At 60.2% G+C, this 57,671-nt stretch carries 33 protein-coding genes, 1 tRNA gene and 2 pseudogenes (1 of these 36 running past the window's edge); 22 read left to right on the top strand and 14 right to left on the bottom strand.

All coding sequences use genetic code 11. The features are described 5' to 3' along the window. The 3 genes in view from BV034_RS23145 to BV034_RS23135 are tightly spaced (at most 60 nt apart) and all read right to left on the bottom strand, a layout consistent with a single transcriptional unit that may run on beyond the window. Positions 1–1,087 carry the start of an SbcC/MukB-like Walker B domain-containing protein gene (locus BV034_RS23145; RefSeq protein ID WP_050029342.1) on the bottom strand. Its footprint begins 2,372 nt before the window's first position, so the window shows 1,087 of its 3,459 coding nt (coding positions 1–1,087); its start codon is at positions 1,085–1,087; its stop codon lies beyond the left edge, outside the window. A gap of 35 nt (positions 1,088–1,122) precedes the next feature. Beyond that, complete coding sequence (locus BV034_RS23140; RefSeq protein ID WP_050029341.1) at positions 1,123–1,818, bottom strand: DUF4194 domain-containing protein; 696 nt, start codon at positions 1,816–1,818, stop codon at positions 1,123–1,125. Between the two features lie 60 nt (positions 1,819–1,878). Continuing rightward, positions 1,879–3,360, bottom strand: a complete 1,482-nt coding sequence (locus BV034_RS23135) for a Wadjet anti-phage system protein JetA family protein (RefSeq protein WP_050029340.1) — start codon at positions 3,358–3,360, stop codon at positions 1,879–1,881. 562 nt (positions 3,361–3,922) lie between these two features. Here BV034_RS23135 and BV034_RS36355 point away from each other — a divergent pair. Beyond that, entirely contained in the window at positions 3,923–4,099 is a 177-nt protein-coding gene (locus BV034_RS36355) for a hypothetical protein (protein WP_265593369.1), read from the top strand. 62 nt (positions 4,100–4,161) lie between these two features. Here the strand turns inward: BV034_RS36355 and BV034_RS36870 are convergent. The 3 genes and pseudogenes from BV034_RS36870 to rapA form a co-directional block, all read right to left on the bottom strand. Further along, a pseudogene (locus BV034_RS36870) lies at positions 4,162–5,143 on the bottom strand (Fic family protein). 94 nt (positions 5,144–5,237) lie between these two features. Next, positions 5,238–6,278, bottom strand: a complete 1,041-nt coding sequence (locus tag BV034_RS23125; RefSeq protein ID WP_265593366.1) for an alpha/beta fold hydrolase — start codon at positions 6,276–6,278, stop codon at positions 5,238–5,240. Positions 6,279–6,361: 83 nt separating this feature from the next. Next, a complete protein-coding gene (rapA, locus tag BV034_RS23120) occupies positions 6,362–9,151 on the bottom strand; it encodes an RNA polymerase-associated protein RapA (RefSeq protein WP_050029339.1) in 2,790 nt (929 codons plus the stop codon). A gap of 204 nt (positions 9,152–9,355) precedes the next feature. On the opposite strand from rapA, the gene BV034_RS23115 reads away from it, so the two are divergent. From BV034_RS23115 to BV034_RS23075, 9 genes are all read left to right on the top strand, one after another. Further along, entirely contained in the window at positions 9,356–10,369 is a 1,014-nt protein-coding gene (locus BV034_RS23115) for an NAD(P)-dependent alcohol dehydrogenase (RefSeq protein WP_050029338.1), read from the top strand. Positions 10,370–10,570: 201 nt separating this feature from the next. Continuing rightward, positions 10,571–11,128, top strand: coding sequence for a Verru_Chthon cassette protein B (gene vccB / locus BV034_RS23110; protein WP_050029337.1), 558 nt, complete (start codon positions 10,571–10,573; stop codon positions 11,126–11,128). 207 nt (positions 11,129–11,335) lie between these two features. Beyond that, positions 11,336–12,847 carry a pectate lyase gene (gene pelA / locus BV034_RS23105; protein ID WP_050029336.1) on the top strand — a complete coding sequence of 504 codons (1,512 nt, stop codon included), beginning with the start codon at positions 11,336–11,338 and terminating at the stop codon, positions 12,845–12,847. Between the two features lie 346 nt (positions 12,848–13,193). Further along, positions 13,194–18,308, top strand: a complete 5,115-nt coding sequence (vccA, locus tag BV034_RS23100) for a Verru_Chthon cassette protein A (protein ID WP_050029335.1) — start codon at positions 13,194–13,196, stop codon at positions 18,306–18,308. 385 nt (positions 18,309–18,693) lie between these two features. Next, complete coding sequence (vccC, locus tag BV034_RS23095; RefSeq protein ID WP_050029334.1) at positions 18,694–19,797, top strand: Verru_Chthon cassette protein C; 1,104 nt, start codon at positions 18,694–18,696, stop codon at positions 19,795–19,797. A 49-nt stretch (positions 19,798–19,846) separates the two neighbouring features. After that, positions 19,847–20,578 carry a Verru_Chthon cassette protein D gene (vccD, locus tag BV034_RS23090; RefSeq protein ID WP_050029333.1) on the top strand — a complete coding sequence of 244 codons (732 nt, stop codon included), beginning with the start codon at positions 19,847–19,849 and terminating at the stop codon, positions 20,576–20,578. Between the two features lie 148 nt (positions 20,579–20,726). Then, complete coding sequence (locus BV034_RS23085; protein WP_265593365.1) at positions 20,727–21,380, top strand: hypothetical protein; 654 nt, start codon at positions 20,727–20,729, stop codon at positions 21,378–21,380. A gap of 125 nt (positions 21,381–21,505) precedes the next feature. After that, on the top strand, positions 21,506–28,108 hold the full coding sequence (locus tag BV034_RS23080) for an autotransporter-associated beta strand repeat-containing protein (RefSeq protein ID WP_265593364.1): 6,603 nt from the start codon (positions 21,506–21,508) through the stop codon (positions 28,106–28,108). A 113-nt stretch (positions 28,109–28,221) separates the two neighbouring features. Then, positions 28,222–32,253, top strand: coding sequence for an autotransporter-associated beta strand repeat-containing protein (locus BV034_RS23075; protein WP_081888048.1), 4,032 nt, complete (start codon positions 28,222–28,224; stop codon positions 32,251–32,253). Positions 32,254–32,275: 22 nt separating this feature from the next. On the opposite strand, the gene BV034_RS23070 is transcribed toward BV034_RS23075, so the two are convergent. Then, positions 32,276–34,834 (bottom strand): PSD1 and planctomycete cytochrome C domain-containing protein, encoded by a 2,559-nt coding sequence (locus BV034_RS23070; RefSeq protein WP_265593363.1) that lies wholly within the window; start codon positions 34,832–34,834, stop codon positions 32,276–32,278. Positions 34,835–34,949: 115 nt separating this feature from the next. Between BV034_RS23070 and BV034_RS23065 the strand changes: the two genes are divergently transcribed. The 5 genes from BV034_RS23065 to BV034_RS23045 all read left to right on the top strand — a co-directional run bounded on the left by BV034_RS23065 (position 34,950) and on the right by BV034_RS23045 (position 39,942). Continuing rightward, the gene (locus tag BV034_RS23065; protein ID WP_050029329.1) at positions 34,950–35,849 is read left to right on the top strand and encodes a hypothetical protein; all 900 of its coding nucleotides are present in this window, start codon (positions 34,950–34,952) and stop codon (positions 35,847–35,849) included. Positions 35,850–36,578: 729 nt separating this feature from the next. After that, the gene (gene purB / locus BV034_RS23060) at positions 36,579–38,006 is read left to right on the top strand and encodes an adenylosuccinate lyase (RefSeq protein ID WP_081888047.1); all 1,428 of its coding nucleotides are present in this window, start codon (positions 36,579–36,581) and stop codon (positions 38,004–38,006) included. Between the two features lie 131 nt (positions 38,007–38,137). Then, a complete protein-coding gene (locus BV034_RS23055; protein WP_050029328.1) occupies positions 38,138–38,824 on the top strand; it encodes a hypothetical protein in 687 nt (228 codons plus the stop codon). A gap of 53 nt (positions 38,825–38,877) precedes the next feature. Further along, a complete protein-coding gene (locus tag BV034_RS23050; RefSeq protein ID WP_050029327.1) occupies positions 38,878–39,615 on the top strand; it encodes a TlyA family RNA methyltransferase in 738 nt (245 codons plus the stop codon). Between the two features lie 60 nt (positions 39,616–39,675). Then, the gene (locus tag BV034_RS23045) at positions 39,676–39,942 is read left to right on the top strand and encodes a hypothetical protein (RefSeq protein ID WP_050029326.1); all 267 of its coding nucleotides are present in this window, start codon (positions 39,676–39,678) and stop codon (positions 39,940–39,942) included. Positions 39,943–40,390: 448 nt separating this feature from the next. Here the strand turns inward: BV034_RS23045 and BV034_RS23040 are convergent, their stop codons facing one another. Together BV034_RS23040 and BV034_RS23035 are read right to left on the bottom strand one after the other, a co-directional pair. Beyond that, a complete protein-coding gene (locus tag BV034_RS23040) occupies positions 40,391–41,305 on the bottom strand; it encodes a metallophosphoesterase (protein ID WP_081888046.1) in 915 nt (304 codons plus the stop codon). Continuing rightward, complete coding sequence (locus BV034_RS23035; protein WP_081888045.1) at positions 41,274–42,266, bottom strand: diacylglycerol kinase family protein; 993 nt, start codon at positions 42,264–42,266, stop codon at positions 41,274–41,276. The genes BV034_RS23040 and BV034_RS23035 overlap by 32 nt, the downstream gene beginning before the upstream one ends. A gap of 171 nt (positions 42,267–42,437) precedes the next feature. Between BV034_RS23035 and BV034_RS23030 the strand changes: the two genes are divergently transcribed. Beyond that, a complete protein-coding gene (locus BV034_RS23030) occupies positions 42,438–44,036 on the top strand; it encodes an aldehyde dehydrogenase (NADP(+)) (protein WP_050029323.1) in 1,599 nt (532 codons plus the stop codon). 78 nt (positions 44,037–44,114) lie between these two features. On the opposite strand, the gene BV034_RS23025 is transcribed toward BV034_RS23030, so the two are convergent. Beyond that, positions 44,115–44,489, bottom strand: coding sequence for a nuclear transport factor 2 family protein (locus BV034_RS23025; RefSeq protein ID WP_050029322.1), 375 nt, complete (start codon positions 44,487–44,489; stop codon positions 44,115–44,117). A gap of 149 nt (positions 44,490–44,638) precedes the next feature. Between BV034_RS23025 and BV034_RS23020 the strand changes: the two genes are divergently transcribed. Together BV034_RS23020 and BV034_RS23015 are read left to right on the top strand one after the other, a co-directional pair. Next, on the top strand, positions 44,639–46,021 hold the full coding sequence (locus BV034_RS23020) for an SBBP repeat-containing protein (RefSeq protein ID WP_050029321.1): 1,383 nt from the start codon (positions 44,639–44,641) through the stop codon (positions 46,019–46,021). 82 nt (positions 46,022–46,103) lie between these two features. Beyond that, a complete protein-coding gene (locus BV034_RS23015; protein ID WP_050029320.1) occupies positions 46,104–47,606 on the top strand; it encodes a hypothetical protein in 1,503 nt (500 codons plus the stop codon). 581 nt (positions 47,607–48,187) lie between these two features. Here BV034_RS23015 and BV034_RS23010 read toward each other — a convergent pair. The 3 genes from BV034_RS23010 to BV034_RS23000 form a co-directional block, all read right to left on the bottom strand. Next, the gene (locus tag BV034_RS23010) at positions 48,188–48,688 is read right to left on the bottom strand and encodes a hypothetical protein (RefSeq protein ID WP_050029319.1); all 501 of its coding nucleotides are present in this window, start codon (positions 48,686–48,688) and stop codon (positions 48,188–48,190) included. 8 nt (positions 48,689–48,696) lie between these two features. Next, entirely contained in the window at positions 48,697–49,740 is a 1,044-nt protein-coding gene (locus tag BV034_RS23005) for a hypothetical protein (RefSeq protein ID WP_050029318.1), read from the bottom strand. Between the two features lie 136 nt (positions 49,741–49,876). Next, positions 49,877–50,650: a hypothetical protein gene (locus BV034_RS23000; protein WP_050029317.1), complete on the bottom strand. Its 774-nt coding sequence runs from the start codon at positions 50,648–50,650 to the stop codon at positions 49,877–49,879. Between the two features lie 193 nt (positions 50,651–50,843). On the opposite strand from BV034_RS23000, the gene BV034_RS22995 reads away from it, so the two are divergent. Next, positions 50,844–54,761: a PVC-type heme-binding CxxCH protein gene (locus BV034_RS22995; RefSeq protein WP_265593362.1), complete on the top strand. Its 3,918-nt coding sequence runs from the start codon at positions 50,844–50,846 to the stop codon at positions 54,759–54,761. Positions 54,762–55,321: 560 nt separating this feature from the next. On the opposite strand, the gene BV034_RS22990 is transcribed toward BV034_RS22995, so the two are convergent. After that, entirely contained in the window at positions 55,322–56,008 is a 687-nt protein-coding gene (locus BV034_RS22990; protein ID WP_050029316.1) for a class I SAM-dependent methyltransferase, read from the bottom strand. A 249-nt stretch (positions 56,009–56,257) separates the two neighbouring features. Here BV034_RS22990 and BV034_RS22985 point away from each other — a divergent pair, with 249 nt between their 5' ends. The 3 genes and pseudogenes from BV034_RS22985 to BV034_RS22975 all read left to right on the top strand — a co-directional run. After that, on the top strand, positions 56,258–56,902 hold the full coding sequence (locus BV034_RS22985; RefSeq protein ID WP_050029315.1) for a hypothetical protein: 645 nt from the start codon (positions 56,258–56,260) through the stop codon (positions 56,900–56,902). A gap of 195 nt (positions 56,903–57,097) precedes the next feature. Further along, positions 57,098–57,174: transfer RNA gene (locus BV034_RS22980), tRNA-Asp, on the top strand. Positions 57,175–57,336: 162 nt separating this feature from the next. Then, positions 57,337–57,671 (top strand): annotated as a pseudogene (locus BV034_RS22975) (hypothetical protein); the annotation flags it as partial.

The raw sequence follows: 57,671 nt of genomic DNA, 5'->3' as shown, positions 1-57,671 counted from the left end.
TCTCGTTCAGCACGGCCAGCAGGCGCTCACGCTCGGCGGTGGCTTGCTGAATCTGGCGGTCCAGCTCATCCAGCTGCGCTTGCTCAGCGGCGTGGGCCACTTTTAACTCCGCCAGCCGTTTCTCACCGCTCTCCACCAGTTGTTTGGCGTGTTCATGAGAGAGCTCGCCGTGGAGATAGCGGGCCACATCGCGATCGCGGATGGAGGACTCCAGCTTCTGGGAAAGATCGCGAATGCGCTGCAAGCGTTCGAGCTGTGCACGGAGGGACTTCAGTTCCTGCTCATAGGACTGGAAGTCGCGATAGCTGGCGGTGACGTCCTCCACAGGCACCGACTCCCCAGGGAGCACGAAGCGACGACAGAAGTCGTCGAAGCTCTTGAGGTTGGTAAAGGACATGGCGCTGGGCAGCAGGCGGTCCAGCACCTCGCGGTTGAAATTCAGGTGCTCCGGGTTGCTCATGTCCCGCAGGTACTCGCGGGAGGAGGCAAAAGTGCGGCCGGCGCGGGCGTCAATGAGGGCACGAAAGGCGGGCAGCTCGCTGGGGCGTTTCTTGCCATCCAGCCAGGCAGTGAGGAAGTCGGCCCGCTCCAGACTGCCCTTGCAGAAGAAGGGGGTGATCTGGCCGTCGTTCTCACTGGCGTTGCGGAACTCGATGCGCAGTCCCCAGGTCTCAATGCGTTGGCCGCCCGGCCAGGTGAACTCCAGTGCCACGTAGGTGGTGGCCCCTTTGTCGCGATAGTAGGTGGGCTGACCATTCTCCTCCCGCTTCGTATCGAGCAGGCAGTAGCCCTTGAGCGTGCGATCACTCTGGGTGCCGGTGGCGCTGCGGTTGAAGTGGTGGCGCGCTTTCTCCGGGCCCACGAGCACGAGCATGACCAGGTCCATGAGGATGGACTTGCCGGATCCGGTGAGGCCGGCGAGCACGAGGTTTCCTTTAACCGCAAGGCTGTCCTGGTAGCCGTACCAGTTCAGCGCATGAATGCGCGTGAGCCGGATGGCGCGGCTGTTGCGGGAGGAGGTGCCGGGCAGGGCGGCTCCGGAAAAGTCCGGGTCATCCAAGGCGGGGGCTCCAGTGGCGGCGGGCATGGTCGGTAAGGGGAAGAAAAGGGTGGGGGGAGGAGCTAGGCCGCGAAGTCATCTTCCGCTGCCTCAAGCGAGCCGGGGGAGGTGTCTGCCACGGAGCCTTCCAGATCGGTAGTTTCCTCGCGCTTGAAGACGGCCGCACTGCGGGTCCAGTCTGCCAGGTCCTGAAACGGGACCACGCGGCGGATGGCGGGCAGCACCTCTATGCCGGAATCTTCAAATGGCTCGGCCAGCGTGAAACGGATGAGATTGAACCGCGCCGACTGTCGCAGGATCTCCCGCATGCGGGTGCGGGTGGGCAGGCTGGCGAGATCGGGCAGAAGCTGGTCCTTGAGGAGGGAATTGAGCTCGCCCACGCTCAGCAGTGCCTGAGTCTGGCCTTCATCACGCCAGCGCACGTCCCCGGCGTACCAGAGGGCCAGCCAGATGAGGGTGGCATCCTGACGAAGCCGGAGCTGCAGGCTGGCGATGCGCGGCAGGGCCTGGACCATGCGCTCCTCATGCAGCAGGGCCACATCCAGCCCCAGCAGGGTCGCGGTCTCCCGCAGCCATTCGAAGTTCTGCCGGCACCAGTGATAGAGGGCCGATTGACCTGCCTCCAGCCCGAGGATTGAGCCGTGGGTGAGCAGCTCCTGAAGCGCATCTCCGAGCTGGGCACGATCCGCCTCCGGCAGACGCAGGAGAGTCTCCGGCGGCTGGTCCACGTGGAGGAAGTCGGGATCGTGGGTAGGCATGGATGAGAGAGGGAAAAGGGAAGAGGGGTAAGGGAGAAGGGGCCGCTTTGGCGCTACGCGCTACTTTTTGATGAGCCGGAATCGCTCCACTCGGCCACCGGGGAAGGGATCGAGGGTGGGGGATTCTGTTTCCTCGATCTGGCGGTCGGTTTCGAGGCGGTAGCGGGCGTCGGGAGACTCCGCGTGGAGGATGAGCGCGAGAAGATCGGCGGTGCTGCGCGACTCCTCCCACGGCAGATCGGCGCTGGAAATGGCTGCACCTTTGCTGCCGGGCATGTCCGCGACGAAGGCGTTGGCCCGGCGGACGCTGAGGGACTCTTTCAGAGCGCGCTCCATGTCCCTCAGTCCAGCATCGCGATCCTCATCGGAGAGTTCCTCATCCGCCATGGCCTCCTGCTCCTGGGCGGTGCGACGCTGAGGCGGCTCGTAGAGTGAGTCACGGCCCGCCGGGATCTGGGCCTCCGGCATGCGGCAGGGGGGCAACTCGGGTTCGAGCTCCCAATTGCCGGTGAACCGGCGGCCTTTCAGCATGCGGTTCACCTGCTCGAAGAATTCGCGCATTTCGCCCCGACGTTCGCCGGTGACTTCCTGGAGATAGCGGAACCGGGCCAGCGAGCGGCGGGTGAAGTCGGCGGTGCGGCGGTCGATTTCATCCGCCATGGGCAGCACCATTTCCAGCAGGCGGGAAAGCTCGTCCAAGGTGTTGCGTACCTTCGCCCGGGCGGTTTCGGCGCTCATGCCGTCGTGGCGGCGCAGGTACTCCGTCTGCATGGCAGACATGGTATCGAAAGAGTCCATCAAGCGCTCGCCGATACGGCGAACGGCATCTGGCAGACGGGTGGGCAGGCGGGCGCGGACCAGTTCGGCGTAGCAGGTGTGGGCCACCTCCTCGGCATACCGGTCGAAGACCATCTCCAGGTTGCCCTTCAGGGTGTCTTCCTCCAACTGCCTGCGAGTGAGGCGCTGCACGGACTTCTGCATGGTGCGCAGCTCATTGAGACCCTGGCGGGCGTAGCTGAGGCAGTTCTCCACCGTCTGCCAGGGGCGCTCGATGATCTCCACCTCGTTGAAGAGGAGGGCGCACACGGCCAGGAGCTTGTCTGTGAAGACGGCGGCGTCTGGGAAGGCGATCTTCCGCAGCGCCATCATCATGGTGGAACTGTGGGCGTCGAAGTACACCCGACGTTGCCAGTCTCGACGGGGTGGTTCCTCCAGCCAGCGGCAGCGGACGAGGTGGTCCAGGACCTGGCGGGCCTTTTCCCGGGCGGTCAAGCTTAGGGCTTCGAGGTCTGAAAACGACGCTGCCGGGGCGGGCTCTCCTTCAGGCGTGAGTGTATCTGGCTGAAATTCAGGATGATCCGTCAGGATTTCGGCGATCATGGCGATCGCCTCCTCCCTGGCGAGCCCGTCAGGCCGCTCCTCCGATTCCCTGTCCAGCGCCTCCAAGACGTCCACATACACCATCGCATTCTTCCCGCTTAAGACGCGGAAGAACGCCAGATCGCGGATTTCGCGAAGCAGGCTTTCGGAGAAGGTTTGCATGGTGGGAGGTGAGAGGGGCGGGACAGGAAGGGAACACTTGGGCGGGGAGAGGGTCAAGTGCGGGTGAGGGGGAAGTCAGTTGGCAGTTGGCAGTTGGCAGTTGGCAGTTGGCGGGGTGTAGGGGGCGAAGTTGTACGGAGTACAGGCTTCAGCCTGCGGAAGCTGGATGGTGGGAGGCTTGGTGTACGATTTCTCCGTAGTCCGTGCTGCCTTCTGCATCTTGCGGATGACTTCAGGATTGCTGTATCACAGGAGGTGCTCCTGGCCTGCTGCCATCCGTGCGAGCGCAAATTGCGCTATCAGAGGTGCGGATCCAGCATTTGACCTGACTGGTTCCTTCAGCACTGTCTAAGGATTCATGAATGGTGTTCAAGCAATCGGAGTGGCGCTCGCTGCAATGTGGCTGTTGGTGGGGTGCTGGACACCAGCGACATCCCGGCCAGCAAACGAGACCTTTGCAACAGGGACGTGGTACCCATACGCAAAACAGGGTCCGCTGAAGCCAGATGAGCAAAGGGCGTTGGATGCGGTAAAGCGCTTTGAAGCGAAAATCCTCCGCAGAATGACGGTGGACTATCACTATCAAATAAAGCGGCGTGCCTCCGAATACACCGTGGTCATTTGGTACGGCACGGACTTTGTGAATGGAATGCCCAAACTCACCCCGGACTTCCTGGCCACCTACTGGGTAAATGATCGATTCGAGGTCCGCGATCGGAGTGGTGGGCTGGCGAGATAGCGTTGCCTCCGGAGGGCTGCGGCAAGTTTTTTTTGGCTGATCCTCTCACCCCTTCAGACAAATCAGGACCGCTGCCGCGTCTGACGGTAGCGTTGCAGAGGGCTGTTTGGTCTGTCTGGCAGCGTCCGCTCGATCAATCCTGCGTCCAAGGCCGGTTGAAGGTAGTTCTGACGGAAGGTTGGCCGATGGGAGAGACCAAGCTTGGCCATGCATTCCAAGGTCGTAAGAGCCGCGGATCCTAAACACTTGAGCAGGGCTTTGACTTGGTCGGTAGCTTGGTCGGTCGAGGCCGCTTCATGCTGGGCTGCGAGCACCGCCGAGAGTAGGAACTCTATGAATCGGGTGGACTGGCCCTGCTTGTCCGCTAGAGCTAGAGCCCGGTAGTAGTCAGATTGTCGGTCCCGGATCACGCTCTCCACCGGCAGGAAGCGAACAGAGGTTTCCAACGGCTCAGCACCAACGTTTGCCAGAGGCGCCCCATCCTGCCGTTGCCGTCGGAGAATGGAGAATGAACTCGAACTCGTAGTGGAAAACCGAGCTGGCAATGAGGGGGTGCAATTTGGTCTTCTTGAGCCAGTGGAGCAGATCTTTCATCAGGCCCGGGACGCGGGCCGCTGGCGGAGCATAGTGCACAATCACATCCCCTTGCGCGATGCCAATGCCACCTGACCGGTAGCGCCCTGAATCTTTGATCAGCCCGCCCATGAGCACTCGATGGGCAGCCAGCAAGTGCTTTTCGTTTGCAGGGTTCGAAGAGCCCATGGCTTCATAGGCCGCGAAAGCATTCTGGACTTCATGGATCTCTTGCGGTGGGCCCAGAACGCGTTTCCCTGACACTACTGCCGTCACTTGCTCGAGCGTGAGACTGTTGTTCTCGATGGCCAGCGATGCCTGGATGCTCTTAATCCGGTTGCTTCTATGAAGTGCTGGCGTGACCGAGGACTCCTGGTGAAAGCCCTGCCGTCCAATCTCCTCGCTGACCTGTGCCACGAGATCAAGGATCTCTGGCGTCAGCGTGAAAGGAGGTTCGTAGTCAGCGGACACTCTGGAGGGGCAGGTGAGCGGTGGAGAGCAATAGGGGAGGGATGGGGCTAGTCACACCATGATCAGTTGCAGAAAAGGCCCGCGAGGAAAAGACTCATTTCTGCCGCTCAAAAAAAGGAGGCGGGGGAATAAACATGTTGGTAGCTCCGGCAATTGTTTTGCATGGGCCGAGGGCCCGATCTAAAAAACCTGCGACCCGACCCTCCAGCCATGAGGTCGTGCTGTAGTTGCTTTCCACGAACCCCACGTGCCCACCAGAGGCCGGGACATCCAGCTCAATCAGGGCGTTGGCCTCCGCCTCGGCGAAAGGGAAACACTCTGCGGGCAGGAACGGATCATTGCGCGCACTGATGATGAGTGCAGGCACGGAAATGCGAGGGAGGAGAGGTTTGGAACTGCAGCGGGCCCAGTAGTCTGCGGCATCGGCGAATCCATGCAGAGGGGCGGTGTAGCGGTCGTCGAACTCCCGGAAGGTGCGGATGCGGTGCAGACCCCGCACATCCAGTTTGCCGGGGAATCGCTGGTGTTTTTCCTCGATCTTGGCAATCAGACTGACGAGAAAGCGATGCAGGTAGAGCTTGTTGGACCAAAGCTGGTCCAGCGTGCGGGCGCTCGCAGCGAGGTCAACTGGGCTGGAGATGGCCGCGCCGGCCGCCACCTTGGGGTGGGGTGGTTGCTCGCCCAGATACTTGAGGGTAATGTTGCCGCCCAAGCTGAAGCCGACCAAGGCCACCTGATCGTAGTCGCCCGCCTTGGCCTCAATCAAAGTGCGCAGATCCTGAGACTCCCCGCTGTGGTAAGAGCGAAGCAGACGATTGGGCTCGCTGCTGCAACCGCGAAAATTCCAAGCCAACACCTCCCAGCCCTTCTTGTGAAGGGCCGCCGCCATCGTGCGAATGTAGAGCCCGTCCGCTGACCCCTCAAGCCCATGGGACAGCACGACCAAGCGCCCTGATCCATGGCCCGCAGGATGTCTGAGCCAGTTGAGGTCCAGAAAATCTCCGTCGCCCAGTTCCAACCGCTCCTGCACCCAAGGGATGCAAATCCCATGTGGAAGGAGCACCGGCCAGATGGTCTGGACATGCCCGTTCGCCAGCAGAGGATGCGGTCGGAAGGTGGATTCAGTGAGGGGCATGGATGTCCATTACCTTCCACCCGACAGGGTGTTTTCGTCAAATCAGGTCTGATGTCTGGCATCCGGCAGCCTGGGGCCTCCCATCAACCCATCTTCCAAACGAGGCGTAGCCCGTCCAGGCGCAGCGTCGCTCCTGCAATGGCCTTGGTCAGTTCGTCCTTCTCCTTGCGCAACGCTTCGACTTCCTCGGGACGCACGTGGTCGTTGATCTTTTGCAGATCTTCGAGGCGGTCGATTTCGCTCTGCAACTGGGCTTCCATGGCCTCCACGGCACTGGCAGTGAGCTTCTCCATCTGGGTGGCGGCCAGTTTCTTTGACGTGGAGAGCATGCTTGGCAGCACTTTTTTCTTCACCACGCCGCGATCGAGCAGCTTGGCGATGTCGCCACGGTCCAGACGGGCGGGGCGGATGCCGTGGTCGCCCGTGCGGTCAGCCTGGGCGTGGTCCACCGTCACCAGCACGGGAGTCGCGGGCAGGAAGCGGTCGGCGTGCAGGGAAGCAGGGGCGGTGCACTCCAGGATGTAGCAGGTTTCCAAGAGGAGGCCTTCATTGCCGGAGCCCTTCCAGATCCCAAAGGCAGAATTGCCGGTCTCTTTGCCCAGCAACTGGTCCAGGGCTCCGCGCACGAGCGGATGGTCCTGGCTCATGAAGGCGGTGTTCTCGTGCGTGAGGGCCCTTGAGCGGTCAAAGGTGATGGAGAGCCCCTCTTCCGGCAGGCCAGGCAGGGCCACATCCACATTCTGCCCCGGGGAGATAAGGTAGGTGCGATGGGTGAGCTCCTCAACTTGAAGGCCGAAGTGGTCCATCATCCGGATGAAGAACTCCTCGAACTCGCGATCAGTGTCGAGCTCCTGGATCTGCTCAATGATAGCGGTGGCCTGTGGGATGCGGCAGGAGCTGAGTTCGAGGAGCCGGTCGTGCCCCTTCTCCAGCTTCTTGGTGATGAGGGTGCGCTGCTTCTTCGACTTCGTGATCAGCGAAGTCAGCTTTTTGGCGTTGAAGCTCTCCAGCAGGGGATTGAGATCAGCTGCTACGGCGGCGCGGACTTCATTGGCCCCGTGCAGGATGTTCTGGAATGCATCCAGCCCATCCTGATACCAGCGGGCCAACACCTCGGCCTGGGTGCCTGCTATATAGGGCACGTGAATGTGAATCGTGTCCGTTTGGCCGATGCGGTCCAGACGTCCGATGCGCTGTTCCAGCAGCTCCGGATTTTCCGGCAGGTCAAAGAGCACCAGATGGTGGGCAAACTGGAAGTTCCGTCCTTCACTGCCGATCTCAGAGCAGATGAGCACGCGGGCACCGTCCTCCTCGGCAAAATAGGCCGCGTTGCGGTCACGCTGCAGCATGGAGAGCCCTTCATGAAAGAGGGCCACGTTGACGTTCAGTTCATGAATCAACAACGTGTGGATCTCCTCCACCAGGTCCTTGGTCTTGCAAATGAGCAACACCTTGGCCGGGTCCAGCTCCTTGAGCTTGGCGGCGAGCCACTTTACTTTGGCGATCAGGCCGAGATCGGATGCGTCTTCAGTGGTGCTGTCGTCCTCGCTATCGTCTTGGGCGGTTGAGGCCTTGACCGTCAGCTTGTAGAGAGCGGCCTCGCGCAGGGGGAAACCCTTGAGCGCAGCTCGCGTGTTGCGGAACATAACGCGACCGGTGCCAAACTCGTCCAGCAACTCGGTGATGAGCAGGGGGCGGGCTTCCTCATCACCGCCTGCCAGCGCTTCGCAATGTTTCTTCACCCGCTCGGACTGTCCGCCAAAGAGCTTGACGTCTGTCTTGCTGAGCGGCTGGCCGGATTGCAGCCGGTCCACCGCTTGCGCGACCACTTCATAGTGCTCCGCCTCTTGCAGGAACTTCTCAAGAGATTGATACCGGTTGGGATCGAGGAGTCTGAGCCGGGCAAAGTGGCCCTCAGGCCCAAGCTGCTGAGGGGTGGCGGTGAGCAGGAGCAGGCCGGGGCACTTGGCGCCGAGCGATTCCACCAGTGTGTACTGGGGGCTGGCGGCCTGCGGGGTCCACTCCAGGTGGTGGGCCTCATCCACGACCACGAGGTCCCAGCCAGCCTCCAGCGCCTGTTGGGAGCGATTTTCGTCGCTTGAGAGGAAGCCCAGGCTGCAAATGACAAGCTGGCTTTCCAGGAAGGGGTTCGCGGACTCATCATGCGACTCAAGAGACTCGCAGCGCGCCTCATCAAAAATGTGGAAGAGAAGGTGGAAGCGTCGCAGCAATTCCACGAACCACTGGTGCACGAGCGCCTCTGGCACCAGGATGAGAATGCGTCCCGCGCGCCCGGTCAGGTGCAGGCGGTGCAGAATGAGGAGCGCCTCGATGGTCTTGCCCAGGCCTACTTCATCCGCCAGCAGCACGCGGGGGACCAAGCGGCCGCCCACCTCGCCAGCGATGAACATCTGGTGCGGAATGAGATCCACCCGGCCGCCCACATAGCCTCGCACCGGGCTCTGGCGCATGCGGCTGCGGTGCTGGAGTCCCTTGATCCGCAAATCATAGCTGCCCAGCTCATCCACCTGCCCGGCAGTCAGCCTGTCTTCCGGCTTGCTGAAGCTGATGGAGTCAGACAGCTCCGCCTCAGGCAAGTCCCGCTTGTCTGTCTTGTACACGAGCAGGCCGTTGGCTTCCTCCACACTGACAACCGTGAAGTCCTCACCCGCGTGAGATTGCACAACATCACCTTCCGCAAAGCGGACACGGCGGAGGGGAGCGGACTTCAGCGCATATTGACGGGTCTCTGCCGCAGCGGGGAAGAGCACTTCGAGCCGTCCGAATGACGCCTTTAATATGATGCCGAGTCCAAGTTCAGGTTCAGTATCGCTAACCCAACGTTGACCGGAGACTGGCAGATCCATAGACATGACTGAAGAGAATGAGGGGCGGCACCTTAGCGGGCTGAGTGCAATGCTCAACCTTTCAGCATCTCAATTCCCAAAGATTCATCTGGCATCTCAGGAAGATCCCTTCGAATACGTAGGCCTGACCCCTATCGAGGGCTCGCAATGTCAGTAAAATCTGGTGCCTGAGAGTTCGCTCCCACCGTCGGCATCGTACCTTCCATCAGCATGAAAGCATGGCAAATCGCACAACCAACTGGACCTCAAGGACTGAAGCTCACGGAAGTACCCACCCCAACCCCCGGACCGGGAGAGGTGCTGGTGCGAGTCCGTGCCGTTTCCCTGAACTATCGTGATCTGGGCACCACCCGGCGCGAACGCCCGGGGAATCTTCCGCTGCCGTTTACGATCGGATCAGACTGCGCGGGTGAAGTCGCTGCCCTTGGGGCAGGTGTCGCCCAGTGGAAGGAAGGGGATCGCGTGATCCCGGCCTTCTTTCAAAGCTGGCCTGCGGGTGGGATGACGCACGCCATCATGAAGAGTGCTCTGGGCGGCGCGCTACAGGGAGTGCTGGCGGAGTACATGATTGCGAAGGCGGATGCACTGGTGCATCTGCCGACCACATTGGATTTTGCTGCTGGGGCCACGCTGCCGTGTGCAGGCGTCACAGCTTGGAACGCCCTCGTGGGTCAGGGTCAGATGCTGGCCGGTCAGACAGTTCTCACCTTGGGGACGGGCGGAGTGTCCATCTTTGCCCTCCAGTTTGCCAAAGCGCACGGGGCACGTGTCATCATCACCTCCAGCAGCGATGACAAACTTGCGCGGGCCAGGGAACTGGGCGCGGATGAAGGCATCAACTACAAGACGACTCCAGACTGGGAGCGTCGGGTTTTTGAACTAACTCAGAAATCAGGGGCAGACCAGGTCATAGAACTGGGTGGTGCTGGCACGTTGCAGAAGTCACTGGATGCCGTGCGCTACGGCGGGCGCATCAGCCTCATCGGCGTGCTTACGGGCTTTGAGGGGCTTGTCAATCCCTGGCCGGTGATCGCACGCAGCGTCACCCTCCAGGGCATCTACGTGGGCAGCCGTGCGCATTTCGAGCAGATGAACCGCGCCATTGTGCAGAATGGCATCCAACCTGTGCTGGACCGCACCTTTGCGTTTGAAGACGCACCAGCGGCCTTCGAGCACATGGCGGCAGGAGCACATTTTGGCAAGATTGTGGTCAGTGGAAGCTGACTTCGCAGGGGCCGGCGGTGAGAGTGAGGCCCAGCGGTGTCCGCAAGTCACGCTTAATGATACGAATGTGACTGCGCGAAGATGTTGGCACGCCGGTGGCACGGCGGGTGCTTGAGGAGAATGTGCCGCATCGAGCCCTGTCTTGGCCGGTGCTGCACCTTTCAATTCAGACCCGTTCAACCCCTGTATCACTCACAAGACATGAACACGACCCTGCTCACCCGTGCCATTCGTCACCGTGCCTCCGCTGTTGCAGAGGGCTTCTCTCTTCCCGAGGTCGCCATCGCGGTAGCCATCGCCTCCATGGGCATGCTTACGCTGTTGGGCCTGATTCCTGCCGGCCTGGAAAACCTGCGCCAGGCAGGCGACTCCATCTCCTCCTCCCGCATCTGCCAGCAGATGATCGGTGAACTGCAATCCGCTGATTGGGGCGACAAGACTGGCAGCGGCGTAGGCTGGAGCAAGCTTGCTGATTTTCACGGAGCTGTGCGCTACTTTGACGGCGAGGGCACCCGCCTCACCGCTGGCAATGAAGGTGGACTCTCCGGTGCCCAAGGCCAGGCTCTCTCCTACGTGGCCAAGTTTGAGGTCGTGGATGCAGGCAACGCTCCCACACTGCCAGGCGGCGGGGTTTCCGTGCGCTCCGACAGCCGAAAGGTGATCCTCCATGTGGCCGTGAGCCCAAAGGCCAACTTCGATTTCGACAAGGCAGACAGCAAACATGAGAAGGTTGCCTACACGGTCACGCGCCAGTTTTGAGGCGCGACTGGGGATCTTTGTGCTGGTTAAATGGTGTAACTTGGATGTGTGTGATAGGCCAGCGAACCGATGGTGACGGTTCGCGTGAGCGCCCCTGTGCGGTAAGCATGGGGGCGCTTTTTTGTAACAGGGGTGCGGCGGCTGGCCGCAGCAGACATGAATGCCTTGCAACGCCGTTGGGAGGGGCTTTTGTAAGGATTGCTCCTCATGAAATTTCGCGCCCTGCTCTCTTTCCTTCTTGCTGCATTCAGTTCCGCGAAGGCCGACCCAGACTGGACCAGTGACCTGCGTGAAGACATGCTGGAGCTGCACTACACCGGGACTGCCAGTGGAATCTCTGCCGTATGGGAGTGGCGACTCAACCTGCCGGGAGCCGGAGAGCAGGCATCGTGGCAGGCTCTGCCTGAGGCAGACGGCGAGGGGAAGTTCAAACTGGTAACCCCTATCCCAGACGTGGGGTGGGAGAGTCTGGAAATACGGGCGAAAGAGGGAGAGACGGTGCGTTTGAGCCGAACCTGGGTTTGCGAACCCCATGGTCCTTTGCAATTGCTCACCCCGGCGCGGATTGACGCTCTCCCAGATTCGGATCGCAAGGTCTGGCAGGAGTATCTCGCCCGCTCGAGGAGCTTGGCTCTTCAAGAACGCAGGTTTCTGGCCATGGAGTGCCGACGCCTTGGGCAAAGAGCCTCGACTCCGGCACCGGAGGACTCCAAGGAGTTTGAGTTTGATGACGAAAAGATGGATGTGGCCTGGTACGCCACCGCAGAGGCAGCGAAGCTCGCCGACGTCGTGTTGACCTACCAAACTCCTTCTGGTGGCTGGAGCAAAGCAGTGGACTATGCCAAAGGGCCCCGGCAGGCGGGCACGCACTGGACCAGTCAAGACGGGAAGGGCTGGCACTATTGTGGCACCCTCGACAACCGTGCGACCACGGAGCAGATCAAGTTCCTGGCCCAGGTGGCGCAGGCACATGGGCGGGAGGATTGCCGGGCCGCCACGCTCCGTGGCATCGACTGGCTGCTCGCGGCGCAGTTTCCCAACGGGGGATGGCCCCAGGTTTATCCCCTCGAACCCGGCTACCATGAGGGCATCACCTTCAATGACGGGGCCGTGACCCATGCGCTGGAGGTACTGCACGCCGTGAGCCACGGCGATGCGCCGTTTGCCTGGGTACCGGCGGAGTTCAAGCAAAGGGCGACAGCGGCATTTGATCGCGGGTTGAACTGCCTTCTGGCCTGCCAGGTGCGGCTGAATGACGTGCGTACGGTGTGGTGCGCCCAGCATGATCCGCTGACACTCGTGCCCGCGGCGGCCCGGTTGAAAGAGCCCCCATCCCTCAGTGGTGGGGAAAGTGCCGTGATGCTTCGTTTCCTGATGCGCAAAGGTCCGCTCAATGAAGAAATGCGCGGGGTGGTGAATGATGGCATTGCCTGGTTGGAGTCCAAAAAGATCATTGGTCTCCGCAGGATCAAGAATGAGAAGGGGCGTACGGACTATGTGCAGGATCCCTCCAGCACCGAAGTGCTCTGGGCCCGGTTCTACGACCTGGAGAGCGGATTGCCGATCTTTCCTGGCGCCGGGGACGGGGTGGTGTATGCCACGTATCACGAAATGGCACAGCACAACAAGGTGGCCTACGACTACTTCACGAACAAACCGCGCGATCTGAAGGAGAAGGAGTGGGCCAAGTGGGAAAAGCGCTGGAAACAGGGCAAATAGGAAGATCGCTGACCTTGTGACAAAGGGGTGACGATGTAATTTCATCGAATTCCCCTTCATGATGCCGTGGGTCGGCTCCTTGTGTTTACAAAGGATGGTCGAACCGGCGGTTGGGTATGAAACTGCCGCAAGACACAAAGTGATTCGGGTGGCGTAGATTCATCGTGTTGCGAGATTTCTGGAGCGATTCAGAGGGCGTTTCGTGGTGGGATTTGCCCGCTGTATCGTGCAGTAATCATAGTAACTGATACATTAGTGACTGTGTGCTGGCCAGAGAAAAGGGGTGGCATGGTGGGTGCTTTGGCAGGGGTGACATACGAGACCAGGCAACCCCTGTTTATTCGCAATGAAAGAAATCATCCCTGCCAATCAACGAGTCTTCGGAGCAAAAAGACGGCGCGGCATCGCCCTCATCACAGTGGTCTCCGTGCTGGCGCTCATGACGCTGCTGACGGTGGCCATGTTTTCCGTATCGCAAACGGAACTAGCCTCTTCGAATCAACAGACGTATCAAGAGCGTTCCCGTGAACTCGCAGACTCAGCGGTGAACGTGGTCATGGATCAGGTATGGCAGGCCACCAAACGCAAGGATGAAGGGGCGGCGAATGGCAGACGCTATCTGTGGTCCTCCCAACCGGGGGCCGTGCGGCGGTACACTACCGAGGGCGCGTTTGACTCTGGCTACAAGCTCTACTCCAGCTCTCAGATGGTCGTACGGGGTGCTGAGCGCGCCATGGTGGATGACAAGCCGCCCGTAAGCTGGAACATGAGCCCGAACCGGTATGTGGATCTCAATGAACCCATCATCCGGCCCGCCTCAGATGGGGCGGGTACGCCGCATCTCTACTTCCCCATTCTGGATCCGCGCGCCTATGTGCGGTCCCAAGAAGCAGTGGAGAACAATAACAACGTGGAGGGCTTCTACTATTCCGCAGGGGTGAATGGCGTGGTGGATTATGACCCGAACGCCGCGGACACCAGCCTGGATGCCCGCCTGCCCATGCCGGTGGAGTGGATGTATGTGCTGAAGGATGGCACCTTTGGGGTGCTGGACAGTGCCAACCGGTTCATCAAGCCCGATGGCAGCCAGCTCAGTGACGCCGAGGGGCGCGTGAACCCGATCTCCGGGCGAGTGGCCTTCTGGACGGATGATGAATCCTGCAAGCTCAACATCAACACGGCCAGTGAACCCACCTACTGGACGGTGCCTTCGTTGTTTCATGATCGAGACCTGTGGTGGGCGTACTACCAGCCCACGTCACACGAGTTTCAGAGGTATCCCGGGCATCCCGCCACTGTGGCACTCAGCACGGTGTTCTTCCCCAACCTGCCGATGGACCTCTACGGAATGAGTGGCACTGATGCCAACTACCGGGCGATTCTGCAACGCAAGGAAACGATCTACAAGCTCACCCCCAAGATCAACTTTGGTGGGTCCAAGGCGGGCACGGTGCCCTACTGGAAGTTTGTGGACAACTACACGGGAACGGGGGGCACCTACAAAGATTCGTCCCTCTACAACAAGTACCTCTCGCTGGTGGATTCCATCCAGGAGCGTCTCTATGCGTCGGTGGACGAGCTGTACTTTGCCGATGGGTTTGAGAACGGCCGCCGGAAGCTGAGCTCGTACGTGAATGGCTCAAATGGCGCAGCGACGGCCGATCCCTTCTTTGTCCAGCCGGGGCAATCCGCTGATGGCAAGGTGGACCTGGAGCGCTTGCGTTTCTTCCTCACCGCCCAGAGCCGGATGCCGGAGACGAACCTCTTTGGTCTGCCACGCATTGCGGCGTGGCCGGTGGCAGATGAGGGTGGGTTGGAATATGAAGCAGGCAAGCCCGTGGTCGGCGTGACCAATCCCAAGGATTTTCGTACGGGCTTTGACCAGTTGATCGCCTTTTGCTCATCCATGGGCAGGACGGGAAACAGCGGAGAAGACAGCTACTTTTTCCGTAGAAAGTGCGCCTACAGCCCGACGCGGGACATTGAGCTGGCTCGCAACAAGGCTCTGATTGGTTATCTCTTCAGTCTCATGGAGCAGAAGTATCCGGGAGGAGCTTCGTTCAAGGACAAGTACCCCCAGGACTACAAGCAGATCCTGGTGGAGATCTTCGACTACGTGCGTTCCACGAACCTGTACGACGGCTTCTTGGCACCTTCTAAGGAAGAGTTGCAGAAGGTCGGTGGTCTCTATGACCGGGACAAGTACGTTACCGCCGCGGGCATGGGGCCAATGGGGCTGGCTGAGTCCACCTATGATGGATTCGTCTATGCGGAGCGCCCCAAAACGTTCAAGACCTTTACCTATGACCGGTCTAGCTACGGAGTCGCTCGTGGTGCAACGGGACAGTCGTACACTGAGCGTCTCGTGGAAACCTCATTCCCAGGCCATGGCATGGTGGCCCCTTCACTCTACAAGGACGGGACAGAAACTTACGTTGGATTTGGGCGCTTTGTGGCATTGTCTGAAGTCGGCTTCCAGTTCATCTGCACGGCAGACGGTGCGACGGACAAGGGTAGCTATGTGAATCCTGTCGCAGACGGTGCGAACTGGAAAGAGCCTGCCGCAGGGGCTCCTGACCGCAAGGTGAGCGGGGGGCGAACGGCCCTGAAGATTGAACGATACAATCCGAAGGATGCCACCAAGGAAGAGGCGGGAACGGCGGTGCCCAAGGAGGAAATGGATCCTTGGTACAAGACCATGAAGAAGCAGTTCTGGTACTCGAACTATCCACCGCGGCCGACCGTCGACACGATGCAAAACTACTACGGTGTTGATACCAATTTGGACGACCAGAAGCCGAATAGTGTCTACAACCACCCGGGCTGCAAACCAGAGAACTGGAATGTCACGTTGGAATCTGGTGCTCCTCCTCTGGGGCCCACGGAGAGGCGAGTGCAGGGCATGCTGGTGATGAAGTTCTCCATGCCAGCTCCCGGCTTCAGCCTGATGAACCCTGAGTTTACCGTGAAGGTGGAGGGATTGAAAAACATGCAGCTCGCCGGCATGGACCTTTATGACAGGGTGGGTGCAGCGGAGTTCGAGTGGAAGTCCAACCACGAATTCTTCAGTGCACAAGACAGCCGTCCATTCGGCGGAGCGGCCAGCAGCTATGCCATGACGTTCAACCGGCGGGTTGGATCCAAGACCCTGGGGGTGACTGCCGATACCAAATACGCGTCCGCGGGTGGGTCGCGCTCTACAGGAGTGGCGCCAGCACCGCACTTTGGCACCCGGAATCTGGACATTACGACCAAGTTTCTCACGGTGCCCGTCGTGGACGGCTCGGGAAATGAGGGGATGATGGACTTCTCCGGTGGGCGTCTCACCATCAAGATCTATTCCAGCCATAATGCGAAGGCTGAGGATCTGGTCCAGACGGTGAACGTGGAGATTCCGCGAACCAGTGTGCCGGTGCCGCAACTCGTGACTGTGAGCACTGACTACAAACAATTTCTCAGTGGAGGCACGCTCTATAAACAAGAAGCGATCCATGCTCCCAGGTGGTGGGCGTTCAATTACTGCGGTGCCTTGCGGAGGTTGACGGGCTTCTGGGACAATAGCAAGAAGCGTTGGACGGTGACCTCACGGGTGGATGATAAACTCACGTCCTATACGACCGACTTCATCACCAACGGACGGCTTTTTGTCCCAACAGTGTCGTCAACCCCTGCGACCTATGCGCCGGTGGGGCTGGACGGGGTGCCTCGTTGGGCCAGCACTCTCTGGGCGTTTGATCCGAGCAGCGGCTTTTTCAGCAATGCGCTGCTCAATCCGAGCAGTCCGGCGGCAGATTCGCCTACAGATTGCATGTCCGATACTAGGCACTCTGACACGCAACCGGACGGGGGCGTGCGTGACTCCCGCGGGCAGGACACAGTGTTTACCATGGTGGCATCCCACGGGGACTCGCGCCTTCTTGCTGCCAAAACAGAAGTCACCGCCAGTGACTGGGCTCCTCACCCCCGTACTGCCAACTTGGGGAAGATTGGCACGGGTCCAGGGAATGTGGGAACTTACAAGCAGTATGTCGCCCACAGTCTGAGTCGCTACTATTCTGATCGCGAACCTGGCTATGATCGTGGAACCACGAGCACCCGTCTGGTGCCCGGAGCCAACTACGGGGCCGCCCGCATACCTGATCTTCCCACCAACGCCTCTGCCACAGATTTGGCTGGCAGGTATGGAGACTTCGATAATGGTATCAGCGATCTGCGCGACGGGCCCTACATCAACAAGCCTGATGAGGGGAATACTCACATCTCATTCCGCATCACGAATGACTCGGCCTCCACCATCCGCATGCCGCTGGCCTACATGGGCACGTGGACGTACGGTGAGCTTTCGTCCGCATCTGGAGAGAGCTTCATGTCGCCCAACCGCATGATGCCCTCGTCGGGTATGTTTGGGTCCCTGCCTACAGGGGTGCGTGCCGGAGATCCTTGGCGGACCCTGCTCTTCCGTCCCAATGTGGTGACGGCCAATGGTGCCCCGGGCGATCCGATGAAGCACCCAGGTGCGGCGGCATGGCAGGGAGGAGTAAGCCCGGCAGATCACTACATCATGGATCTATTTTGGATGCCGGTGGTGGAACCCTACGCCATTAGCGAGCCATTTTCGACGGCGGGCAAGGTGAACATCAACTATCAAATCGTTCCGTTTCATTACATCAGGCGGGCGACGGGACTCCACGCTCTGCTGAAGGGCGAGATGCTCAAGGCCGTGCCCACGGCAGATGCTCCGAATTACTTGTCGGTGCCTGCAGCTTCCAAATTCGTCGACACTTCAGATGGCTACACCTACAAGCAGCCTTGGACGGATCAGGAGGGAAGGCTGTCTGAAACCGGGCAGGCCGCCAAGAAGTACTGGCACCGTGAAATTGAGGCGGAAAAACGTGGGGCCAGTGGTGAGATTGTGGGCGGCGTGCTCAAGCAGTTCGAAGATCGGTTTGCCATGTTGCCAACCACGCCGGCTGCGACGCGGGGGCTCTTCCGAACCGCCAGCCAGATCTGCGAAATCCACCTCATCCCCAAAAAGATTGCTGGCTCTTCAGGAGATGTGGAGCTTACCGGGGGAGACGGAACTGCAGATGCTCAAACGCCTGCCTACACTGTCTCAGATATGGAGGAGTTTTGGAAGAAGCGCCGCCTCACTGGCGACAACACGCGAGAGAGACCCTATGCCAATATCTACGGAAAGATCACCACGCAGAGCAACACCTTCCGCGTGCACTATCGGGCTCAAGTCATTCGCAAGGCCCGGTCATCCACTTCCACAGAGTTTGATGCCAGTCGCGACAATGTCCTCACCGATTTTCGCGGTTCCACCGTGATCGAGCGGCGCATCGATCCTGCCGATACCCGCATTCCTGACTATGGTGCCAGTGCCAATCCGCTGGATCTGCCTTCGTTGGAGGAATTCTACCGGTTCCGCGTGCTGGAAGTAAAGCGGTTCATGCCCTAGCAAGCCTGCCGGAAACTTGCGATTCCAACCTGGCCCCGCCTCTGCCGCTGTGCAGACGGCGGGGTTATTTTTTTTGAAGTGGGCCTCTTTATGTGCTGACTGTTTGGATGGTGGAATCGGAGTGGGTTTGTGTGGGTATCTCCTGATGGGGCATGAGGGTGTGCAGAACTTTACGTCATTTTTGAGAGAAAAGCGGCGAAGAGAGGCCATGAGGTCATCTTGAATAGGGGAGTGTCTCATGGTGCGCTCTCCTGTTGGCGCGGTGGATTTGAGGCGGCAAAATGATCACTAGTCACAGCAAATGGTACGAATATGACAGTAAGGGTGAGGTGGGGAAACGGTGGCACGCGGGCTGCTTTGCAGAGTGGCGGTTCTAACTCCCACCATGCCGATCCCCATCTCCTTCAAGTCGCACGGTCCTGGTCCATCCCGAGGGTTCACCCTGGTGGAGCTGCTCGTGTCATTCACAGTGCTGGCCATCCTGCTAATTGTGATTTCATCGATGCTCGAGCATGTGCAGCGTGCCTGGCGGCAGAGCACGGCCAAGGTTTCCTCCTTCCGCGAGGCCCGTCGTGCCTTTGACCGCATCACGCATGCCCTCAGCCAGGCGGAGCTAAATCCCTATCTTTGCTATCGCTTTGACGGGAGCAGCAATCCGCTGCTGCCGCCGGGGAAGGGGGCCAACGAAGCGCCCTCGGGCTACGTACGCTACTCCGAGCTTCAGTTCGTCACGGGGCTTTCCTCATCCGGGGCGTCGCCCAAGCTCACTGCACTGGCGGAGTCGCTGTCACCGGGGCACGCGGTATTCTTCCAGGCTCCGCTGGGAGATTCCAAGGACTACCGGCTGCCGACCTCCCTCAATGGCTGCGGGTTCTACATCAAGTTTGGGGATGACTCCGCGCTCCGACCGGACTTCCTGGCCGCACTGGGCAAGCCTCCGTCCTACCGGTACCGGATGTATGAGTACCGGTCGCCCACAGAGAGGAACCGGGTGTACGATCCCACTCTCAAAACGGGATCCGGGACCTGGTATGGGGATTTTGATCAGAACGCACCGCTGCGTAGCCGGGCGATCGCCAACAACATCCTCATGTTGGTGGTCTCTCCCCAGCTCTCACCCAGTGATGCGGAGGCCGCCAAAGTGGCTCCTACGAGCATCGCACCGGCATACACCTATGACAGCCAGTACGGCAGCACTCTTCCCAGCCGGCCCCAGCTTTCCACTGACTACCAGCTTCCACCGCTGGTGATGATCACGCTGGTGGCCATGGACGAAGGATCCGCGATCAACCTGCAACTGGATGCGGGATCCAATCCGCCGCTCCAGCAGGAACTGTCCCAGTCATCGCTGTTCCGAAATGCAGCCCGCTATGCGGCAGACATGGAGACGCTCACGGGTCTGCTGGTGGATCGGAAGGTCAACTTCCGCGTCTTCACGGCCACGGTCCCCATCCGCTCGTCCAAATGGGGCGCGGGTACCGGGACTTGAGAGGTTCCGTCAAATGATCCGGACACTTCAAGGCAAAACTCACATGGTTATGATGAAATCACATTATTCTTCCAGATCCTTCAGCCAGTGGAAACCCGCCAAAGGATTTACGTTGATCGAGCTGATGGCTGTCGTGGCGGTTGTGGCACTGTTGCTGGCTTTGGTCATGCCTGGGTTGATGGGGACGCTTGGGGCGTCCAAGCTCACTCAGGCGGGGGACAAGATGGCAGGGTTCCTCTCCGAGGCGCAGAGCCGGGCCTATGGTCAGGGGCGACCTGTGGAGGTTCGTTTTTATCGAGTGCCTTCTGTTGACGATGTGATGAACGGAGCTCCGAATGGTGGCTTCTTTCGAGGTGGCTTGATGCTGGAGTACTTTCAGCCAGGTGAGACGGATCCGCGCACCGGTACGGCAGCTTTGGGCAAACCGCTCGCGGTGGTGAGACAGGCGATGGTGGTGCTGCCGGAAGGGACGGCGGTGTCAGAAAATCCGCAAATGTCCACGTTACTGGGTGATGCGACCAAGCCCAGCGACAAGAAAGGGGCTGGCTTGGTGGAGACAGTGATGAAAACGACCGCCGGATATTCAAACTTTGATCCGTCGTCCGAGGAATACCGGGCATTTGTGCTCTATCCCGAGACCACCAGTCTCGACTCTGAGTCCAAGTGGCACCTCGCAGTGGTGCCCCTGGCAGATGCGGCCCGCCCGCCCGCACAAGTGACCAACTACTACACGCTGCTCATCGATCCAGTGACCACCCGTCTTTCCATCTACCGGCCGTGATGTGCTCCGAGGTTTCGTTTTAGTCGATCCTTTTAGAAAATCCCAAAGACAAAAAGAGTTCATGATCCGCACCTTCTTCTGTTCAGCACGTGAGGCTTCCCGCCCATCCCTAACCCTGTGGAAGGGGTTCGTCGCGAGCTTGATCTTGATGGCTTCTGGCGCCGCCATCCAGGCACAGTCCGTGTGGGTGGGAACACCCGGTTCCAGCTTCAACGCCATCCCGAACTGGAGCGGTGGGGTGCCCTCTGCGACGGTGGCGGGGATGATCGATGTGGCGCACACCGGGGCGTACCAGATCAACGTGGCCAATCCGGTTATCCTGGGTGATTTGACGATCGGGGATTTGACGGCGGTGGATGCGGGTGGGTTCGAGCTGACTGGGGCGGCGATCACCTTCAGCAAGGTTGGAGGCAATGCCCTGACGAAACAGGGCATGGCGCTGGACGTCATTCGCAACACGCTCACGCTCTCTACCGCTCTGAACGTAAACGTTGTGGATGGAGCTGGGGCTTTGCAGCTCGATGGCGTGATTGGGGCGGGCACTCTGACCAAGACTGGCGCTGGCAAGTTGCTGATCACGGGTACTGCAAACAATGCGCTCAATCTGCTGAATGCACAGCAGGGGACGGTGGTGCTTGCGAAGAGCAGTTCGGCAGCGGTTCGGGCTGTCACCGGGGCATTGAATGTGGGGGGGCGACTGCGGCTGACACGGCGACGGTCCAGATTGGTGGATCCTATGCAGGACTGGGGAGTACTCATCTCCCGAACTACCGTGATCAAATCACGGCTGCGACAGTTGTGACGTTGAACGCTTTCGGAACCCTGGACTTGAATGGCAACAGTGAAAGCATTGGGCAATTGCTCGGAACGGGGAAGGTGAGGAACTCGATTGCGGCCTCTACATCTGTCCTTGCAGTCGGTGAGTCAGTGGCTGCGAACACAACATTTGGCGGGGTCATTGAGGATGGGAACGGGATTCTCTCTGTTCGTAAAGTCGGAGGGGTTATTTTGACGCTCACGGGCGAGAACACCTTCACGGGGGACTTGGCAGTGTTGGGTGGGACACTGGCTCTGGGAGGTGCCACGGGATCTGTGGATACTCAATTGATCAAAATGGTGCGTGGGTCGCTCCTGCTGGACAACACTGCCAACAACAACAATGACAGGATCAGCGACACGGCTACGGTTTCACTTGCTCAGGGGTTTGGCAGCAACGGTCTCGTGATGCGCCGCAACAGTGTCGCTGGCGTGAATTCTCACGAGGAAATAGGCACCCTTTCCGTGCAGAACGGGCACAATGTGGTGCGGTTTGACCATTCTGCAGGAGGGAGCGCGGCCTCCATCCTGGCCAATGTGCTGACATTGGAAATGAACAACTACACCCGTGGCGTGGGAGGTACGGTGGCCTTCACGGAGTTTGCCACTGCGGCTGCGCCAGGGGGATACAGCTACTTCAGCAGCGCAGCCCCAGCCGCAGCTGAGACACTGACCAAGATCATCCTTAACACGCTGCCGAGTCAATGGCTGGTGGGCGGTGATGGGGCGAGTGGATACAATCGCAAGGTGCTCATCGGTGCGTTCGGTAACTTGTCGGAAAACTCGGTCCTGAACCGGTTCGGCAATCGCTTGATGACGGTGGAAACGATCAACAATGTGAACTATATCCGCCCATTGGACAGCTCGGAGTTTAGAGAGCTTGGCGGAGGTGCGACGACGAAGGTGATCTCCTCAGGCAACCTTGCAGGGGGCACGCTTACGATCCAGCCGGATGACAATGTCAAGGTGACGGGTGTCAGCGGGACGGCTGTGAGCCCGTTGACGATCCGGGTTGGTCCTGTTGATAATGCGCTGGCTGGGCACCTCGCCTTCAATTCGCTGTGGGTAGAGGCCCCGTCTAGCGCCACGGTGGCTGCAAGTGTCACCATCAGGCTGGCCGACTTTAACGTGGTGCATCTGGGCGACTACGCCGGGGATGAGTTGCACGCAGCGGTGACGGGCGGATCTGGAACTATTTTTCTGGATGGCGGGCGGCTCAACGCCAGTAGCGTCGGGCTTTATGGCAGCCTTACCCTCAGGGGTGGGACATTGGACTTCGGCAGCAGGGAGGCGCTCCTCTACTTAGATGTGACAAATTCAGCCAGTATTTACTCCACGATGACTGGTACAGGAGGGGTCACAAAAACAGGGGGCGGGCAAGCTCACTTCTTTGGATGGAACAATTACAGCGGCATCACCACCCAAGCCTTAAACGAACTGTGGGTCTATACGGACACCGCTCTAGGGAAGGGGGGCGTGGGCAATGAAGTAGTCAACTACGCAACGTTCTTGATTAACAGTGGCATCAACATCGGGTCCGTGACCGATTCGACGTTGCGCAAGGACTTGCTGTTTCGTGCTGGGACTTTTTTCAGTGCGGGGGCCAAGGCCAATTCATGGAATGGTGATATCATTCTGGACAGCACCCTGGAATCCGGTGAGTACGGGGCGCTGACCTTCACGGTCCGTGCAAACGCGAGCATGATCATCAATGGGGACGTCACGGGTACCGGGTCAACCAACCCGGCCCTCAACACGGGGGTGGATAGTGGACGGACGATTACAATTCAGAATGACAATACCACGACGACCAGTGTCCGTTCGACCAACGGCACATTCGTGATCAACGGGGAACTGGCGGACATCGACGGAAGAGCTGCCCTGAACTCCAGTGAAAAACTGGTGCTGAGCATCTCGGGTTACATCTCAACGAACTGGGTCCACAACAAATTCAACCTGCTCATTGACGACGCCAGGAACAGCAATGCTTCAGTGGGCATCACATCGGGATACCTGCACCTGGAGAAAGGTTTGGGTGTGGACGGGACGACCTTTAACCGCACCGTGATCCGCCAGAATGACGGTAGTACGACGTTTGATCGTGCCGGTGCCATCAGTGCCATCTTGCTGGGCTCTGACGGGGCCGCCTACCGGACCGGAGCATTCCTCTATGGCAATACGAATGCTGCATATTCATCCAATTCCACGCTCTTGATCGGTGGGGAGAACACTTCAGGCACCGTTTATTTTGGCAACAGCAACGGTTCCACCACCTTCACGTTCGGCATGCACAACACCCCGGTCAACAAGGCGAAGGCGACAAACTGGACCAACGTCGTGGCGACGAAGCAGCCAACGGCAAGCAGTGCGCAAAATACCAGGGTAATTGCAATCGACACGAGCAATATAGTCGTCGGGATGATTGTCACGGGCACAGGTGTGCCTGCCGGGACTCAGGTGCTGTCTGTGCAGGCTGGTTCCATAACATTGAATCAACCGTTGACCGGAACAGGAGTGACAACCTCCACCTCGCTCACTTTTGCCAGCCCGGTCAACACGATCCAGCTTGCCGATGTGACGAATCTACAGGTTGGCATGGGCATCAGCGGTACAGGTATCCGTGCAGGTACGGTGATCACTGCCATAGATGCGGTCACAGGCACCGTGACACTGAGTGCTCCGGTGAATGCGGCCATTAGCTCTGCTGCGTTGAATTTTACCACGGCAACACCGGTGACCATCGCAGGGACGACCAGAACGCAAAATTTTGGAGAAGCCCGCTTGTACCAGATGGCTGGTGGGACCGCAGAGTTCAATACAACCTTCACGGATGGCGCCGGTTACAGGGCCGACCTGGCCACGGGTGCCCTCTCCAAAGTGGGTCGGGGTACGGTGGTGCTCAATGGTGGCACCAGCAGCTCTGACATCAATGGTGGCATCAATGTCTTCGGCGGCACTCTCGTGCTGAACTACAGCGGAAAGGCGGACGGATACTCCCACATCAGCGGTCTCACTACCAACCAGAACAATCCCTATCAGCTCACCATGGCGGGGGGGGAATTGCGCCTCACGAATGAAGGCTCGCTTGGAGACACGAACACGGAGTACATGCGGGGCGTCCTGACCCTCCGCGCCGGAAACTCATCCGTTACATTGAATCCCGGCGACGAGAAAACGTTGAATTTGCACCTGGGCCTGGTCAACACCGGTGTTCAGATCATAGACAACAGGCCGAATCCCGGCTGGTACTGGCGGGCTCCGGACCGCTTTGCCGGAGCCACCGTCAACTTCTTCTCTAACACTCGGGTCAAGGGGGCTGCCAACTTCTACTATTCCCAATACGCTCCGGAAGGCGCAGGCCTCGGTGGAGTTGGACTCGGAACGGGGACGATCATACCCTATAGTACTTACAAGTATCTGGACGAAAACGGCACCGCTTACGTGGACTTTGCTGCATTTCTCTTTGAGATGAACGGGAATACGCGCATCGTCGATGCGGCGGGCTATGTCGCCAATTCCGCCAGCGTCTATTCCGTGAACTCTGGCGCTGGCGCGCCGGACGTAGGTGTTTGGACCGCGCTGGTGAACGACGAGAATGTCAACGGCTATTTCACCGACGATGACTTTAGTGGGGTCAATGGTTACTCCGGCAACGTTACAGGAAACAGGTACAGTACTGGCGATGCGTCGTATAATGACATCGTGGGCGTGCGCGCCATTCGATTCGCCGCCAGCGCTGCAGGCGGCAGCACGATCACCATCGGGTCAGGTGCCGGGAGCGCGGATCGCCTGGTGTTAGGAACACAAGGGCCGAATGGCTGGGATGGAGCTGGGTGGACGTCCGAGGATGGTGGGGCCATACTGGTTTCGAACTCCGTCGGTGCGGCTTCGGCGGGGATCAGTGGGGGCTATCTGACATCCGCGCTCCCCAGCACCTACTTCACCGCCGCCGTCGCCCCTGGCAGCATGTCGGCATTGCCGGGGCCGACTGCTCGTGACTTGATCATCCATAACTACAACATGGGAAGCGTGTTCACGATTGACTCGACCATCGTGGACTACACTGAGAACCATGACTACAATACAAACCAAACTCCCACTGCGTTAGCGGCCGTGACCAAGCTGAATCTCGTCGTGGCGGGGCCGGGTACCACCCTGTTGAAAAAGGCGACCAACTACTACACCGGCACCACCTATGTCAGCGGTGGGGCCATGGCCGATAACAATCAGTGGGAGGTGGGAACGCTTTGGGTGGGATCGGTGGAGTCTCTCGGGAGCGGGGGGCTGCACCTTAATGGAGGCCGTTTGCGGTTTGCGCATACGTCGACGCCGCAAGCTCAGAGTTTGGGGAGTCTTGGTTTTAGCAGATCTGTAACGTTGGGCGGGAACGGTGGTTACTTTGATGTGACGCATTCGGGCACTACCTTGACCATCAGCGGGTATCTTCGCTCTGAAGACAACGTCCTTTCAGGAAATATTGCCTCCACTCAGATGGCGGCCAATCCCGGAGTGGGCGATCTTATTAAAGAGGGGGCAGGAAGGCTCATTCTCACGAAGAATGAAGCGATTCCTGCGACCTTTGCCACCACGCCCAATTCACAGCAATTCTGGAACGCCTACTACGGGCTTACCATCGTGAAGGCGGGAACTCTACAGGTGAACATCGGGAACATCGGAGACTCTGGCATTTTGGGGAGCAATGACTCCACGATTGATGGAACCATCGTTGAAGAGGGGGCCAGGCTGGATGTTCAGATCACGAACTCGGGCGCTGGTACGAAAGAGTGGATCACTCTCGATGGCGGCACGCTTGGCACCACGGCCGCTCACTCAGACGGCTATATCGACGGCGTGATGACGATCACCTCCAAGGGGGCTACGTTTGACATCGCAGGCACGGGCAATTTGCGAGTGAATGGAGGTGCCCTGGCCGATGGCTTTTTGACCGGTACGGGAAATGTGCTGAAGACGGGAACGGGGACACTCTTTCTGTACCAAAACAACATGACCTTCACGGGTAACTGGGATATCCAGCAAGGAAGGGTCAACGGCTATGGTCAGGGCATGACGCTTGGTGCAGGTGGTACCATTACACTTGGCAGCCCCACCGCCACGAGCGGTGAAGCCTCGTTGTTGCTTTCTGCCAATCAGTTGTTCACCTCACAATACCGGGTCACTCAGGACATCGTTGTGAGGGCTAACGTGACTGGTCAGGTGCGTAACATTGGCGCAGGGCTCTCGCCTGTCACGGCGAGCGGTCGCAACCAGGATTCATTTTTCTTTGAAGGCGATATCACCTTGAATGGGGATGCCCATCTGGTATTCATTGAGAGCAGTGCCGCTACGTCGCTTGCCCCCGTTGCTGGCGAACTGCAGTACTCTCACGTCACGGGTGCCTACCGGAATTTGCTCTTCAACGGCCATTTCAGCGGATCGGGAAATTTGTACACGGATGTCACTCTTACTGGTGTCGCCACCAACGGCGCCAAGGTGACCTTCCTCATTAATGGGGACAACTCCAGTGCCAATGGGCAGACTGCATGGACCGGAACTCTGACAACCGGCAATGCCACCCTGAACAACCTGCAGGAGCACTTCATCCGCATGGGCAACAACCTGGCGATGACCGCGGCGAACAAGGTGGAATTGGGCTACAACAGTGCCTTCCAACTGGGCGGGAAGACGGTGTCCATTGGGGATCTCAAGGCTAGAGTGACGGGCAATGCCAGTACCAACAAGATCTATGTGGAGAACGCCGCGAATGACGAAGGCACGCTGAGGGTCGTGCAGACCGCCAACACTGACTGGGACATCCTCTTCCAGGACGGCGTGACGCCGGAGTGGTACAGCTCTGCTTCAGCGGCTGTTTACTCGAACCGGCTCAATCTTGTGAAGGCTGGGGCCGGGACTGCGGTGCTGACGCAGTTGAACACCTATACCGGCACGACGGTGGTGGAGACGGGCAATTTGCAGGTGGGGCGGGGCGGCGTGGGAACCCGGGCCTCGGCTGATGCAGTGGGCCGCACTGGCACGGGTGCTTTGTCCGTCAACAATGGCGGGGTGCTTTCCGGCACCGGGGTGGTGCAGGCTCGTTCGGGAGTGGTTCACAGTGTCAACAGCGGCGGCAAGATTGCTCCGGGGGATGCTGGCGGATCTTCATTGGGGACTCTCTTCATGGATGGCGGTCTGGTACTGAATGCGGGCGGCACGCTGGAATTCCAGATCTCCAAGGCCACTCACTGGGTGAGCGGCTTGTCAGACGTGACCAATACGAGTGCCTACAGTGCCGCGTTGTTGGCCCTCCCGAGCGCGAGCGAGCTGTCCGGCACGATCGGTCTGGACATGCACGATCATCTGGAGATCAACGGTCAGATGGACCTCTCCGGTGGCGGCCTGGGGGCGGGCACCATTTCTCTGGTGGATCTCAACTATCTGAGCACAGCCAAGGCGGGAGATGTCTTCAATCTCATTGACTGGGCCAGCGTGAACGGAACGGGCTTCAATGCCGGCGGGACCTATCGCGTGGGGGGCGAGTCGGGGAGCAATCTGCTCCTGCCCACCTTGGGTAACGGACTGGCCTGGGACACCTCGCTCTTCACCAACCACGGCATCCTTATCGTCACCACGGCGCCGGAACCCGGCCGGGTGATGCTGGTCATGGTGGCCTGGGCGGCCTGGGCGCTGCGCCGTCGGAGGGCACGGGCAGGTGTGTGAATGCAGGATGGTGTTTGCAATTTCATCGAACGGATGGTCGTCCTGATGGCGGGGTCACAATACTACAGCATGTGGTGACCGTTGTGGCCTGCCGTCAGGGGCGTGTGGCATGAATGTTGTTCCAAGAACCTGCTGTGAAGCAGCGTCTTGACCTCTCGTTCCAGCCGGGCATCCGTGCGTTGTCGTTGTGGGTAATGATCGTTGGCCTGCTGGCTGGAGCCCGAACAGGAGTGGCGCAGACCTCATACTATTGGGATACCAATGGGTCCAGCGCGGGGACAGACGGCACAGGGTTCATTTGGAGCAACGATGGGGCGAATGCGTGGTGGACCACCAGTGCCGATGGAACTTCAGGAACGGTCGCCTGGGTGTCGGGCAGCGTTGCGGTGTTCAGTGCAGGCACCGGGGATGCTGGCACGGTGGACCTGAGCGGGGTGCTCAGCATTGGCGGATTGAAGTTTGAGGATGGGGCAGTCACGCTGCGTGGAGGATTGCTGTCCCTGGCCCAGAACGCGACGCTTGAGGTGGCGGAGTCACGCACCGCGGTGCTTGAGGGGGTGGGTATATTGGGAGATTACGTCCTTACGAAGTCGGGGAAGGGGAAACTCACCCTGACGGGCGACATGGCGACGGCCTACTCCGGCTTGATTGTTCGCGGGGGGACGATGGAGCTGGGCACCACGGGAGGCGCGGTCACTGGGGTGGGGAATGTGCTGGTGGAGGGGACGGGCGGCAACAGCTCCGGGTTGAATCCCACCATCCTGAAACTCCTGGCGGATGACCAGATAAGTGACAGTGCGGTGATCACGGTGGCCAGCCGCCAGTACAATGGCTCTCTGCTGGATCTGAACGGGTTTAAGGAAACCATCGGAGGCCTCGTGCTGCAGAGTTTCACTGGTACCAATGACGTCGGTGTGAAAACGGGAGCTGGCGGGGTGCTGACAGTCTTGGGGGACATCTACCTGCACAACAATCGAGGTGGGAGTGATCTGAGTCCCAACACGGCGCGGGATGTGCTGATTTCCGGCAGCGGTCATAGGGGGCTGGTGGCACCAGATAGCGGATACCTGGACCTCGGAGGCGGAGTGCGGACCATCACGGTGGCGGGTCAGGCCGTGCCCGTATCGCCTTTGAGCGACGCCACGATCGAAGTCATCATTCAGAATGGAGGCATCATCAAGGCTGGGGCGCAGATGTTGATCCTTTCCGGGACCAACACCTACACAGGCGGGACGACGATCCAGGAAGGCACGCTCCGGATTGGAGCTGGAAGCACGAGCGGGAGCATCGTGGGAGACGTCATCAACCAGTCCATCCTGGAGTTTCATCGGTCCAATGCCACGTCGTTCTCGGGTAACATCAACGGTGCCGGGGTGCTCAACAAAATGGGAGCCGGTACACTGACACTGACTGGGGTGAACAGCTACTCAGGTCTCACCTCGATTCTTGAGGGAGCCGTGCAGGTGCAGAAGATCGGGATGGCTGGCGTCTCCAGCGGCTCCAATCTGGGGAGCCAGGGTGTCATCCTCGTGGGCGGCGGGACAGTCGCGGCAGGGCTGATCTATGCAGGCACCGGCGAGACCACGGACAAGGTGCTGCGTCTCATGGGAACAACTGGCACGGTGACGTTGGGCGCCTCGGGGTCGGGTGCGGTGGTTTGGCAGAATGCCTTGGAGTTTGTCGGTCTTGGCGCCAGAACCATCGTACTCAACGGCACCAGCACGGCCGACAACACCCTCAAGGGCGGCATAAGCAATGCCACGGACGGCGGAGTCACCACCCTGGAGAAGTCTGGTGCGGGCACCTGGGTACTGGAGGGGGACAATACCTACACTGGTGTCACCACCATCAATGGCGGGATACTGAAACTGGAGGGGGATGGGACACTCGACAGCCCAGCGGTCAAAATCCAGAACGGAACGCTGGCTATTTCTGGAAACCTGGACTTGTCACTGGCCGGCGACGCCTCGGTCAAAGTGTTGGCATCGGATCTGGTCAGCTATGCGCTGCTCCTGGGTGGTGGGGCGACGGCCTCTGCGTCCAGCGTGGAAATCGATGCCGGGAGAACGCTTCAATTGAAGAGTCATGTTGGTTTCCTCGGCACGGGGAACAACCTCGCTGCGACGATTTCCGGAGGAAATCTCGATCTTGGCAACGAGTTCCGGTTGTTTGTGGTCAACAACAGCTCCAATGCCGACCCGGAGTTGACGATCTCGTCTGCCCTCACGGGTACTGCTCAAGCGACGCTGATGAAGGCGGGGAGTGGTCGGATGGTGCTCACTCAGGGCCTTTCCATCAAAAATATCCAGGTGAACGTCGGACGGTTGGATCTCGGAGGCTTGGCCAATACTGTCGCCGGAAATTTACAGGTTGGATTCAACAATAGCGGTTCGCTCTATTATGGCACCTCTGGAGGAACGCTCAGTGTGGGGAGCGGAAACTCGGCAGATGTGCTCGATGTCGGGGTGGTGGTAAACGCCCAAGCGTACTCTTACGCCTCCGGCGTGGGCATCATGGATCTGCGGGGTTCTCAGCAGTTCAATGTCAACGTGGGGCGAGTGCGGTTCGGGGTGCATACGTCCACGGGTGTCAGCGACGGTGTGCCCCAGGCCCCCTCGCTTGACGGTCTTGCCACCCCATCCTCCGTCAGTCCGTCCAGTACGGAGGTCTATCTGGCCACGAACAACACCATCACCGCGACCAGCAGCTTCATTCTCGCGGACGCGCAGTCTGCGAGCGTGGGAGGCATACACAAGTTGCAGTTCGGGGAGGGAAACAATGTCGTGAACACCCCGCTGCTCTATGTGGGCTATCGCAAGGGAAGCGGGCAGGCTACGATCCGGTCGGGTGGCAGCCTGGAGATTCGCGGTGTGGGGGCTGGCGCGAAGTCTGCGCTCTACGTGGGCTACAGCGCCGTCAATACCGGGGCCGCGACGGTGAGCTTTCTGGACATGACCGGAGGCAGGTTGGTGGCGGATCTCAGCTCGCTGACCATCGGTTGGAAGAGCGGCGGAAGCGGAGCCACTGCGGGCTCTTCCACGGGCTCGCTGATTCTGAGCAGCCATGCCGGGAACCAGGTTTCAGTTTCAGGAAATGTCGTCATTGGTTACATAGCGGGAGCCCAAACCTCAGCCGTCACCTTTGGCAGCGGCACTCTGTCGATGGCGGGCGGCACTTTTGATGTGGGGGGCAACGTCGAGTTGGCGACCATTGGAACGAGTGGTTCCACCAATGCCAATCTCTCGGCCACGGGGCTTCTGCAGCTCACGGGTGGAACCTTCACGGTGCAGGGAAATATCACGCATGCGGATGATGCCCTGAATCGCGGTGCGGCGACGGTCACGCTCGATGGTGGGACACTGGATATGACGGGCGGAAGCATCGGCGGAGCAGGGGCGAACGCGATCACCTTCAATGTCCGTTCTGGATCACTGGCCTCTCTGGGAGAGCTCAATGCAGGCGGCAATCTGGTGAAGAGCACGGTCGGCATTCTCAAGCTCACGGGAACGAGTTCCTATACCGGTGGTACTCAGGTGAACGAAGGGATGTATCTGGTGAATGGCTCCCACACAGGCGGCTCACAATACACAGTCGCAAGCGGGGCAGTGCTCGGAGGAACGGGGCAGATCACACCGACCACTGGCCAGGATGTGGTGGTGAACGGACGGTTGGTGGTTGGGGACAATTCTCTGGCCAGCCCACAGGCGGGCACGCTGACGATTGGTACCAGCGGCGGCGGTGCCATGGTCCTGAACTCTGGCAGCACCGTGGAGTTCGACCTTCTGGGCGCGGGATCCGGCACGTGGAATGCAGCGGACAAGCTATCCTTCGGGTCAGCAGGCTCCTCTCAGCTGGAGATGGTGGGCACAGTGACCCTGCAGGTGGCTAATCCCACGGCCCTTACGAACTGGGTGGCAGGGGACGCTTGGCAGCTCTTTGACTGGAGCGGTCTCAGCTCTCCCCCTGTCAGCGGGTCTTTCGTACTTGGCACCAGCTTTACCACGATCCTCCTGGGCACGGGGAAGGAGTGGGATCTGAGTCGTCTCTATGTTGATGGGTCCATTTCCATCGCCCCCGAGCCTGGCCGCATGATGCTGGTGCTGGTGGGCTTCTGCTTCATGCTGGCACGCAGAAGGAGGAAGTAGCGGACGGTTCAGCTCAACTCAATCACTCCCGTGTGATCGTCTCGTCCAGATTCAGCAGGAGCTGGCACAGGGCGGTCCACGCGGCGTGTTCGATTTCGGGAAGGCTCTTGTCACGTGGGGACTCTCCCACGGCCAGCAGTTTTGCGGCTTCTGCAGGGGTTTCCTGGAACTGCGTGCGCAGGTAGTCCAAGCGGCCTAGGAGGATGTCCGTTTCCTCTGCCGTCGGAGTGCGGGCGGTTGCCCATTGGAAGGCGAGGCTCAGTTTGGCGCGATCGTCAGGGGTTACAGGGGCCTGGAGCACCCGCTGGGCCATGGCCCGGGCGGCCTCGACATAGGTGATGTCGTTCAGCGTGGTCAGAGCATGCAGGGGCGTGTTCGTGCGAAGGGAGCGCACATCACAGGTTTGCCTCGCGGCATTGTCGAAGAACATCGTGGGTCCGACGATGCGTCGCCAGAAGATATAGAGACTGCGCCGGTAGAGGGCATCGCCGTGATCCTGCTTGTAGCTGATCTTGCCGAACGTGGCCTCCTCCCAGATGCCCTCTGGCTGGTAAGGGCGAACCGGCGGACCTCCCTGGGTTTCATTGAGCAGCCCGGCTGCAGAGAGGGCCTGATCGCGGATCATCCAGGAAGGGAGCCGATGCCGTGAGGCGCGGGCCAGGAGGCGGTTTTCGGGATCCCGCTCCAGCAACTCCGGCGTGACGCGGGAGGACTGCCGGTAGGTGTGGCTCATCACGACCTGTTTGCAGAGCGCCTTCACGTCCCAGCCGGATTCGATGAAATCGACCGCCAGCCAGTCCAGCAACTCCGGGTGGGAGGGCTTGGCTCCCTGCAGACCGAAGTCCTCTGTGGACTTCACCAGGCCCATGCCGAAGAAGCTCTGCCAGAAACGGTTCACGGTGACCCGGGCGGTGAGGGGATGATCAGGCGAGACGAGCCATTTTGCCAGATCCAGCCGGGTGGGGCCGGTGCCTCCCGAGATGAGCAGAGCAGGGAGGATGGCGGGGGTGCCCGCCTGGACCTTGTCCGTGGGTTTGTCGTACGCGCCTTTTGCCAGGATGGAAGTCTGCCGGGGCTGCGCCAGCGTGTCCATGATCATCACCTTGGTCACGCCGCTGGCGGCTGCAGTTCGTTCCCGGTTCGCGGAAAGGAGCTTCTCCAGTGCCTTCACATACTCCGGATCGGTGCCTTCATTTTTGAAGTGAGCCACCGCTTCGAGCAGGCCGTCCACGCCGCGTTTGACCGGGGGCACCTTCGCCAGCGTGGCGGGAAGATTCCCGGGCAGCTTTGCGGCATCGGACTCGAGAAGCGGTGCGCCTTCAGCCCGGGGAAATTTCCTGAGCTCATAGGCCTCCACCTCCGCCGCGACGGCAGCGACCCGAGCCTCCGCCTTCTTCACCCGTTCCAGCTCGGCGGGGGTGGACATGTCCATGGCCGGCGCGGCCTTGCCACCTCGGATCGCACCATCCTCGGAGGTCTGGTTGAAGAAGTCGTAGAGCGCGTAGTACTCCCGTTGGGTGAGGGGATCGAACTTGTGGTCGTGGCACTTCGCGCAGGCCAGGGTCAGCCCCAGCCAGACAGTGGCCGTGGTGTCCACGCGATCCATCACATTCTCCACCCGGGTTTCCTCTGGGATGCGGCCGCCTTCGCCATTCATCATGTGATTCCGGTGGAACCCGGTGGCCAGCTTCTGCTCCGGGCTGGCCCCAGGCAACAAATCGCCCGCCATCTGCCAGACGGTGAACTGGTCGTAGGGCATGTTGGCATTGAAGGCCTGCACCACCCAGTCCCGCCAGGGCCACATGGTGCGTTCGGGATCGCCCTGGTAGCCATTGCTGTCCGCATATCGTGCCGCGTCCATCCAGTCCCAGGCCATGCGCTCGCCAAACCGGGGCGACTTCAGTAGACGGTCCACCACGCGCTCATAAGCTTGGGGGGAGGCGTCGGCGAGGAAGGCGGTCAATTCCTCCGTCGTTGGAGGCAGCCCCGTGAGATCCAGCGTCACCCGGCGAATCAGGGTCTCCCTGCTGGCTTGAGTACTGAGAGCAAGGTTCTCTCGTTTCAGTCGGTCGATGACGAAGGCGTCAATGGTGTTTCCATCGGTGATGTCGGGGGGCAGCACAGGGACAGTGGCCTTAGCGGGTTTCACAAACGCCCAGTGCTTGCCCCAGGGGGCGCCTTCCTCCACCCAGCGCTTCAGCAGTTCCTTCTGGGCAGCGGTGAGCTTGCGATTGCTCTTGGGCGTGGGCATGACCTCCTCAGGGTCGTTGGAAAAGATCCGCTGGATCGCGGTGCTCTGACTGCTGTCGCCAGGGTGGATCGCAATGTGCCCGTCCACTAGCGCCTTCGCGGCGGCTTCCTCGTCCAAGCGTAGACCTCCCTTGCGCTCTGCCTTGTCCGGCCCGTGGCAGTGGTAGCAGTTCTCCGAGAGGATCGGCTGGATGTCCCGGTTGAAGTCCAGAGGTGCCGCAGCCCACGATGAGGTGGCTGCGCAGAGCAGGGCTGGAATCAGGATGGGGTGGGGCTTGCGGAATCCAGGCATGGTGAAGATGTCGGAAGCGTGCGGCTCTGGGGCCAGCATGATGAAGAGCAACGGGATGTGGAAGGGTATTGTTGCGTGGGCTCCCGGGGAACTCCATGCCTGCCATGACCGGATTGCTGGAAAATGTCGTCACCTGAGCTAGGGTAGGGACTCTGTGAGCCCGTCCGTCCCCGATCTTCCCATCGCCCTGCCTCCCGTCGAGGATTCGGCGGGGGCGCGACAGATCGTGGTGACAAGAGAGATGTGGGAGGCCAAGACCCAACGCCATCGGGCTCGGGTGGCAGATCACGCTGAGGCTTTCGTACAGCGGCGGAGCCAGAATGCGAAACACCCGGTGTGGGACTTCCTCTTCACCTACTACAGCTTCTCGCCGAACAAGCTCATGACCTGGGTGCCCGGATTGGCGGGCGGTTGTGTGTCTGCGGAGGGAACTGAGACCGTGACTTGGGATGCTCCGCCGATGCCAGCCCGCGTGCAGCGCGAGGCTCGGTGGGTGGCTCAGCTCTGCCAGAACATCACCTCCCGCCCCGCCAGATTTGCCTGCCACGGTCTGCACGAGTGGGCGATGGTGTACAAGCAGAGCGCTGAACAGGTGCGCCACTCGGGGTATGACCTCCGATTGTCAGCCGAGGAACTGGCGGCCTTTGTCGAAAGCCAGACGGTGTGTTGCACCCATTTCGACGCCTACCGTTTTTACACACCGGAAGCCCGGCCGCTCAACACCTTCAATCCTACCTTCGAAACGCGGCAGGAAATGGAGCAGGGGGGCTGCCTCCATGCGAACATGGATCTCTATAAATGGGCCTACAAACTCTGGCCCTGGATCGGCAGCGATCTGGTGGCCGATGCCTTTGAGGTGGCGCTCATGGGCCGGGCCATGGACATGCGAGCCAGCCCCTATCAGTTGACTGATCTGGGCTTCGAACCTATCCGGATCGAAACCGAATCCGGTCGCGCTGATTACCGGGCCGCTCAGCAGAATCTAGCCAATGCCGCCCAAGCCGTGCGGTCGAAATTGGGCGTTGCTGCCCAGACGCTTTCCGATCTGATCTGATCTGATTTAACTTCGTAATTCTAAGAAGTTGACATAGCTAATTTGTTAAGTAACTTTGAATTTCAAGGTAATATTTTTACTTTTGCAGTGGCTTAAGAGCGCTAAGGTTATTCACAAATGGCCTGTTAATGAGTTCAGATTTCAGGCGATTGAGCGGGTGAAAAGAGACGAAGACAGTCCTCCCACTGGGGCAGGTTGTGAATTTACGATGCACAACTGGTGCGTGTTAAAATTATTTAAGTGTATGGTTTAGAGAGCAATAGACCTCTTAAACATGCAAGACCAATGTTAAACAGGGTGCCGATCTGTTCCTCTGGGCGGACAGCAGCAGAAGAAGAAAGATACTCACATTGAGGTAGGGAGCGTGTGAGTAAGTATTTACACGTAAATCACGTGTTAAATCGTGGGAAGAACAAGTGTAGAACTTCTGCGAACTTCTGTGAGCGAGTTATTATTCACAGCCTCAATGCATTTGGTCAGGGAATTGCTAGGGAGGGGAAGGCATCTCCTAATAGGGGTATCTACACAATATACGTGAAAACGAATTGGCCCTTTGTCCTCGCCTTGAGCGGTTGGGTGGGGGAGGGGTTCATTGAGAGTTTGCAGGGGCTGGGCAGACGGAACCCATGGCCTTGAGTCCTTGCTTCCTTCTTGACCCCGCCCCCTTTTCTCTTATCCCTGTCATCCCCCTTTCTTCTCGTCCCTTACCCCAAGTCCCTCTCGCTCCCCATGTCCGACGCCATCCCGAATGTCCTTGCCGAACGCTACGCTTCCTCCTCGATGTGCGCCATCTGGTCGGGAGAGGGGAAAGTGCGGCTCGAGCGTGAACTCTGGATCGCCGTGATGAAGGCCCAGCGGGACCTCGGCATTCCGGTTCCGGACGGCGTGATTGAGAGCTACGAGCGGGTGAAGGACCAGGTGAACCTGGACTCCATCATGCAGCGTGAGCGGGTGACCCGCCACGATGTGAAAGCTCGCATCGAAGAGTTCTGCGACCTTGCCGGTCACGAGCATATTCACAAGGGCATGACCAGCCGCGACCTCACGGAGAACGTGGAGCAGCTTCAGGTCTTCCGCAGTCTGCAGGTGGTGCAGCGCAAGAGCGTGGCCGCTCTCGTCAAGCTGGCCGCCCGCTCCAAAGAGACCCGGGACATTCCGCTGACGGCTCGCACCCATAACGTTGCCGCCCAGGTCACCACGGTGGGCAAGCGCATCGCCATGTTTGGTGAGGAGATGCTCGGCGCTTACCACCAGCTTCAGACCGTGCTCGGCAGCTACCCCGCCCGCGGCTTGAAAGGGGCGGTTGGCACTCGTTTGGACCAGATCAGTCTATTTGAAGGCGACGCCGCCAAGGCCCGTGCGCTGGATGAGAAGGTGGTGGCTTACCTCGGCTTGCCGCTGGCTTTGGGTGCCGTGGGTCAGGTCTATCCCCGTAGTCTCGATCTTCGCGTCGTGGGTTCCCTGGTGGATCTTGCCAGTGGTCCTGGCGACTTTGCCCGCACCCTCCGCCTGATGGCCGGCCAGGAGCTGGCCAGCGAAGGCTTTGCCAAGGGGCAGGTTGGCTCCTCCGCGATGCCGCACAAGATGAACAGCCGCTCCTGCGAGCGGGTGAATGGCCTGCACGTGGTGCTGAAAGGCTACCTGACCATGGCCTCCGGCCTGGCGGGTGACCAGTGGAACGAAGGAGACGTCTCTTGCTCCGTGGTGCGTCGCGTCATGCTGCCCGATGCCTTCCTGGCGATGGACGGCTTGCTGGAGACCTTCCTGACCATCCTCAATCAGATGGAAGTGTTCGAGGCCGTTGTGGCCACCGAGCTCCAGCGCTATCTGCCCTTCCTGCTCACCACCACCGTTCTCATGGAGGCGGTCAAGTCTGGCGCGGGTCGTGAAGGTGCCCATGAAGCCATCAAGGAGCATGCTGTGGCAGTGGCCAAGGATCTCCGCACTGGCAAGGTCCGGGCCAATGATCTCTTTGATCGTCTCGCCGCCGATGCTCGTCTCGGTCTCACGCCGGCGCAGTTCGAGGTGGTCTTTGAGCAGGGACGCGCCAACTCTGGCGACGCTGGCGCTCAGGTGGACGAGTTCGCTGCCCGGGTGGATGCCGTGGCTGCGAACTGCCCGGAAGGTGCTGCTTATGAACCGGGTGCCATCCTCTAAGGGTCCGTCGAGCAATATCTCTTTCGCCTAATTGAGAGTTTTTGGTTTTCAGTTGTCTTCCAAACGGGCAAAATAGCGGGCTCAATCTCCGCAGCCCTTTGGCTCGACATCTGAAATCAGTTCCTTCCTACATGAAATTCGTCGCTATTTTCATCACGCTCGTCCTCTTCGGGGGCATGGGTTATCTCATGATGGACGCCCGGAACCAAGCCAAAGGGGTGACCAATGAGCTGGAGTTGATTCGTCGTCAGCAGGCTGCAGCCCAGGCTGAGCGGGCCGCCGAGCAACAGGCTGGCACTGCACCCGCTGCGGACCAGATTCCGGGCAAAGGTAAACGTCCGGCCCCGACGCCAGAGCAGCTGGCTGCCGCCGCTCGTGAGAGCGAAGCCCTCGTGCAGGGTGCCGCCACCAGCATCCCTACGATGCCCCCAGGCAGTTCTCTCGGTGCTCCCGCTCCTGGCGCTCCCGGCACCCTGGGTGCCCCAAGCTTGGGCACTGTTCCCGGTGCCGCCCCGGCGCCCGTGGCCCCGCTGCCGCCGACTCCGCGTCAACGTCAGGTGATGTCCGCCCCGGCCATCGCCAAGGTGAGCGAGGTTCAGGTCGAGTCCGGCTTTGTGATCATCAGTTCAGGCTCAGGTCGCAAGATTGAAAAAGGAATGCCCTTCGCGATCCGTCGTGGTGATGCCATCGTCGGCCGGGTGAAGATTACCCTCGTGGAAGAAGGGAACGCGGTGGCGGACATCGTGCGGGAGAGCGTCCCGGTGGGCGTGACCCTCCAGCAGGGGGATGACGTCATTCAGGATTTGCCTCCTCTTTGATCTTCTCTCATAAAGCAAAGATCGTTTTTTCTCCCCCAGTCTGACTCCGGCGAATGGCAAAGCAGCGGCTTGATCACCTCCTGGTGGCACGTGGACTTTGTGCTTCCCGGGAGCAGGGGAAGCGGCTCATCCTCGCTGGCGATGTGCTGGTGAACGATGTGCCAGTCACCAAGGCGGGCCAGCTCGTGCCAGAGGACTCCGTCATCCGCGTCAAGGAGCCACCCAAGTACGTCAGTCGGGGTGGCTTCAAGATGGAAGGAGCTCTTACCGCCTTTGGCGTTTCACCTGAGGGGAAAGTGTGTTTTGACGTGGGGGCTTCCACGGGAGGCTTCACCGATTGCCTTCTCCAGCATGGTGCGGTCAAGATTTTTGCCTTCGATGTCGGGACGAATCAGCTGGTGTGGAAGCTCCGCAGCGATCCGCGAGTGGTCTCACGTGAGAACTACAACGTCCGGCATCTGAAGGCGGAGGATGTGGGCGAGGAGGTGGACCTCATTGTCGCCGATGTCTCTTTCATCTCCCTTACGCTCGTCCTGTCCCCTGCGTTTCAGGTGTTGAAGGTGGGTGGGGAGGCCCTGGTGCTGATCAAGCCCCAGTTCGAGCTGAGTCGCGAGGAGGTTGGCCGCGGTGGGATCGTTCGCGAAAAAGAGCTTCACGAGAAGGCCTGTCTGAAGATTGAGACCTTTGTGAAAAGCCAGCCCGGCTGGGTCTGGAAGGGGCTCACTGATTCCCCAATTCAAGGCACCGATGGGAACCGCGAGTTCCTGGCCTGGATTGGGAAGGTGGCGTGATTCGGGTGTCTGGCGGCAAGCCCGGACGTCCGGGCTCTTTCCGGGGATCGATTCAGACGCATGAACGTGTCTGACTTCATTTCCAAGGTGGCTCCCCACATCGGGAGCGGACGATGGCAGCAACAGCACCCCGGTGCGACTCAGCTTGCGAGCGGGGCCGGGAAGCTGGCCTCACTGGCCACCGGTGTGGGCATGCTACGAAGCGGGGTAGCCCAGCGCGGCTGGAAACGGTGGGGACTTTTCGTGCTTGGAGGCGTGTTGCTTTACCATATGCTGGCTGGCAAAAAAGAGGACCGGATGGAAGAGGTCTGGTTCCGGAGAAGGTAGGGGATTGGGAATTCTGCTGCGAGTTGGCTCATGAATCCGGTGTCTGGCGGGATTGGCGGACCATGACGACGGCGACCGTGACCGCGGATGCCCGGCTGTCCTGACTTATTCCGACTCCGAAAAGGATGCGAACGACGCTCAAATGTTGTAAGAGCGGCCGGGCTCGCCGACGGCGGGAAAGATCAACGTGCAAACCACTTCTGAAAATGCATGGGGTTGGAATCGGCCTGGGAGTAGGGAGGATGGCCTGAACACCTGTTGAACAGAATCTGGAATTACGTTCAACGGAATTGGTCGCGCCGTTGAACGTAATAGGAAGAGAAAAGGAAACGGGAATAGAAAGAGGAAGTGGAAGAGAAAGACACGGGAAGTCCGTGGGCTCCATTCCTATCAAGGCAGCCGGGGCAGCGCCCCTGAGTGTCTGTGTTTGTTTGTGGCTCCCTGAGTATTAAACGACGCTTTGATCGCCATCGGTCACCACGCGTTGCTTGTCCCTGTCCCGCTGGATCTGGATCAACTTGTGGTCTCTGGGCGGAGGCTTGGCTTCAGTCCAGTCGCCGTCATCGCCCCGGAAAAACTGCCATGTCCGGGTGGGCACATAGGCCGCGTCCGTCCAGGTCCAGGCCTGTACTTGCAAGTGCTCTCGGTCACCCTCGATCACGTGAAATCCATTGGGCTCCCCTTTGAGCCGGTGGGAGGTGGCGGTGGAGGTGACGGAGAGCACGAAGTGACGGGGGTGCACCCCGGGCAGCTTCACCGGCACGGCGTAGCTGAGGTGGAAGTGGCCGGAGAGCACAAGGTCAACGCCAGCCTCATTCAATGCGCCGAACAGGGCTGGCCGTTTGTCGATCAGGTGGCGACGGGTTCCCTGCGGAGGTGCCGCCGGCGGGTGGTGGACCACGAGCACCCTGAGGGCCTCCGGAGCGGCTTCGAGGTACTGCTGGCGCAGCCGGATGAGCTGGCCCGCAGACAGCCGCCCGCGTGACCAGTCCACGTAGAGCCCGCCGGGGCGGCCCGAGTTCATGCCTGCCACCACCATGCCGGGGACGTGCAGGGTGGGCTCCAACTCCTCACCCATCACCTCACGGAAGGTTCGCCAGGGATGCTCAAACCGGGCCCACAGGTGGATCCCGTGGGGCATGTCGTGATTTCCTGGGACCACGAAGCGGGGGCCTGGCAGGGTTTCCAGGAACTCCCGGGCGGCCACGAACTCGCGATACCGGCCCTTCTGCGTCAGATCCCCGCTGATGACGGTGAGATCTGCGCCGACAGCCTGGACAGCCTCGCGCAGCGCCTCGGGCCGCCCCATCGTGATGGCGCCGAAGTGCAGGTCAGACAGGTGCACCAGCCTCATGGTCGGCATGCTCCGGCGGGTTGTTTCCTGAGTCAACGGCTTCCTCCAGTCGGGGAGCTATGACGCGCAGTGCTTTGGGCCGGATGCGGATGCGGAAGGGAACTCGCAGTTTGTCGATCTCGCCATCCCGCATCACCGGGATCCTGGACTTGCGTCTTACCTGCACCTCCAGCTCCGTGGTGTGCAGCACGGTCAGTTCTTTGTCCTCCTTCCAGCGTCCCATCAGCCAGGCCAGGCTGGACTTCAGCAGCCCCCAGCGGCTGCGGTGCGTGGAAACATACACGGTGAAATAGCCTGCATCCAGCGAGCGACGACGTGGGATGATGCCGAACAGATCCTCGTAGTCATTGTTGGCTATGAGGGCGATGCGGGTGCGGCGGCGCACCTCCCGGCCATCATCGTCTTTCAGCACCAGATCCAGAGGTGGGAAAGTGGCGACGCTCTTGAGGGACGCGGAAGCCGTGCGCCAGGCCTTCACCAACCAATTGCCGTGATACTCAGGCTGGCCCAAGACCAGGGCCGGGTAGAAACCCAGCACCACCACGCAGAAGAACAGGCTGCCATCCACATCCAGCAGGTCCATGGCCCCATCGGGCGCCTGGGTGAGCTGCTGGGCTGCCTCCTCCCAGTCCAGGTTCATTCCCACATCTCGTGCGGCGAGATTGAACGTGCCCAGCGGCAGGATGCCGAGGGGCTTCTCATGTCCTGCCAGCACGCTTGCCGCTGTGGCCACGGAGCCGTCCCCGCCGCCGATGATGACCGCGTCTGCCTCCCCGTCGCGAGCCTCTACCAACGTGGGTTCGATTTCCGCCCCCCGGACGAGCCGGATGTCTGCCTCAGCGCCCAGTTCGGCGAAGATTTCCTGCAGGCGCTGGGCGACGTGCTCAGGCCCCAGTGAGGAGATCGTTCCGGATTCACGGTTGAGGATCACTACAGGACGGGTCCAACGGCAGGGGGCGGGGGCAGGCATGAGGGAGGGATGTTGCGACGCTCCGCTGGGACCGTCTTTCCTGATTCGCCTGCAGGTTCAAGTCTGCGCTTCTATGTGCCGGTCCGAGTACGGGCCACTCCTTGCGAAAAAGCGGATGGGGCATCCCACAAAACTGCTTTATTTCTATGGGAGTTCGCTGCTTAGTTACTGATGACCCTCCACGGCCATTCCATCATCGCAGGCAAGGTCACCCGCTCCGAGTCGGGTGTGACGTTTCTTCCGGTCAACCCGTCCACGGGTGCTGATCTGGCCCCTCCCGTGCACGAGGCCCCGGTGGAACTGGCCGACCAGGCACTGGTGGCAGCGGATGAGGCGTTTGATATTCTGCGGAGCAAGTCTCCGGCCGAGCGGGCTGCCTTTTTGGATGCCATTGCCGACGGCATCGAGGCCCTGGGGGACGTCCTGCTGGAGCGCGCCCAGGCGGAAACCGGTCTGCCTCTCGCACGGCTCGCCGGGGAGCGGAGCCGGACCACGGGGCAGGCCCGCCTGTTCGCCCGCCTCATTCGAGAAGGTTCCTGGCAGGAGGCGCGCATTGATCGCGCCATCCCTGACCGCCAGCCTCTGGCCAAGCCGGATATCCGACGCTTCATGCAGCCGGTAGGGCCGGTGGTGGTGTTTGGTGCCAGTAACTTCCCCCTCGCCATCTCCGTGGCCGGTACGGACACCGTCAGTGCCCTCGCCGCGGGCTGCCCGGTGGTGGTCAAGGCCCATCCCGGCCACCCTGGCACCTGTGAGATGATCGCCCGGGTCATTTCCGAAGCGGCGGACCGAGCCGGCATGCCTTCTGGCACTTTCTCCATGGTGCACGGCCGTGGTGTGGAGATCGGCATGGCGCTGGTCAAGCATCCTCTCACCACCGCGGTGGCCTTTACAGGCTCCCTCCGCGGCGGCAGGGCGCTCTTTGACGCCGCCAGTGCCCGGCCCACTCCTATCCCATTCTACGGTGAACTGGGCAGTGTGAACCCGGTGTTCCTCCTTCCCGGCGCGCTTCAGCAGCGCGGTCCGCAGATCGCAGAGAGCTTTGTCGGCTCCCTCACCATGGGCGTCGGCCAGTTCTGCACGAATCCCGGCGTGGTCTTCGGTGTGAAGAGCGACGGGTTTCAGGACTTTACAGAAAAGACCGCCTCCCTGGTGCGCGCGTGGCCGCCGTCCACGATGCTGCACTTTGGCATCTCCCAGGCCTTCAAGGACGGGCTCAAGCGCATCAGCAGTGTGAAGGGGATCGATCTCCTGGGTATGTCTGAAGGCACGGCGCGTGGAACTGCGGCCCAGGCCTCGGCCATGGTGTTTTCCACCGATCTGGAGACCTACCGCGCCAACGAAGATCTGCACGAGGAAGTGTTCGGCCCTGCCTCCATCGTCACCCAGTGCCAGAGCAAGGAGGAGCTGGAGCAGGTGGCGGAATCCCTGCAGGGGCAGCTCACCGCCAGCATCCACGGCACGCCCGAGGATCTGCGCGAGCATTCCCGCCTCATCCGCATTCTGGAGCGGAAGGTTGGTCGCATCATCTTCAACGGCTTCGGCACCGGCATTGAGGTCTGCCCGTCCATGCATCATGGCGGTCCCTACCCATCGTCCACCCACAGCTTCTTCACCAGCATTGGCACCGCAGCGATCTATCGCTTCGTCCGTCCGGTATGTTATCAGGGCTTCCCAGACGATTGCCTCCCAGCCCCACTGCAGAATGCCAACCCCGCCGCCATGTGGCGCATGGTGGATGGGGCGATGACCCAGGATTCTCTCCACTAAGCCTGGCAGAGTTTGCGACGCCCCTCCCAGTCGGAGGGGCGTTCTTGTTGGCTCATGAACCCAGCGCCTGGGAAAGGTTCACTCCGCCGGGTGGATTGCCAGGTGGGTGATGAGCCAGCCGTCATGCTCCATCTGGTGCTGCAGCATCACCGGGCTGCCGTCAAAGGAGCCGGAGACCAGCCCTGTGATGGTGATCCGGCCATCGCCGCCAGTCAACTCGCGCACGTCCAGCATTGGGTGGTATTTCTCAAACGCTTCCGAGATCCAGGCGTGAATCTGGATGGTGCCCGTGTGACGCCGATGCTCGTCCTCCACCAAGGCATCGGGGTCAAAACAGCGTGCGACCGCGTCGGGATTCTGGGAATTCATGGCGGCCACGTATTTGTTGGCCAGCAGTTCCGCGGGGGAGTGGGCTGGCAGGGGGCGGGGGGCTTCGCAGGCAGTTGCATTCATGGAAGCAGTCTATGACAGGGCACTGACAGCCCTATGTCAGCAGGGTAAGGCTGAGCGCGAAAAATCACCGGTCGTGACAGACTCTGGTAGATTCGTGATCGTGTCTTGGTCGCGGTGAAATCTCCGGGCCACCTGGCCGTATCGCCTGCATGAACCTGACCGCATCGTTGTTGCCCCGCTCTTTTTCCACCTTCACCCGGGTGGGGATTTTTGCCTTGCTCATTCCCTATGCTGCGCACAGCCAGACCTTTGAGTGGGTGGCCTCTGGGGGTGGTGCGCAGTCTGATAAGACGCGGGCCGTGAATGTGGATCGCCAGGGCAATGTGCTGCTGGTGGGTGAGGCCAATGGCGATTTGAAGTTCGGGGAGATCACCGTGCCCGGAGCGGACAGCACGGACTGCTTTGTTGCCAAGGTGTCGCCGGATGGGAAGTTCCTGTGGGCGAAGTCTCTGGGCGGCAGTCTGGTGGATCGCGGTTACGGCGTCGCGGCGGATGCGGAGGGCAATCTCTATGTCACGGGGCATCATCAGAGCACAGACGCCAAAGCGCTCGGCCAGCCTCTGCCCAATGCCGGGGACTATGACGTCTTTGTGGCCAAATACAGCCCGGCGGGAGAGCTGCTCTGGGTGCGCACCGCGGGAGGCAGCGGCTATGACTATGGTCACGGGATCGCAGTGGACAGCAAGGGTGACATTGTGGTGACGGGAGCGGTGGTAGGGCCTGCCAAGTTTGGCGAGACAGTGCTGACTGGCACGCGTCCCATCTTCTGTGCCAAGTACGATGCCAGCGGCCGGTTGCTCTGGGTGAAGGGTACAGAGGGCAAGGCGGCTTGCAGTGGCCACGGCGTGGCGCTGGATGCGGCGGACAACATCTATCTTGGCGGCCTGGTCTCTGGCACAGGCAACTTTGCCGGGCGGGAGCTGAACGCCGGACGGGAGACGCATGCGCTGGTGGCGAAGCTCAATTCGCAAGGAGAGGTGCAATGGCTCAGTACCGTGCCAGGGGCCCCGAGTGCGGTGGTTCATGAAATCACGGCTGACGCCGCGGGCACGGTCTGGGTGGCGGGCATTTTTAAAGGACGCCTTCAGGCTGACGACAAAAGCTGGATCACTACTGGAGACAAGGACAGCGATGGCTGGGTGGCGCAGTTTGGCACCGATGGAAAGCTCAAGTGGTGCCAGACCTTGCAGGGGGCGGGCACAGACTATCTGCTGGGGGTGGCTCCCAATGGTTCTGGAGGTGTGCTGGTGACGGGTGAGTCCAGCCCTGGTGCCATCCTCGCAGGCGGGCAGAAGCTGGAGGGTGCCGCCCGCACGAGCGTGCTGCTGGCTTCTCTGGATGGCTCAGGCGCGTTGCAGTGGCATCAGCTGGCGTCCGGGGAGAAGGCGGGCAATGCGTACACGATTGTGGCCGACGGCAAAGGCGCGGCCATTTTGGGCGGGGCGGCGATGGCTCCCACCACGTTCGGTCAGGTGTCTATGAGCGTCACTCAGGGGGCAGATGCCTACGCAGTGAAGGTGAGGCTGAAGTAGCCCGCTCTGGTGCGGGTAAAGTAACGCTGTTCAGAAGGGTGCGGGTTTCGTAGAATCAGGGCACAACCCCTGCCATTCTGCCATGAAACGTCGCACCTTTCTGGGCCACAGCGCCGCCCTGACCGCGCTCGGGGAGCTGGGCTTTCTCTCCCGGTTGCCTGTTGTCTCTGCCCAGGAGGCGACCCTGCCCACTCATATGGTGCGGTTCGATCCAGAGATTGAGCCGCTGGTACGCCTGTTGGAAGAGACTCCCAGGGAACGCGTGCTGGAGGAGTTTGGTTCGCGGATCCAACGGGGACTCAGTTATCGCGAGGTCCTCGCCGCGCTCATGCTGGCCGGTGTGCGCAGTGTGCAACCGCGCCCGGTGGGGTTTAAGTTTCACGCCGTGCTCGTGGTGAACTCCGCACATCTGGCCAGTCTGGCCTCGCCGGATTCGGATCGATGGCTGCCCATCTTTTGGGCCCTGGACCAGTTCAAGTCCTCCCAGGCTGCGAATGTGCGGGAGGGCAACTGGGTGATGGAGCCGGTGGAGGAATCCAAGCTCCCTCCAGCCCATGCCGCCCGCAAGGCATTCATCGAGGCAATGGACAACTGGGATGAATCCGCGGCGGATGCCGCCATTGTCAGCCTGGTGCGGCACAGCAGTGCGCATGATCTCTTTGAGCTCTTCACCCGCTACGGAGTGCGGGACTTTCGCGATATCGGGCATAAGGCCATCTATGTGGCAAACAGCTTCCGCACCTTAGAGGTGATCGGCTGGCAGCATGCCGAGCCGGTGCTGCGTTCGCTCGCATACGCGTTGCTTGATCGCTCGGGAGCGAATGTGAATCCCGCTCAAGCGGATCTTCCGGCGGACCGGCCATTTCGGGAGAATCAAGAGCGACTCGCCAAGGTCCGGGACGGTTGGACGGCTGGCAAGATGGATGACGGAGCCACCCGCGAAGTGCTGCAAACGCTGCGAGCGGGATCGTCCTCGGATGCCAGTCAGTTGACCCTGGACCTGCTGAATCGCGGTGTGTCGCCGCAATCGCTCTTTGAAGGCTGCTTTGACGGGGCAGGGGAGTATCTGATCCAGGCTCCGGGCATTGTGTCTCTGCATGCCATGACCTTTACCAACGCGGTTCACTACGCCTGGCAGCGGGTGCGGAGCGATGAAACAAGGCGTTTGCTGCTGCTGCAGAACGCGGCCTTCCTTCCGTTGTATCGCGGTGGGCGTGCGGACAACGGCGTGCACATTGATCAGTTGGAGCCCGTGATGCCCTCAGCCAAGGGTGATGAAGCGGTGACTGAGATCTTTGCCGAGATCGGCAAGGACCGTCTCGTAGCGGCGAGGAAGGTTCTAGGCTATTTGAAAGACCGTCCCGATGCGCGGACGTTTGCGGATGCCGCACGCAGGCTGGTTTTTATGAAAGGTACAAACTCCCACGACTACAAATTTAGCTCCGCCGTGCTGGAGGACTATGGGCAGCTCAGCCGCCCGTGGCGGGATCAGTTGCTGGCCTCGAGTGTGTTTTATTTCCGGGGGTCGGGTGAGCGGGACAATGAGTTGGTGGAACGCGTGCGCGGAGCGGTGGGTGGGAGTTGAATGGGGGATTTGTAGTTGTCTGCCAATAGTATGGGCCACCCGATGGGCCTACCGCTCCGCGGTAGAAGCTCCCCTTTGAGATACCATGGGTAAGGCTCGCTAAACGCGCCTGATCCATGGCTATTCATGGCGAACTTTCCGGGTTCAGGAAATCGCGTGGGGTGGCGGTGGGGCGTTGTGTTGGTTGGGCAGGGGGATTCAACCTGAAGACTGGAAGGCCTCCGACATCAGAGGCCGGGTGAATGCCCCTACACCCAAGAACCATCTCCCTCTGGATGCGAAGCATCTTTGGAGTGCGTGCGGGAACCGCCGCTTTCGCTGCGGCTTGTGACGTCTCGAACCCTTCGCCATTCTCCGAAGCCCACATCGCCAGCCTCCCTTCCCTCCGCTCCACTCAACCCTCGACCGCTCGATACAGGATTACCGAAAGCGATGATGCTCACCGCAGCCCCAAAGCGCCTTTGCCGCAAGGTGCTGGGGGGGATGGACTGGCGTCACGCAGTCTCCGAGTGACGGTTGGTGACAAGCGCTGTGAGAGCGGAACTCCTAACTCATCTCTTCCAGCGATGCCATCCCCGCCACTACTTGTTCTTCCGGAGCTTCTCGTACTCCTCCTCAGTAATTCTCTCCGCCACCTGGCCGTCCATGGTGACCACCACATCGTCTGAGACGTTGTTCGGGGACGTTCCGGTCAGGGAAAAATTGTACGCATATTGGCAGATGTCCTTGGGGGTGGTCTCATCATGAAACCATCTCATCTCACACGTCATGTTCTCGATTCTGCCAGTGTATCCCGTGGACTTTCGAAACCACGCCACGGCGATGGCCAGGGCATCATTCCGGCTTAGGGGAGGCAGGGTCCGGCTTTTGATGGACCACGGACCGACCTTGCGGAGGGAGGAGAGCGATCCCATGTAATAGAAACCGATGGACTGCCCTTGGGCATTCGTCGTGCCAACGCTCTTCACCAGCACCGGATCGGGCGGCAGGGCAAGAAGCTGCGTCCTGGTAAATGACCCCAGCAGGACCGCAGCGACTGTGAGGATCGCCCAATGAAAGTGACGTCGTGATGGGAGATGCATGGGAGAATTTAGCGTTGGAAATCAGAAGGTGACACCAGCCCATCTGCAAACACCGGCACGAGTACGTAGCCTATCTGTCGCAGAGCCATGCAGTTTAGAGGTAGCTTCTGCGCAGCCAGTTTGATGATCTTGGCATCCTTGGTGGAAAACCAGAAGATCCTCCCCGCCGCAGGCCGCACGGTGGCGTCTTTCCAGGCTTCGGGCTGGTCAGAGGGATTGGGATGATTCCACCAGTTGAACTCTTGAACCTCGTCGAGTTCCCAGTGCTTCAAGTCTCCAAACTTCTCCTCCATGAACTCGCGGGCGCTGGTCACAGCCACCTCAAACGTGGTTGGGGATTTGTAGCCCGCGAGGGCCCGGTCGGGCGGGACGTGAGCGCGGAAGTTCCACATCCCCTCAGGGGCATCCATACTCGCATGTCCCCAGAGGAATCGGATCGGCATCAGCATTTCCTCCCGCTTCAGGACGCGTTGCACGTAGTCAAGAGACTCTTGGTCCAGAAACTCCACTGGCACCGCGTAGGAGCGACTGCCGATCCAGATGGCCAGTTGATCATCGGCCACGCTGAGCAGGCTTCCTTCCACCGCTTTGCCATCTGTGCGTGTCCATTGGCGCGGCAGGCCCGCAGGGTGTTCCGTGAAAAACTCCTCCGGCCGCTGTTTGGGATTGGATGGGTAAGGAGGAATGCCCACCGGAGTGACGAGGTCGAACCCGATTCTCGCATCGTTGAAGTCCACCACTCGCACCTGCCGCTTTCGGATCTTCTCCAATTCCTTCTGGTGTTCTGGTGCAAACGCCGTGAAGGGCCGCATGATACGCTCGCGCTGGCCGAAAAAGCACTCTACTACGTTGCCGCGCACGTCCTTCACCGCGAACCTCGCCGATGTGCCATCGACAAACTTCCAGGTGCGGATGCCGGTGACGCAAGGGAGGTTCTTCGGATCTTTGGGCGGGCTCTGTGCCTGACTGGTTCCCGGGGCAAGCAGGCAGAGGGTCACGACAGCGGCGAATCGCCAAAGGCCGGCCGGAAGAAGATGGTGAAGTGAGAACATAGCGGGGCTGATTTTGCCTCTGGCAAGCCGTCTTCTGAATGCAATCCCTCGCGTGATGAAATCTCGCCACGCAAAAAGACCTGGAGTGGGCATGCAGCTCACTCCAGGTCCCGGTTTTGGGGGGTGGGGAAAAGGATCAGTTCTCTGTTTCCAGAGAGTAGCTCAGGCCTATGTGCGTCTTTCCGCCAGTGGATTGGACCATCACAGTGAGGGTGCGTTTGCCAGCGTCTTTGGTGGCATTGATCATCGTCATGTCGCCGTCAGCCGTCCTGGTGGCGGTGAAGCTGGTTTCATAGCCATCGGCCTTCAGTTGATCGCCGTAGTACTTGCTGACGCTCTCATTGTTGTCCGCCGTCTCCATGGCGTAGGTGCCATTCACGGATTTGCCCTTTTCATTGCGCATGCCGCCGGTGTGACTGGCTCCGGGGTAAATGAGCACCCACTCTGGTGGCGCGCTCTGAGTTCCGCCAATGACGGTCTGACCTTCCGGGCCCGTCACCACCACACCTTGCTTTTGCGCGTTGGAGGCATCCATGGTGACGGTCTCTCCCTTGGCATTCTTGATGGTGAACTTGCCCTGTGCGATGTCTTCAAACGACATCGTGATGGTGTCGCCGGACTTCTTTTCTTTCACCGTCACTTCGCCCGTGGCGTCATTGACGGTGACGATCTCCAGGTCGGGGTTGAGCCTCAGCGCCATGAGGGCCGCCGCCTTGGTCGGGTTCTTCTCGAAGTCGAGATCGCCTGCCACCTCTTTGAACTTCTGGCACCCCTTCATGACCAGTAGGCCACCGGCAACGCCGGTGAGCAGGAGCAGCGCTCCGCAGCCAATTCCCGCCACGGCGAGCCCGGACATGCCTTTCTTCTTGGGGGATGGAGGAGGGGAGGGCTGGGACGGATTTTGGTTCATGTGCGAGTCGGAGTCGAGTGGTGGATCAGTGGCGAGGCGGTGGTGTGAGAGGGTTTTGCCGTTTGTATGTAACCTTGCGAACTGGTGTGACCGGAAAGGCATCGATTTCTCCCGGCCACCGGTGTTTGAAGGAAACTGGTCTCCCACGCCGATTTACCTACCTGATTTCGCTTTCCTCTTCACCGCTGCACTCATGAACCGGTTTACCCCTCTCGCCTTGATGACTCTGACTGCCGTGATCAGCGGCGGTCTCTGGGCTGCTCCACTGCAACTCCAGCCAGGGGATCACGTTTGCCTGATCGGCAATACGCTGGCCGAGCGCATGCAGTTCGAAGGGCACAACCATTGGGAGGCGCTGCTGCATCAGCGCTTTCCCCAGCACCATCTGGTGGTGCGGAATCTCTCCTGGCCGGCTGATGAGGTGGACTTGCGCCCGCGTGCTGAGGGCTTTGGCTCGCCGGACGAGCATCTCAGCTTCAGCAAGGCGGACGTCGTCATCGCTTTCTTCGGCTTCAACGAATCCTTTGGCGGCCCAGAGGGGCTTCCCAAGTTCAAGGCGGACCTGGAGAAATGGATCGCGGACACCCGCTCGCAAAATTACAGCGGCAAAGGAGCCCCGCGGGTTGCTCTCGTCTCGCCCGTGGCTCACGAGAATCTGAACAATCTCAACCTGCCTGACGGTGCGGCCAATAATCGCAACATCGAGCTGTACACCCAGGCGATGAAAGAGGTGGCGGACAAGGCTGGCATCACTTTTGCCGACGTTTTCGCGCCCAGCCGGGAACTGTATGCGGCCGGGAAGGGGCACTACACCCTCAATGGCGTGCACTTCACTGCGCAGGGGGATGAGGCCTTCGCGCCCCTCTTGGACAAGTCTCTCTTTGGTCCTGCTGGTGCGCCCGGGGTGGTGAAGGACGACCTCCGCAAGGAGGTGGAAGACAAGTCCTGGCACTGGTATCATCGCTATCGCATCGTGGACAGTTACTACGTGTACGGTGGTCGTGCGGGGCTGAAGTTTGCCGATGGCGACCAGACCAACCGCGACGTGATGCAGCGGGAGCGCGAGGTGCTGGATGTGATGTGCGCGAACCGGGACGCACGCATCTGGAAGCTCGCCCAGGGCCAGCAGGTGAGTGACAAGTTGGAGGATTCCAGTCTACCGCCCTTCCTCACGGTGCAGACCTCTTTTGGCGTGAACCGCAAGAAGGATGCAGGAGCCAACACCGGGCAGACCAGCAAGACCGCAGAAGGGGAGAGCGCGGACATCCTGCCCAGCGCCGGGACCTTGAAATCCTTCAAACTGGCCCCAGGCTATGCCGTCAACCTCTATGCCAGTGAGGAGCAGTTTCCGGAACTGGGGAACGCCGTGTCCATGGCGTTCGATTCCCGGGGTCGCATGTATGTGCCCACCATGCCCAGCTATCCGCAATGGCGGCCGGGGGATGAGATGAACGACAAGGTCCTCATCCTGGATGATAGCGATCACGACGGGAAGGCGGACTACTGCAACACCTTCGCCGGAGGCCTCCAGTGCCCCATCGGCCTGGAGCTGGCCAACGGCGGAGTCATTGTGAACAACCAGCGTGAGGTGCTCTTCCTCAAGGATACCAACGGCGATGACGAGGCGGATTCTCGCGAGGTCATTCTGAGCGGCTTTGACTCGGCCGACTCTCATCACGTGATCAACTGCTTCACCTACGGCCCGGGAGGCGATCTCTACTTTCAGGAGGGAACTTTCCATCACACGCAGGTGGAGACGCCCTATGGCCCGGTGCGTTGCAAGAACGCGGGAAGTTATCGCTATGAACCGCTCAGCCAGAAGCTGGACGTCTTCGTCAGCTACAACTACGCGAACCCCCACGGCATCTCTTTTGACAAGTGGGGGCAGACGTTCATCAGTGATGCCTCCGGCGGGGCCAATTACTTTGCTACTGCCTTCTCAGGCCACCTGCCGTACCCGGACAAGCACAGCAGCATGCAGCAGTTCTTCCCCAAGCGCGTGCGCCCCACGAGTGGGTGTGAGTTTGTAAGCAGCCGCCATTTCCCGGATGAAGCACAGGGCCGGTTCCTGCTGAATAACTGCATCGGCGTGCAGGGCATCCTGCAACATGAGGTGAAGCCCGTGGGCAGTGGATTCGAGGGCAGGGAGATTGAGCCGCTGTTGCTTTCCTCGGACCCGAACTTCCGTCCTGTGGACCTTCAGTTCGGCCCGGATGGTGCCCTCTATGTGATCGACTGGCAGGATGCCCTGGTGGGGCACATGCAGTACTCCCTGCGCGACCCCCTGCGAGACAAGAAGCACGCCCGCATCTGGCGCATCACGTATCCTGGGCGGCCGCTTCTCGAGGTGTCCAATCTGGCCGAGGCCAGTGTGAAACAACTCGTGAAGTTGCTGGAGGAGCCGGAGATCCGCACGCGGGAACGGGTGAAGCAGGAGCTCAGCCTCAGACCGCGTCAAGAAGTGCTACAGGCCCTGGAACTCTGGGCAGATGGCGTGGATGAGACCTCACCTGAAAAAGAACGGTACTGGCTGGAAGCTCTGTGGGTGCATCAGTGGCTCAACGAGGTGAATGAGCCTCTGCTGAAGGAGGCGCTGCGTTCCCCGCAACATGAGGTCCGTGCGGCCGCCACCCGGGTGCTGTGTTACTGGCGCGACCGGTTGCCAGATGCCATCGCCCTGCTGCATGAGCAGGCCAATGATGAACACCCTCTGGTGCGGCTGGAGGCAGTGCGTGCGGCCAGCTTCTTCCCCGGCGAGAAGGAGGCGGCCAATGTGGCTCTCACGATCCTCCAGCACCCGATGGATTATTACCTCGAGTACACCTTGGGCGAAACCATGCGGGCTCTGAAGCCGTCGCCCAAGGACATCGATATTGCCGCGAACCCGAAGGCCCTGCCCTATGTGCTGGAGAAGATGAGCAATGAGGAACTCAAGGCCGCTCCGGCGGTAGAGGCTGTCTTCGCGGCGCAACTCGAACGCAAAGGTCTGGATGTGGGAACACGGGATCAGGCGGCGGTGGAGCTGGCGAAACTCCACAAGTCCACGCGGGAGGTGGAACTGGCTGCGGCCATCAGACGTCTGGACGACCAGGAGAAAGATACCCCGGCCTCGGCAGAGCTGGGCAAGCTGCTGGCCGGAAGTTCACCTGAGAAGCTGAAGAAGGCCAGCGATCTCATCACGCGCCTGGCATTCAAGGACCACGGCGTGCGCAGCGCCCGCATTGCCGGGATGGCCGCGTATGTGGCCATGACGCAGAACCCCGCCGAAGTGTGGTCCAGCCGCCAGGACAACCACGAGACGCTGGCGGTGCTACTGGAAAGCATTCACCTCGTGCCAGATGTGGCATTGCGGGAGAAGTTTCAGCCGTTCATTGAGCAGGCGCTGCCGAGCGACCTTCTGCCTGCCCCTGCGCGCAAGGCAGCCCTTGCGGCGGCTCCTCTCACGGGTGCGGCTGCCGCGTCTCGGAACTTTGGATTGCTGAGCGAGGTGCTGGTGAAGGGGCAGTACCGGGACAGCGCCGCACGGGCCGTGTTGGCATTGCCGCGCACCTCGTGGGACAAGGCTCAGGCCCCGAGTGTGGTGGCGTCTATTTTGAAGTATGCTGGCAGCATCCCCGTGAATCAGCGGACGCAACAGGCGTATGTGGAGGTGGTGCAACTCGGGAAGGAACTCGCTTCATTGCTGCCAGAAGCGGATGCTGGTATCGCGCGTAAGGCCCTTCAGGATCTCGGCGTCAGTGTCTATGTCATCAAGACTGTGCGTGAGCAGATGCGCTACGACACCACGGAGCTGGTCGTGCAGGCCGGCAAGCCGTTTGAGGTGATCTTTGAGAACAACGACATCATGCCGCACAACATTGTCTTTGCTCCCGGCGACTCCCGCACCGCCATAGGCACTGCCGCCCAGACCATGCCCGCCATGCCGGACAAAAAAGGGCAGATGTACGTGCCAGAAGGCAAAGGCATCTTTGCCAGCAGCAAGATGCTGGAGCCCGGCCAGAAAGAGCGCCTGCAGCTCACCGCGCCTTCCCAGCCTGGTACGTATGACTATGTCTGCACCTTCCCCGGGCATTGGGTCATCATGTGGGGGAAGCTGTCGGTGACTCAGTAAACCAGTGGAGTGGTGTGTGTCGATATGAGGGTTCTAGGAAGCAGGCTGGCAAGTTTGTTCCAACTACGAATGGCGACTCGGGCTCAAACCCGGAGGGAAGGCCGCGAAGTGGACGAAGACCCTGGGTACAGGCAAGCTTCAAACGAGCAACGAGCCTCGGCCAACGACGGTCCTTCTCCCGGAACCCGGAGGGTTCCCCATGAGTAGCCATGGGCCGGTCGAGTGGAGCGAGGACTGCCCATGGATTGCCGCCCAAGGAGAATTGACCGCGGAGCGGTAAGCCTATCGCGTTGCCAGTCCCATGGTAGTCTCCTCGACAGAGACCGCCAACCGCGCCGGTCACCCGATGGGCCTACCACTCCGCGGTAGCTTGATCGCGTCAGATTTCCATGGGTAGCCCTCGCCAGGCTCGATCGACCCATGGTTACGCACGGCGAACCCTCCGGGTTCAGGAATGTACGGGGGTTGATGTTGTTGCGGCCTCACTTGGTTGACGGTGTTGAGAGTGAAGGAAGATTCAAACGTCAAATGCGCCCACCAAGCACCAAGCATCGTGGTATCTAACGCCTAACGTCTAACGCCCTCCTCTCCGCCACCAACCGATAGGCGCCCAGCTGGGACATGCTCTCCCGCACGGTCCAGATCTTTTCATCCAGATGCAGAAGCTCGGGAAGCTCCCCGACTCTAAATCCCGCCTGGATACTGCGGGCCATGTCGAACATGGTCACATAGTTGAAGCCCAGCACGGCATTCACCAGGCGTCCCTTCCACAGATGGATAGGATGGCGGGCGGGCTCGCTGACGACCAGGAGACGGGCGAGGTGCAACCGGCGGCCCAGAAGCGCGAGCTGATCATCCTGAAAATGATGCAGGATCAAATTGGCCACCACGATGTCCGCCCCGCGCAGAGCATCCGCGGCCGGTCCTTCCGCCAAGAAGTCCCCTTGGAGCCAGCCTGCCCCATCAGGAAGGCAGTCGACCGGGGGCGGGGCGAGATCCAGTCCGGTCCAACGGCTGGCCAGGTCTGGGAGAGATTGGGCCATGTAGCGCACCAGCCCGCCGTCTCCTGCGCCCAGCTCCACCGCCTTTTCTCCGGGCTTGGTGTTTCTTCCCAGTTCTTTCCGGATCCAGCGGAAGCTGCCCATGATGGTGTTTAGAAAACGGATGTCTCCGCGGCTGACCAGGGCATCGGGATGATCGTGGGGCAGGGAATCCAGAATTTCGGGCTCAACCAGACGTGCTCGCATGCTGGAAACAGGAAGGGCATTCCGGCATCGGGTCAACTTTGCTGCGAAAATCACGATGCAATATGTCCAAATGAGCATGTAATAGGGGTGTCATTTCTCGGAGTGGGGCTGGCCCGCAAGGTCCAGGCTGTTCCACGCGTTTCCCTCGTCCCCGTTTCCGCACCCCGATTTGGATCTGTGTGGACTGCGGCTGTACGCAGGCTTTTGCATCCCCAAGGATTCTCTTCTTCTTCCTCATACCTTTCCGCCATGAAACACCACCGGACCTCCCGCACCTCTGCTCTGCTCGCAGCCCTCTTGCTGCCTCTGACCTTGTCGGCTGAACCCAAGAAGTTTGTCTTCGACAGCGAAGCCTGGGAAGAAGGGGAACCGCCCGCAGAAGTTTTTGTGGTGGAGGGCAAGTTCAGCATCGCAGCCAAAGATGGCAACAAAGGCATTCAAATCGGGGTGGGGGAGCTGGTGGAGGCCAATGCGCTGCTGGGTGATTCTGCCCGCGGCAGCGCCAGCATCGAAGCGAAAGTCTTTGCGACCAAGCAAGGACGAAGCTTTCCCCGTTTCGCGATTGGCGTGCATGGCCAGAGCGGCTACCGCCTGACGGTGTTTCCTGCCAAGAAGGAACTCCAATTGATCAAACAAGAGGAAGTAGTGAAGTCCATCCCCTACACTTGGACCAGCGACGCCTGGCTGAAGATGAAACTGGAAGCCAAGAAGGTTGCAGAAGGCAAGTGGACAGTAACTGGCAAGGTATGGCCTGCGACCGAGGCGGAGCCAGCAGAAGCACAGTTCACAGTGGAAGACACCACCCTCAAAGGGCAGGGGAAATGTTCCATCTGGGGCACCCCTTTCTCCAACACGCCGATCCTCTTTGATGATGTGAAAGTCGAAGTGGAGTAGGCCTCACTATCATAGCGCTTGAGACACCTTCGGAAGCGGACCTCCATCCGCCCGAAGGTGTTTCCGTTCAGGCTTCTAGAGATGAAAGAGGGGGGCGGGAAAAAATGTCGAAAAAGATGCATTTTGAGTTTGCACAAATCAGGAGTTCATGTACTCTTCTGACCTTCCCGAACGGCAACGAACGGGGCGAAGGTTGGAGCGGTAGCTCAATTGGTTAGAGCGCTGCCCTGTCACGGCAGAGGTTGCGGGTTCGAGTCCCGTCCGTTCCGCCAACCTTCGCAATCGAGGGCATCAATAAGATGCCCGATCCGGAGTAAAACAAACCCGGTTCTTCAGCTAATATTTCCTCGAATCCGAGGTTGGCGCTGTCCATCTGAGCGCGGCGGGGAAAACTTTTTAAAGCGCGGTTTCCGGGTCGTCGGCGATTAACCGACATGCAACCTCCCACTGATCTCCTCCGGGCAAGTCGCGTCCCGGTTCTCCCGGAACGGATGACCTCGCTGGACCTCATGTGTTGCCGGCAGGTGACGGAGCTGCCTGGTGGTCCAGACTGGATTTATGAAATGAAGTGGCAGGGTTTTCGAGTCACAGCCCTGAAATCAGAAGGGGAAGCATGGCTGGTTTCCAGGAACCATTTGTCCCTGGGTGCCCAGTTTCCGGGGATCATCAACTCATTGCAGACTCTCCCTTGTGACCAGGCGCTGATGGATGGCCAGTTGGTGGCCCTGGATGAGGAGGGGAGCGTGTGTGGCTGTCCGGTCGAGATGGC

The sequence above is a fragment of the Verrucomicrobium sp. BvORR034 genome (assembly GCF_000739635.1).
Taxonomy (GTDB): Bacteria; Verrucomicrobiota; Verrucomicrobiia; order Verrucomicrobiales; family Verrucomicrobiaceae; genus Verrucomicrobium.
This window is presented reverse-complemented; position numbering and strand designations above follow the sequence as displayed.

Bases quoted from the DNA above. Each gene is read 5' to 3' on its own strand.
- BV034_RS23140 (WP_050029341.1), bottom strand. From the start codon at position 1,818: ATGCCTACCCACGATCCCGACTTCCTCCACGTGGACCAGCCGCCGGAG.
- BV034_RS23135 (WP_050029340.1), bottom strand. From the start codon at position 3,360: ATGCAAACCTTCTCCGAAAGCCTGCTTCGCGAAATCCGCGATCTGGCG.
- BV034_RS36355 (WP_265593369.1), top strand. From the start codon at position 3,923: ATGACGGTGGACTATCACTATCAAATAAAGCGGCGTGCCTCCGAATAC.
- BV034_RS23125 (WP_265593366.1), bottom strand. From the start codon at position 6,278: ATGCCCCTCACTGAATCCACCTTCCGACCGCATCCTCTGCTGGCGAAC.
- rapA (WP_050029339.1), bottom strand. From the start codon at position 9,151: ATGTCTATGGATCTGCCAGTCTCCGGTCAACGTTGGGTTAGCGATACT.
- BV034_RS23115 (WP_050029338.1), top strand. From the start codon at position 9,356: ATGAAAGCATGGCAAATCGCACAACCAACTGGACCTCAAGGACTGAAG.
- vccB (WP_050029337.1), top strand. From the start codon at position 10,571: ATGAACACGACCCTGCTCACCCGTGCCATTCGTCACCGTGCCTCCGCT.
- pelA (WP_050029336.1), top strand. From the start codon at position 11,336: ATGAAATTTCGCGCCCTGCTCTCTTTCCTTCTTGCTGCATTCAGTTCC.
- vccA (WP_050029335.1), top strand. From the start codon at position 13,194: ATGAAAGAAATCATCCCTGCCAATCAACGAGTCTTCGGAGCAAAAAGA.
- vccC (WP_050029334.1), top strand. From the start codon at position 18,694: ATGCCGATCCCCATCTCCTTCAAGTCGCACGGTCCTGGTCCATCCCGA.
- vccD (WP_050029333.1), top strand. From the start codon at position 19,847: ATGATGAAATCACATTATTCTTCCAGATCCTTCAGCCAGTGGAAACCC.
- BV034_RS23085 (WP_265593365.1), top strand. From the start codon at position 20,727: ATGGCTTCTGGCGCCGCCATCCAGGCACAGTCCGTGTGGGTGGGAACA.
- BV034_RS23075 (WP_081888048.1), top strand. From the start codon at position 28,222: ATGTTGTTCCAAGAACCTGCTGTGAAGCAGCGTCTTGACCTCTCGTTC.
- BV034_RS23070 (WP_265593363.1), bottom strand. From the start codon at position 34,834: ATGCTGGCCCCAGAGCCGCACGCTTCCGACATCTTCACCATGCCTGGA.
- purB (WP_081888047.1), top strand. From the start codon at position 36,579: ATGTCCGACGCCATCCCGAATGTCCTTGCCGAACGCTACGCTTCCTCC.
- BV034_RS23055 (WP_050029328.1), top strand. From the start codon at position 38,138: ATGAAATTCGTCGCTATTTTCATCACGCTCGTCCTCTTCGGGGGCATG.
- BV034_RS23050 (WP_050029327.1), top strand. From the start codon at position 38,878: ATGGCAAAGCAGCGGCTTGATCACCTCCTGGTGGCACGTGGACTTTGT.
- BV034_RS23045 (WP_050029326.1), top strand. From the start codon at position 39,676: ATGAACGTGTCTGACTTCATTTCCAAGGTGGCTCCCCACATCGGGAGC.
- BV034_RS23040 (WP_081888046.1), bottom strand. From the start codon at position 41,305: ATGCCGACCATGAGGCTGGTGCACCTGTCTGACCTGCACTTCGGCGCC.
- BV034_RS23035 (WP_081888045.1), bottom strand. From the start codon at position 42,266: ATGCCTGCCCCCGCCCCCTGCCGTTGGACCCGTCCTGTAGTGATCCTC.
- BV034_RS23030 (WP_050029323.1), top strand. From the start codon at position 42,438: ATGACCCTCCACGGCCATTCCATCATCGCAGGCAAGGTCACCCGCTCC.
- BV034_RS23025 (WP_050029322.1), bottom strand. From the start codon at position 44,489: ATGAATGCAACTGCCTGCGAAGCCCCCCGCCCCCTGCCAGCCCACTCC.
- BV034_RS23020 (WP_050029321.1), top strand. From the start codon at position 44,639: ATGAACCTGACCGCATCGTTGTTGCCCCGCTCTTTTTCCACCTTCACC.
- BV034_RS23015 (WP_050029320.1), top strand. From the start codon at position 46,104: ATGAAACGTCGCACCTTTCTGGGCCACAGCGCCGCCCTGACCGCGCTC.
- BV034_RS23010 (WP_050029319.1), bottom strand. From the start codon at position 48,688: ATGCATCTCCCATCACGACGTCACTTTCATTGGGCGATCCTCACAGTC.
- BV034_RS23005 (WP_050029318.1), bottom strand. From the start codon at position 49,740: ATGTTCTCACTTCACCATCTTCTTCCGGCCGGCCTTTGGCGATTCGCC.
- BV034_RS23000 (WP_050029317.1), bottom strand. From the start codon at position 50,650: ATGAACCAAAATCCGTCCCAGCCCTCCCCTCCTCCATCCCCCAAGAAG.
- BV034_RS22995 (WP_265593362.1), top strand. From the start codon at position 50,844: ATGAACCGGTTTACCCCTCTCGCCTTGATGACTCTGACTGCCGTGATC.
- BV034_RS22990 (WP_050029316.1), bottom strand. From the start codon at position 56,008: ATGCGAGCACGTCTGGTTGAGCCCGAAATTCTGGATTCCCTGCCCCAC.
- BV034_RS22985 (WP_050029315.1), top strand. From the start codon at position 56,258: ATGAAACACCACCGGACCTCCCGCACCTCTGCTCTGCTCGCAGCCCTC.